The sequence below is a fragment of the Tenacibaculum sp. MAR_2009_124 genome (assembly GCF_900105455.1).
Lineage (GTDB): Bacteria > Bacteroidota > Bacteroidia > Flavobacteriales > Flavobacteriaceae > Polaribacter.
Window position 1 is genome coordinate 466,374 of sequence record NZ_FNSF01000001.1, and the last position, 57,671, is coordinate 524,044.

Annotated in this window: 52 protein-coding genes (1 of these 52 only partly in view); 23 read left to right on the top strand and 29 right to left on the bottom strand. The window is 32.0% G+C overall.

The annotated features are described in order from the left end of the window. Together BLW23_RS01290 and BLW23_RS01295 are read right to left on the bottom strand one after the other, a co-directional pair. On the bottom strand, positions 1–332 hold the beginning of the coding sequence (locus BLW23_RS01290) for an RluA family pseudouridine synthase (RefSeq protein ID WP_093667446.1). Its footprint begins 532 nt before the window's first position; the window shows 332 of its 864 coding nt (coding positions 1–332); it begins with the start codon at positions 330–332; the stop codon falls past the left edge of the window. A 156-nt stretch (positions 333–488) separates the two neighbouring features. After that, positions 489–3,779 (bottom strand): S41 family peptidase, encoded by a 3,291-nt coding sequence (locus tag BLW23_RS01295; protein ID WP_093667447.1) that lies wholly within the window; start codon positions 3,777–3,779, stop codon positions 489–491. A 195-nt stretch (positions 3,780–3,974) separates the two neighbouring features. Here BLW23_RS01295 and BLW23_RS01300 point away from each other — a divergent pair, with 195 nt between their 5' ends. From BLW23_RS01300 to BLW23_RS01310, 3 genes are read left to right on the top strand one after another with little or no spacing between them, the layout of a single operon-like run. Next, on the top strand, positions 3,975–4,505 hold the full coding sequence (locus BLW23_RS01300) for an HD domain-containing protein (protein ID WP_093667448.1): 531 nt from the start codon (positions 3,975–3,977) through the stop codon (positions 4,503–4,505). 4 nt (positions 4,506–4,509) lie between these two features. Continuing rightward, positions 4,510–5,301 (top strand): hypothetical protein, encoded by a 792-nt coding sequence (locus tag BLW23_RS01305; protein ID WP_093667449.1) that lies wholly within the window; start codon positions 4,510–4,512, stop codon positions 5,299–5,301. 12 nt (positions 5,302–5,313) lie between these two features. After that, positions 5,314–5,742 carry a hypothetical protein gene (locus BLW23_RS01310; RefSeq protein WP_093667450.1) on the top strand — a complete coding sequence of 143 codons (429 nt, stop codon included), beginning with the start codon at positions 5,314–5,316 and terminating at the stop codon, positions 5,740–5,742. A 35-nt stretch (positions 5,743–5,777) separates the two neighbouring features. Here BLW23_RS01310 and BLW23_RS01315 read toward each other — a convergent pair whose 3' ends face one another. Genes BLW23_RS01315 through BLW23_RS01325 form a run of 3 tightly spaced genes read right to left on the bottom strand, consistent with a single transcriptional unit; the run spans position 5,778 to position 9,477 of the window. After that, the gene (locus BLW23_RS01315; RefSeq protein WP_093667451.1) at positions 5,778–7,562 is read right to left on the bottom strand and encodes an aminopeptidase P family protein; all 1,785 of its coding nucleotides are present in this window, start codon (positions 7,560–7,562) and stop codon (positions 5,778–5,780) included. 11 nt (positions 7,563–7,573) lie between these two features. Then, entirely contained in the window at positions 7,574–8,488 is a 915-nt protein-coding gene (locus BLW23_RS01320) for a 3-hydroxyacyl-CoA dehydrogenase family protein (protein ID WP_410529744.1), read from the bottom strand. 23 nt (positions 8,489–8,511) lie between these two features. Then, positions 8,512–9,477, bottom strand: a complete 966-nt coding sequence (locus BLW23_RS01325; RefSeq protein ID WP_093667453.1) for a Gfo/Idh/MocA family protein — start codon at positions 9,475–9,477, stop codon at positions 8,512–8,514. Between the two features lie 181 nt (positions 9,478–9,658). Between BLW23_RS01325 and BLW23_RS01330 the strand changes: the two genes are divergently transcribed. The 7 genes from BLW23_RS01330 (at position 9,659) to BLW23_RS01360 (ending at position 17,065) form a co-directional block, all read left to right on the top strand. Continuing rightward, entirely contained in the window at positions 9,659–10,300 is a 642-nt protein-coding gene (locus BLW23_RS01330; RefSeq protein ID WP_093667454.1) for a protein-L-isoaspartate(D-aspartate) O-methyltransferase, read from the top strand. Positions 10,301–10,820: 520 nt separating this feature from the next. Continuing rightward, positions 10,821–11,651, top strand: a complete 831-nt coding sequence (locus BLW23_RS01335; RefSeq protein WP_093667455.1) for a hypothetical protein — start codon at positions 10,821–10,823, stop codon at positions 11,649–11,651. A gap of 291 nt (positions 11,652–11,942) precedes the next feature. Next, a complete protein-coding gene (locus tag BLW23_RS01340) occupies positions 11,943–13,211 on the top strand; it encodes a hypothetical protein (RefSeq protein WP_093667456.1) in 1,269 nt (422 codons plus the stop codon). After that, positions 13,208–14,134 (top strand): glycosyltransferase family 2 protein, encoded by a 927-nt coding sequence (locus tag BLW23_RS01345; RefSeq protein ID WP_093667457.1) that lies wholly within the window; start codon positions 13,208–13,210, stop codon positions 14,132–14,134. The genes BLW23_RS01340 and BLW23_RS01345 overlap by 4 nt, the downstream gene beginning before the upstream one ends. A gap of 1 nt (position 14,135) precedes the next feature. Continuing rightward, positions 14,136–15,311 carry a phenylacetate--CoA ligase family protein gene (locus BLW23_RS01350; protein WP_093667458.1) on the top strand — a complete coding sequence of 392 codons (1,176 nt, stop codon included), beginning with the start codon at positions 14,136–14,138 and terminating at the stop codon, positions 15,309–15,311. 4 nt (positions 15,312–15,315) lie between these two features. Beyond that, positions 15,316–16,059, top strand: a complete 744-nt coding sequence (locus BLW23_RS01355; RefSeq protein ID WP_255362702.1) for a glycosyltransferase family 2 protein — start codon at positions 15,316–15,318, stop codon at positions 16,057–16,059. Between the two features lie 25 nt (positions 16,060–16,084). Next, complete coding sequence (locus BLW23_RS01360; protein WP_093667459.1) at positions 16,085–17,065, top strand: hypothetical protein; 981 nt, start codon at positions 16,085–16,087, stop codon at positions 17,063–17,065. Positions 17,066–17,089: 24 nt separating this feature from the next. Here BLW23_RS01360 and BLW23_RS01365 read toward each other — a convergent pair whose 3' ends face one another. The 10 genes from BLW23_RS01365 to rlmD form a co-directional block, all read right to left on the bottom strand. Beyond that, positions 17,090–17,821 carry a hypothetical protein gene (locus BLW23_RS01365; protein ID WP_093667460.1) on the bottom strand — a complete coding sequence of 244 codons (732 nt, stop codon included), beginning with the start codon at positions 17,819–17,821 and terminating at the stop codon, positions 17,090–17,092. A 75-nt stretch (positions 17,822–17,896) separates the two neighbouring features. Then, complete coding sequence (locus BLW23_RS23105) at positions 17,897–18,052, bottom strand: hypothetical protein (protein ID WP_176829727.1); 156 nt, start codon at positions 18,050–18,052, stop codon at positions 17,897–17,899. 18 nt (positions 18,053–18,070) lie between these two features. Then, positions 18,071–18,931 carry a substrate-binding domain-containing protein gene (locus BLW23_RS01370; RefSeq protein WP_093667461.1) on the bottom strand — a complete coding sequence of 287 codons (861 nt, stop codon included), beginning with the start codon at positions 18,929–18,931 and terminating at the stop codon, positions 18,071–18,073. After that, the gene (locus BLW23_RS01375) at positions 18,932–19,801 is read right to left on the bottom strand and encodes a nucleoside phosphorylase (protein ID WP_093667462.1); all 870 of its coding nucleotides are present in this window, start codon (positions 19,799–19,801) and stop codon (positions 18,932–18,934) included. After that, positions 19,802–20,746 carry a DUF1835 domain-containing protein gene (locus BLW23_RS01380; RefSeq protein ID WP_093667463.1) on the bottom strand — a complete coding sequence of 315 codons (945 nt, stop codon included), beginning with the start codon at positions 20,744–20,746 and terminating at the stop codon, positions 19,802–19,804. 156 nt (positions 20,747–20,902) lie between these two features. Beyond that, positions 20,903–21,226, bottom strand: a complete 324-nt coding sequence (locus BLW23_RS01385) for a translation initiation factor (RefSeq protein ID WP_093667464.1) — start codon at positions 21,224–21,226, stop codon at positions 20,903–20,905. 1 nt (position 21,227) lies between these two features. Beyond that, the gene (locus tag BLW23_RS01390) at positions 21,228–22,175 is read right to left on the bottom strand and encodes an isopenicillin N synthase family dioxygenase (protein WP_093667465.1); all 948 of its coding nucleotides are present in this window, start codon (positions 22,173–22,175) and stop codon (positions 21,228–21,230) included. 61 nt (positions 22,176–22,236) lie between these two features. Next, positions 22,237–22,974, bottom strand: coding sequence for a DUF6048 family protein (locus tag BLW23_RS01395; RefSeq protein ID WP_093667466.1), 738 nt, complete (start codon positions 22,972–22,974; stop codon positions 22,237–22,239). Continuing rightward, on the bottom strand, positions 22,955–23,437 hold the full coding sequence (locus BLW23_RS01400; protein ID WP_093667467.1) for a DUF6452 family protein: 483 nt from the start codon (positions 23,435–23,437) through the stop codon (positions 22,955–22,957). The genes BLW23_RS01395 and BLW23_RS01400 overlap by 20 nt, the downstream gene beginning before the upstream one ends. Positions 23,438–23,512: 75 nt before the next feature. Then, positions 23,513–24,964, bottom strand: a complete 1,452-nt coding sequence (gene rlmD / locus BLW23_RS01405; protein WP_093667468.1) for a 23S rRNA (uracil(1939)-C(5))-methyltransferase RlmD — start codon at positions 24,962–24,964, stop codon at positions 23,513–23,515. Between the two features lie 214 nt (positions 24,965–25,178). On the opposite strand from rlmD, the gene BLW23_RS01410 reads away from it, so the two are divergent. The 3 genes from BLW23_RS01410 to rocD all read left to right on the top strand — a co-directional run bounded on the left by BLW23_RS01410 (position 25,179) and on the right by rocD (position 27,493). Continuing rightward, positions 25,179–25,730 (top strand): RNA polymerase sigma factor, encoded by a 552-nt coding sequence (locus BLW23_RS01410; RefSeq protein ID WP_093667469.1) that lies wholly within the window; start codon positions 25,179–25,181, stop codon positions 25,728–25,730. Then, positions 25,727–26,110 carry a DUF6768 family protein gene (locus BLW23_RS01415; protein ID WP_255362703.1) on the top strand — a complete coding sequence of 128 codons (384 nt, stop codon included), beginning with the start codon at positions 25,727–25,729 and terminating at the stop codon, positions 26,108–26,110. Before BLW23_RS01410 ends, BLW23_RS01415 begins: the two co-directional genes overlap by 4 nt. A 138-nt stretch (positions 26,111–26,248) precedes the next feature. Then, positions 26,249–27,493, top strand: coding sequence for an ornithine--oxo-acid transaminase (rocD, locus tag BLW23_RS01420; protein WP_093667471.1), 1,245 nt, complete (start codon positions 26,249–26,251; stop codon positions 27,491–27,493). Positions 27,494–27,597: 104 nt separating this feature from the next. Here rocD and BLW23_RS01425 read toward each other — a convergent pair whose 3' ends face one another. From BLW23_RS01425 to BLW23_RS01460, 8 genes are all read right to left on the bottom strand, one after another. Continuing rightward, the gene (locus BLW23_RS01425; protein WP_093667472.1) at positions 27,598–28,794 is read right to left on the bottom strand and encodes an IS256 family transposase; all 1,197 of its coding nucleotides are present in this window, start codon (positions 28,792–28,794) and stop codon (positions 27,598–27,600) included. Positions 28,795–28,966: 172 nt separating this feature from the next. Then, a complete protein-coding gene (gene gap / locus BLW23_RS01430; RefSeq protein ID WP_093667473.1) occupies positions 28,967–29,956 on the bottom strand; it encodes a type I glyceraldehyde-3-phosphate dehydrogenase in 990 nt (329 codons plus the stop codon). 211 nt (positions 29,957–30,167) lie between these two features. Then, positions 30,168–30,950, bottom strand: coding sequence for a DUF7151 family protein (locus BLW23_RS01435; protein WP_093667474.1), 783 nt, complete (start codon positions 30,948–30,950; stop codon positions 30,168–30,170). A gap of 12 nt (positions 30,951–30,962) precedes the next feature. Beyond that, positions 30,963–32,564: a hypothetical protein gene (locus BLW23_RS01440; protein ID WP_093667475.1), complete on the bottom strand. Its 1,602-nt coding sequence runs from the start codon at positions 32,562–32,564 to the stop codon at positions 30,963–30,965. Positions 32,565–32,817: 253 nt separating this feature from the next. Next, entirely contained in the window at positions 32,818–35,787 is a 2,970-nt protein-coding gene (locus tag BLW23_RS01445; RefSeq protein WP_093667476.1) for a DEAD/DEAH box helicase, read from the bottom strand. Positions 35,788–35,997: 210 nt separating this feature from the next. After that, entirely contained in the window at positions 35,998–36,330 is a 333-nt protein-coding gene (locus BLW23_RS01450) for a CCC motif membrane protein (protein WP_093667477.1), read from the bottom strand. 19 nt (positions 36,331–36,349) lie between these two features. Beyond that, complete coding sequence (locus BLW23_RS01455; RefSeq protein WP_093667478.1) at positions 36,350–36,640, bottom strand: DUF2752 domain-containing protein; 291 nt, start codon at positions 36,638–36,640, stop codon at positions 36,350–36,352. A gap of 7 nt (positions 36,641–36,647) precedes the next feature. Beyond that, a complete protein-coding gene (locus BLW23_RS01460; protein WP_093667479.1) occupies positions 36,648–36,971 on the bottom strand; it encodes a YbaB/EbfC family nucleoid-associated protein in 324 nt (107 codons plus the stop codon). Positions 36,972–37,110: 139 nt separating this feature from the next. Between BLW23_RS01460 and BLW23_RS01465 the strand changes: the two genes are divergently transcribed. Continuing rightward, on the top strand, positions 37,111–39,207 hold the full coding sequence (locus tag BLW23_RS01465; protein ID WP_093668407.1) for a S9 family peptidase: 2,097 nt from the start codon (positions 37,111–37,113) through the stop codon (positions 39,205–39,207). A gap of 91 nt (positions 39,208–39,298) precedes the next feature. Beyond that, a complete protein-coding gene (locus tag BLW23_RS01470) occupies positions 39,299–40,306 on the top strand; it encodes a PLP-dependent cysteine synthase family protein (protein ID WP_255362704.1) in 1,008 nt (335 codons plus the stop codon). Between the two features lie 63 nt (positions 40,307–40,369). On the opposite strand, the gene BLW23_RS01475 is transcribed toward BLW23_RS01470, so the two are convergent. After that, on the bottom strand, positions 40,370–41,356 hold the full coding sequence (locus BLW23_RS01475; protein ID WP_093667480.1) for a hypothetical protein: 987 nt from the start codon (positions 41,354–41,356) through the stop codon (positions 40,370–40,372). Positions 41,357–41,611: 255 nt separating this feature from the next. Further along, complete coding sequence (gene clpB, locus BLW23_RS01480; protein WP_093668409.1) at positions 41,612–44,212, bottom strand: ATP-dependent chaperone ClpB; 2,601 nt, start codon at positions 44,210–44,212, stop codon at positions 41,612–41,614. Between the two features lie 108 nt (positions 44,213–44,320). Between clpB and ytxJ the strand changes: the two genes are divergently transcribed. The 3 genes from ytxJ to BLW23_RS01495 all read left to right on the top strand — a co-directional run bounded on the left by ytxJ (position 44,321) and on the right by BLW23_RS01495 (position 46,836). Beyond that, complete coding sequence (ytxJ, locus tag BLW23_RS01485) at positions 44,321–44,770, top strand: bacillithiol system redox-active protein YtxJ (RefSeq protein WP_317039298.1); 450 nt, start codon at positions 44,321–44,323, stop codon at positions 44,768–44,770. A 70-nt stretch (positions 44,771–44,840) separates the two neighbouring features. Continuing rightward, the gene (locus tag BLW23_RS01490; protein WP_093667481.1) at positions 44,841–46,397 is read left to right on the top strand and encodes a DEAD/DEAH box helicase; all 1,557 of its coding nucleotides are present in this window, start codon (positions 44,841–44,843) and stop codon (positions 46,395–46,397) included. Positions 46,398–46,569: 172 nt separating this feature from the next. After that, complete coding sequence (locus tag BLW23_RS01495; protein WP_093667482.1) at positions 46,570–46,836, top strand: hypothetical protein; 267 nt, start codon at positions 46,570–46,572, stop codon at positions 46,834–46,836. 101 nt (positions 46,837–46,937) lie between these two features. Here the strand turns inward: BLW23_RS01495 and fahA are convergent, their stop codons facing one another. After that, on the bottom strand, positions 46,938–48,218 hold the full coding sequence (fahA, locus tag BLW23_RS01500) for a fumarylacetoacetase (RefSeq protein ID WP_093667483.1): 1,281 nt from the start codon (positions 48,216–48,218) through the stop codon (positions 46,938–46,940). A gap of 203 nt (positions 48,219–48,421) precedes the next feature. On the opposite strand from fahA, the gene glyA reads away from it, so the two are divergent. After that, entirely contained in the window at positions 48,422–49,696 is a 1,275-nt protein-coding gene (glyA, locus tag BLW23_RS01505) for a serine hydroxymethyltransferase (RefSeq protein WP_093667484.1), read from the top strand. 146 nt (positions 49,697–49,842) lie between these two features. Beyond that, the gene (locus BLW23_RS01510; RefSeq protein WP_143032076.1) at positions 49,843–50,460 is read left to right on the top strand and encodes a hypothetical protein; all 618 of its coding nucleotides are present in this window, start codon (positions 49,843–49,845) and stop codon (positions 50,458–50,460) included. A 46-nt stretch (positions 50,461–50,506) separates the two neighbouring features. Here the strand turns inward: BLW23_RS01510 and BLW23_RS01515 are convergent, their stop codons facing one another. Both BLW23_RS01515 and BLW23_RS01520 read right to left on the bottom strand, forming a co-directional pair. Beyond that, complete coding sequence (locus BLW23_RS01515; protein WP_093667486.1) at positions 50,507–51,874, bottom strand: Kelch repeat-containing protein; 1,368 nt, start codon at positions 51,872–51,874, stop codon at positions 50,507–50,509. 362 nt (positions 51,875–52,236) lie between these two features. Then, a complete protein-coding gene (locus BLW23_RS01520; protein WP_176829728.1) occupies positions 52,237–53,634 on the bottom strand; it encodes an MBL fold metallo-hydrolase in 1,398 nt (465 codons plus the stop codon). A 168-nt stretch (positions 53,635–53,802) separates the two neighbouring features. Between BLW23_RS01520 and BLW23_RS01525 the strand changes: the two genes are divergently transcribed. After that, positions 53,803–54,621 (top strand): LytTR family DNA-binding domain-containing protein, encoded by an 819-nt coding sequence (locus BLW23_RS01525; RefSeq protein WP_093667488.1) that lies wholly within the window; start codon positions 53,803–53,805, stop codon positions 54,619–54,621. A 4-nt stretch (positions 54,622–54,625) separates the two neighbouring features. On the opposite strand, the gene rmuC is transcribed toward BLW23_RS01525, so the two are convergent. Then, positions 54,626–56,002: a DNA recombination protein RmuC gene (rmuC, locus tag BLW23_RS01530; protein WP_093667489.1), complete on the bottom strand. Its 1,377-nt coding sequence runs from the start codon at positions 56,000–56,002 to the stop codon at positions 54,626–54,628. A gap of 104 nt (positions 56,003–56,106) precedes the next feature. Between rmuC and BLW23_RS01535 the strand changes: the two genes are divergently transcribed. Together BLW23_RS01535 and BLW23_RS01540 are read left to right on the top strand one after the other, a co-directional pair. Beyond that, positions 56,107–56,640, top strand: a complete 534-nt coding sequence (locus BLW23_RS01535; RefSeq protein ID WP_093667490.1) for a 1-acyl-sn-glycerol-3-phosphate acyltransferase — start codon at positions 56,107–56,109, stop codon at positions 56,638–56,640. An 11-nt stretch (positions 56,641–56,651) separates the two neighbouring features. After that, complete coding sequence (locus tag BLW23_RS01540) at positions 56,652–57,599, top strand: MBL fold metallo-hydrolase (protein ID WP_093667491.1); 948 nt, start codon at positions 56,652–56,654, stop codon at positions 57,597–57,599. Positions 57,600–57,671: the final 72 nt, after the last annotated feature.

Sequence of the window (57,671 nt, forward strand, 5' to 3'; positions counted from 1 at the left end):
ATCGTAGCAAAAGAGTTTCCGCTAACCAAAACACCTGCTGGTTTGTTTATAATCGCCAAATATTCATCTTCAAAAAGTATTTCTAAGGTAATATTGAATTTCTTTTTTGAGGTGTTAATGGAAGTTTCTATTTCGTAGAGTTCAATTTTCTCATTTCCTTTTATTAACAAGGCAGTGGAAGCTTTTTCTCCATTGACAAAAACCAATCCTTTTTTTATAGCTTTTTTCAAGGCTGATTTCGTAGGAATCGTTTCAAAAATACCAACAGCATATTCCTGAATACGAATAGTAGTATGTTGTTTTTTAGAAATATGTGTCGCTATGAGTTTCAAAAGCTAATTTTTAGTTAGGATAATAAAAAACGGATTGTCAATTCAAAATTAAACAATCCGTTTCTAAATACAATCAATAAAATTATTCTATTGATATCTTTTTATGTCAATCTCTTATAGTTACTCAGAGTGATTTAAACCTACTGAAAGGATTAACTAGTTATCAGTTTTATATCCAGACGGGCGCTTCCATCTTACTGGAGGTGTAGGTTCAGGTTTGTAGTCAAACTCCTTGTATTTTAGAAGTCGCAAAGCTTCATTTACTGCAGCTTCTAATTGAGGATCTTTTCCTTTGTTGACTTCTTTAGGAGATTGAATCACTTCAATATCTGGAGCAACACCTTCACCTTCAACGGCCCAATTTCCATCAACATCAAAGAAACCTCCTCTTGGTGCTACCATTCTACCACCATCAATAAAACGAGGAGTATCCCAAGTACCAACTAATCCTCCCCATGTTCTCGTACCTACTAATGGACCGAGTTTTTTCATTTTAAACATATATGGAAGTAAGTCTCCACCCGAACCGGCTCTTTCATTTATAATCATAACTTTAGGACCCCAAATTCCTGCCATTGGTGTTGTCCAAGGTTTCTTGTTATTTGCTTTACTGTTGAAATAACCAAAAGGCTCTCGAGCCATAATATCAATTATATAATCGGCTGCACTTCCTCCACCATTATTTCTTTCATCGACAACAACTCCTTTTTTATTTTGTTGTGAAAAATAATATCTATTAAAAGAAGTAAATCCACCACCGCCAGTATTTGGTACATATACATAGGCTAACTTTCCATTTGACATTTTGTCGACCTTTCTTCTATTACCTTCAATCCAATCTATTGTTCTTAATCGTCTCTCGTTTGAAACAGGCTTAATTAAAATATCTTTGGCACCTTTTTCACTTGGTTTAGAATTAACTTTGATATAAATCTCTCTATTGGCTGTTTGTTCTAATAATTGATAAGGATTCATATCATCAGTTAAGGAAACTCCGTTAATGGCAATTAAATAATCACCTTTTTTAACATTTGTACCTGGAAGCCCTAAAGGAGCTTTAATAGAAGGATTCCAGCGTTCTCCTTTATAGATTTTTGAAAACTTATAAAAACCATTGTCTTTTTCGAAATCACAACCTAACAACCCTACAGAAACTCTTTTAATATTTGGCGTGTCACCTCCCGATACGTATGAATGACCAATAGCGACTTCTCCGCTCATAATGTCAACCACATAGTTTAAATCTGTTCTATGTCTCACATGATCAATCCAAGGAGAATACCATTTGTAAATATCATCCCATGGAGCACCATGTACATTATCAACATATAAGAAATCTCTCATAAATCGCCATCCTTCTTTGAATATTTGATGTGCTTCGGCTTTTGGATCTACTTTAATTTTAAAGTTAGTTTTTACAGTGCCTTTTCCTGGTTTTATAGGTGACTTACTGCTTGCAATGGCCCAACTTCCTTTTTTATAAAATAAAATTGAGTTTAAGTCCTGAGATATAGATAATGAGCGAATTTCTTTGCCATATACTGTTACTTTTTGCTTGGTAACATCATAGCTATGAACAATTGAAGATCGAGATTCATCGCTAAACTCGGTAATAAAGACTTTGTCTTTTGGCCCTTCTAATAGAGAAGTGTAATTTTTAGAAGCTAACTTTAAAGGAACGACGCGATTTAAGATTCCGTTTTCATCAATAACGACTTTAACCTTTTTAGAGTCTTTATCTTTTTTGGAATCTTTAGCGTCTTTTTTACCTTTTTTCTTCTCTTTTTTGTCTTTCTTGTCCTCCTTTTCTTCTTCTTTTTTTATTTCTTCTTCGTCGGTTTTCGGATGATTAGGAGCTTTGTCCTTTGAGTTTAAAACGATAGCATATAAACTTCTTGTTACCGATGGATCGTAAGAACTCATGTCTAACCAGCCTGAAGTTAACCCATAATTAGTACTCGCTAAAGTGTAGATATATTTTCCTGAAGCATCCCAAACTGGACTGATGGCATCTGCCATTGGATCGGTAAGCTGAATGGTCTTTTTAGAACTAATTTGATAAGCAAAAATTGATTTAAAGTGGTTTTCATTTTGCTTTGCATAAGCAATCCAATCACTATCTGGTGACCATTTTGGATGCATAGTTCTAACTGGATGCGCATAGCTGTCCGTTGCAACGGTTTCAGCTTTCTTTGTTTCAATATTTACAATCCATATATTGAAATGTGTATCCGTAAAAGCTAAATATTTACCATCGGGAGACCAATCAGGTGTAAAATAAAATGTCGGATTAGGTAATGAAATATAAGATACATCATTTCCATTTTGATCGGCTATGGCAATTTGATACTCTCCACTTTTATCAGAAAACCAAGCAAGTTTATCTCCTTTAGGAGACCAAATAGGATCACGATCTGCTACTCCAGGAGTATTTGTAATATTTCTCCACGTTCCATTTTCTTTAGGAGCTGTGAAGATTTCACCTCTATATTCGAAAATAGCGCGTTTTCCTTTCGGAGATATATTAGCATTTCTAAGATTTCTTCCAGAAACATCCATCCATCGTTCTCGTGCATAGTTTAAATCACCTTTTACATTAACCGTTACTTGTTGAGATTTCGTTGTTAAAGGATCAATAAAATGAAGGTAACCTCCTTGTTCATAGATAATTCCTTTTTCGCTTGCATCTAAGCTTTTAACATCGAACTTTTTGTGAAAAGTAATTTGTTTTTCAGTATTTGTTTTGATGTCATACGACCAAATATTACTGGTGTAATCTCTTTCAGAAAGATAGTATAAAATGCCATTACGCCAAACAGGATCTAAATGTCTCTCTTTATCTTTTTGAGGTGTATAGGTTAGCGAGTTGTTTTCTAAATTAAGAATCCAAATTGGGTAGGCCTGACCTCCTCTATAGTTTCTCCATTCAGCATCCCAGCTTGTGAACGGAGTATAAGCTAAGTACTTTCCATTGGATGAAATTTCTCCATATGCGGCTCTTGAATCTTTCATTTTTTGAGGCATATCTCCGCTAACAGAAACAGTGTATAGCTTATTTGTTTGTGTTGGTTTAGATTCTCTTGAAGATCTAAATAATATTTTGTTGTCAGGTGTCCAACCTTGAACAAAGTCGCCACTTGGGTGAAAAGTTAACCTTTTAGGCTCACCTCCATCAGCAGGAATAACAAATACATCAGTATTCCCATCGTATTGAGCGGTAAAGGCAATCATTTTACCATCATTTGAAAAATGAGGATTAGATTCATAACCCGAATCGCTTGTAAGTCTTATGGCATCACCGCCATTTAAAGAAACTTTCCATAAATCGTTTGCATACACAAAAACAATATCTGTTTTTGATATGGTGGGTTGCCTTAATAGTCTTGTACCTTGCGAGAAAGCAAAAGAACTCATAAAAAGACAAGCCATAGCAATAGCTTTTTTCATGTTTAAATTAGTTTATAAGGTATAATAACCAAAGCTAATTAATAAGATTTTAACAGCTAGTGAAAAATATGTTAAAGAAAAATGTAATCAGAAGATTATCTAATTATTATTGAATTCGTTGAGGGGGATAGATTTAAAAAAATAAATTAGAAAAAATTTAAAATATGTAAATTTACCATCTAAATTATAAAGACTATGACACAAGAAATTTATCAAAAAGCTATGAAGTTTGCTGGTGAAAAACATAGCGACCAAAAAGTTCCGGGAAGTGAAGCGAATTATTTATTACATATTTCCAATGTTGCTATGGAAGTGTTAATGGCATATACTCATGAAAAAGTGTTTGATATTGATTTAGCTATTCAATTAGCAATTTTACATGATACGATTGAAGATACTTCAGCAACATTCGAAGAAGTTCAAGAAAGATTCGGAGAAGAAGTTGCTCGAGGTGTATTGGCATTGACAAAAAATAAAGAACTGCCTTCAAAAAAGGAAAGCATGCTCGATAGTCTTGATAGAATTAACAACTTATCGAAAGAAGTAGGGTTGGTAAAACTAGCGGATAGAATTACAAACTTGCAAACCCCTCCAAACTATTGGGATTCTGTAAAGATTAATGGGTATCAAGAAGAGGCAAAGCTTATTGCTGAAAAATTAAAGAACAAGAATGAATATCTTCACAATCGTTTGTTAAAGAAGGTAGAAGAGTATAATAAATTATAGAACTATGAAAAATAAAGAATTATCAAAAAGATTAGCTTTGATCCTTATTTTTTGGGCTAACATTTCGTTTTCTCAATCAAGTAAGTTGAATATTGTATCCGGGAATACCAAGGAAGTAAAATATCTTAAAATGGATGATTTTTACCTTACCCATTATTTGTATATCGATTTGTTTTTAAGAGAAGGGCTTTATTTGGATGCGGATGAAAAAGAGGTTTCGTCAATGTTAAAGTCAATAAAAAAGTATGTCTCAGATAAAACACCAATTGAATTTGAAATAGAAAAGCCATCTAAAAGAAACTATAAGGTTAGGGTAACTACTTTTAAAAAAGATGAAAATACTGAACTATTAATTGCTTTTACGAATTGGAGTGTAAAAAGGAAAGAATTTGAAAAGGATATAAAGATGAAGAATAATTCTTACACTAGATGGTACTTTTTGAATGGTGATAAAATGACATATAGAAAAGATATGTCCCGTGAAAATGATTATTCTACAATGAGTAAAATTGATTTGGCAAATGCCTATTTATTTGATGAATTATCTGATAATGATAGTGAGATTGAAGGAATTCTTCTGAGTGAGCTTAAAAATCAAGAATTGTCTTTAAGAGATAAAATAATGGCGAATCTGATATTACTAAAATATCAAATTTTTAAAAGAGACAATTCGAATGTGTTTAAGCAAGTTGAGTATTTAGAAACTTTATTTGAAGAAATTAAATCTGACATGAGATTAAGAGGACTAAAGGAGGCTTTTAGAGTTACAAAATTTCAGATAGAATTAATGAAATAGAAATTTTATTTCATGGGAAATATCGATAAATCAATCCAAGAGTATTCCAATATAGAGTTACTGGATCGAATTGAAACAACAATATTGAAGTCTTCGAAACGAGAAGCTCGAGAGGAGTTAGGTTCTAGAAATTTAACTGTTGAGGAAAGAAAAGAATTAGAATTTCAATATAATTTATTTCAAAGAAATAGAGAAAAACGAGAAAAAGAACCGCTTACAAAAGAAGAATGGTGGTCATTTTTTATACTTCCTTTTTTTACACCTACTTTTGGTCATCTTGATGAGTTTAGAGATGATGATTTTTCAGTATCTGAATTTGAAAGATATAAGGAGTATGGCTTTGATAAGAAACTCAAACAAGCAAAAGAACTAAGAATACTAGGAGTTTTGTTTTGGGTTCTATTAATTTTTATTACGGTATTAGTGTATAAAATTATATAAAAAAACCTAGCTTTTCAACTAGGTTTTCTTTATTTTTAAATGGCTTTACATTTCTTTTGTAACCATTGTTTTTCATCTTCATTTAACAAAGGAGAGAGTTTGTCAAATACCAACTGATGATAGTTGTTTAACCAGTTTTTTTCCTCCTTACGTAACTCTTCAATATTGATTAATTGTGTATCAATATAGCAAAGCGTTAATGCCTCAAAACCTAAAAATGTTCCGAAATCGGTTGTATGTATCTCTTTCGATAATACAATGTTTTCGGTTCGAATACCAAACTCGTTGGCAACATAACACCCAGGTTCAATGGTAGTCAATTGATTTGGTAAGTGAGGAGTAGTACCACGCTCTGTGGTTGGTCCAGTTGTAAAACCTTGAGCAGGTTCATGAACCATTCCAAAACTACCAATTCCATGTCCTGTACCATGAGGGTAATTCAATCCTTTTTTCCATAAATGAACTCTTGCAAATGCATCAATTTGAGCACCTGTAGTTCCTTCTGGAAATTGTAATTGATCTAATTCAATATATCCTTTTAAAACACCCGTATAAGCTGTTTTTACTTTCTCACTTGGTGTTCCTCCTAACCAAATAGTTCTAGTAACATCCGTAGTTCCATCTTTGTATTGAGCACCACTATCAACTAACAAAATTCCTTCGTTCGAAACTTCAGCAGAGTTTTTTTCAGGAGCGGTATAATGAATGATAGCGCCATTTCCTTTGTACCCTACAATTGCGGGAAAAGATTCACCAGTATAATATTCTTGTTGTTGTCTAAAACTATCGAGTTTTCTCCCTGTTTTATATTCAGAAATTGTTTGATTTTCCAACTCCTTTTCTAACCAAATAAAGAACTTTGTTAACGCAACACCATCTTTAATCATACAGTTTTTAGAACCTGCAATTTCTACTTCATTCTTAACAGCTTTCAGTCTTTTAACCAAAGAATTTTGATAAATAAACTCGCCATTAACCTCTTCAAAACAGGCATAATTTAAACTAGAAGAATCGGTTACAATTCTTTTGCCTGAAGTTGTTTCGGGTAGTGTTGCAGCGATTAAGTCATAATCTTTAATACTAATATTTAGTTTTTCAAAAACGGCAATTGCATTTTCAGAGAAACGATTAGTATTACAAAATAAAAGAGTCTGTTCAGTACCTACAAGAGCATATGCGGTAACTAATGGTGTAAAGTCAACATCTCGAGAGCGAATATTGAACAACCAAGCAATTTCATCTAAAGAAGAGATTAAATAGAAATGGGCTTTCTGCTTTTCAATTTCAGCTTGAATTTTTCCTAGTTTCGATGCAGTAGTTTCTCCTGAAAATTCTAATGGATGAATTTCTACTTCAAAATTTGGTAAACTCGGCCTATCCGTCCAGATTTCTTTAGCAAAATGAAATTCATTCTTTAATTTTATATTTTTTGGAGAAGTAAAGTCGAAGATATAATCAATTTGCGATTTTGAAAATTGTCTATAATCCACTCCAATAGTTGAGCCCTTATCTAAAGAATCGCATAGCCAGGCTACATGCTCTGGAGCATGCGGAATTGATTGTTTGTAAAGGGTAACTTCAGAATCTTTACATTCATCATCAAACTGCAAAAAATAACGAGAATCTGTCCATAATGCAGCTACTTTTTGCGTTACGACTAAAGTTCCTGCGGAGCCAGTAAAGCCTGAAAAATAAGTGCGTAATTTCCAATGATCGGCTACATATTCCGATTGATGTGGATCAGTAGAGGGTATAATAAAGGCATCTAAATCGTTAGATGCCATATAGTTTCTTAGTGCTTGTAGTCTTTTAGCAATCATAAAGTCAATTGTTAAGAAAACATTTTAGCAACTTTCTCTGCTTTTCTGCTTTCGCTGTAGTCATAAAAACCTTCACCAGATTTTATTCCTAACTTTCCAGCGGTTACCATGTTCACTAATAAAGGACATGGAGCGTATTTAGGGTTTTTAAATCCGTCGTACATTACATTTAAGATAGATAAACACACATCTAATCCAATAAAATCAGCCAATTGTAAAGGCCCCATTGGATGTGCCATCCCTAATTTCATTACGGTGTCAATTTCAGCAACACCGGCAACTCCGTTGTACAACGTCTCGATAGATTCGTTGATCATTGGCATTAAAATACGATTAGCCACAAAACCAGGATAGTCATTTACTTCAACAGGTACTTTGTTAATTTTCTTTGTTAAATCAACAATCGTTTTCATTACTTCATCAGTAGTATTATAGCCTCTTATAATTTCTACCAACTTCATAATAGGTACTGGATTCATAAAGTGCATTCCAATTACTTTTTCAGGTCTGCTAGTTGCTGCAGCAATTTGAGTAATAGAAATAGAAGACGTGTTGGTGGCTAAAATGGTATTTTCACCAGAGTGCTCATCAATATCTTTAAATATTTTTAATTTTAAATCTACATTTTCGGTAGCCGCCTCAATAACCAACTCTACATTTTGAACACCATCTTTTAAATCTGTAAAGGTAGTTACGTTGTTTAAGGTATCGTTTTTATCGTTTTCTGTAATTCTTTCTTTGGCAATCATTCTATCCAAATTTTTGGTAATGGTTGCCAAACCTCTATCTAAAGCCGCTTGAGAAATGTCAATTAAATGTACATTGTATCCAAATTGTGCAAAAGTATGAGCAATCCCATTTCCCATGGTTCCTGCTCCAATTACAGCTATGTTTTTCATGTGTTTGTTCGTTTGTTTATATTGAATATTTAGTTTGTCTTTAATTGGTATTAATTGTCAAAACAATCAATTACTTGTTGTGCTACTCTTAAAGCTTCAGCTCCTTGAGTTAAAGAAACAATAGGAGTGGTATCATTCAGAATGGCATCGGCAAAGGATTCCAATTCGTCAAGAATAGCATTGTTTTGAACAATTTTAGGATTGTCAAAGTAAATTTGTTTTTTAATGCCTTCAGCATTTTGCAAAATCATAGCGAACTCTCCAGGCGTTTCAGGAGCGTCTTTCATTTTAACAACTTCTGATTTTTTTTCCAAGAAGTCTACTGAGATATATGCATCTTTTTGAAAGAATCGTGATTTACGCATGTTTTTCATTGAAATTCTACTAGCCGTTAAATTGGCTACACATCCATTTTCAAATTCGATTCTTGCATTAGCAATATCTGGAGTTTCTGAAATTACAGATACACCACTAGCGTTTACTTTTTTTACTTTTGATTTAACGACTGATAGGATAATATCAATATCGTGAATCATTAAATCCAGAACAACAGGAACATCAGTTCCTCTAGGGTTGAATTCAGCCAATCTATGTGTTTCAATAAACATAGGAGTTCCTATCATGTCTTTTACGGCAGTAAACGCTGGATTAAAACGCTCAACATGTCCTACTTGACCACGAATATGATGTTGACTAGCCAATGTTTTAATAGCTTCGGCCTCCTGTAATGTATTGGTTATAGGCTTTTCAATGAAAATGTGTTTCCCTTTTTCTATGGCCTGTTTAGCACATTCAAAATGAGAAAGTGTTGGAGTTACAATATCAACAACATCAACGGAATCAATAAGTTCTTCAACCGAATTGAATAAGGTGTATCCGAATTCTTTTGCAACCTTTTCAGCATTTTCTGTGAAAGGATCATAAAAACCTACTAATTCGTACTTTTCTGATTGTTGTAATAAACGCAGGTGGATTTTTCCTAAATGTCCCGCTCCTAAAACTCCAGCTTTTAACATGTTTATTTTTCGTTTTAATTTTGAAGAAACCTAAATTCTCTTTTTTCAAAGAATTTGAAGTTGAATCCTCGTAATGAAAGTGTTATTATCTAGTTAATGATTTTGTTAAAATCAACGCTAACAAAGATACACTTTTAAACATATTTATTCCTATTTTTGAACCACCGAAATTGACACATTCGTGAGAGACACTACCAAACATCAAGGACTAAGAAATCAATTAGCGGCAACGCTAGAAGCAAAAGGGATATTTGATACTAATGTATTGAATGCTGTTAAAAAAATTCCACGCCATTTATTTATAGATAGCAGTTTTGAAGAGCATGCTTATCAAGATAAGGCGTTTCCTATTGCTGCAGATCAAACCATTTCTCATCCTTATACGGTGGCATTTCAATCGCAAGTGTTAGAAGTGCAGGAAGGTGATAAAGTTTTGGAGATAGGAACAGGATCGGGCTATCAAACGGCCGTTTTGTTAGAATTAAAAGCAGAGGTATACTCTATAGAACGTCAGCATGAATTGTTTAAGAGGACATCTAATTTTTTGCCTAAGTTAGGATATAGACCTAAACGTTTTATTTTCGGAGATGGTTATAAAGGTTTACCAATGCAAGCACCTTTCGATAAAATTATAGTAACGGCTGGGGCTCCTTTTGTGCCTAAAGCTTTACTTGCTCAAATAAAGGTAGGAGGTAGGTTATTGATTCCAGTAGGTGATGGAGAGCAGGTAATGACTTTATTTATTAGAAAATCGCCAAAAGAATTCGAAAAACATGAACTTGGAGATTTTCGATTTGTACCAATGCTAAAGGAGAGGAATTAGAATTCCATATACTACTTAAGTTTTATTTCTCCCATTTAAATAATTTGATTTCTTTTTAACACAATTCATTTACAAGCTAAATTTACTGGGATAAAACGCTCTTTTTTTCCTTTTTTATTTCTTTAATTTTTTTAAGAATGTTTACAATTTGATACTTTGGATGCTTATACCAGTAATCTCAATAGGTAAAAGGTATCACATAATGCTAGTTCGTGAACTCATTTAAACTTTTTCAGTTTAAGTGAAAATTAAAGATTATTAATTCTGTTTTTTCCTTTTTCTGATAAAAGAAGAACTTATGAGTTAGGGCAAATGTTTTTCAGTTACTAATTTTTAAAACTACTTTCAGTTTTGAGAATTGAAGGAGTAAATAATTAACTTTATTCTTTAATCTACCGCTTTCAAGGGCGAATATTGAACTCTCGTGGTCTTTTTTATTATACAAGCTCAAAAAAACGGCAATTTTGATATAGAAATTCGCCTTTAAAAAGAAGCTAATATCGTATAAAAACTATAACTTATGAAGAATTTAATATCGATTATTACTCCAGTAATAGATCAAATGCAAGAGAGTCATTTAAAATCTCAGTTACTACGTTACTTTCCTTTACAGACTAATGAGTTTACAACTATTGAAAATTCATTTAAAAGCTTAACTTCAAAAAAGCAATCTAAAGAAATCTTAAACTTATTTTTCAAGAGTTGGAGTCAAACTAATAACAGTGCTATGACAGTGGCCGGTTTAAGTAATAGAATGACTATGTTAGTTCATAAAAATAAACCCGTTGTTAGTGAGCATGATTTGTTTAAAGCTGTAGCTAGTTTAAATAGAATCGTAGATGAAGACCTTGCTGTTGTTGGTAGAGTTTTACATTCTGAATTGTTCTATACAATGGCTACAAATATAGCGGGCGATGATAGCTGGCTATCAAAGCAATATTTAAGTAAAGAAGCAAAAGCATTTAAAGCTTGGAAAGATAAAAACTCATTAAGAGATAAGGATATTATGATTGGTTTGTTAACTACACTTGTGCATGAAATTTATACACATGGTGAAGTGGAGTATATTATTCCGAAATTTAATACTTGGTTAGAAGCAGAAGGAACCTATACTGATGATGAAATTGCTACTTCACTAGCTTGGATTCAAGTACATTGTGGGGCTACGGAGAAAGATCATTTCTTCCATGCTGTAGATGCAGTGAATTCTTATGCAAAAGCTCAAAATATAGATGTTACTACTTACAATATAGAAGAGATAATTACAACGTATTTACAATTGAAGTCTGAAGTGATGGGAGTTTTGGATATTCAAATAGCGAAAGCTGATGAGTTAGCTTTTCAAGCATAATTTGACTTTTTAGGGTAACTGACATTTTTTTAGAAATTTGAAAACGGGTCAAAAATAATACTGATGAGTGTTGTTATAAATTGACAACGAGAAATGAAGGAATCTCTCGGTTGAAAATTGAATTACTTAGCACTGTTACTTGAGAATGATAGTGTGTCATTTATAGTTACCGTAATAAGGTTCGTATTTAGAGCTAAGCGCTTGTAATACATTAAGAACTCATTATTGCTATATAAAAATGGCTTGAACTGACATATAAAACACCTACCTAAAACATTATTAATAATTTCAATGGAAAGAATCAAAAATCAAACGAGCATTATAAAAAGTTATACTTTATCTAAGAACAGGATAGATTATGAGGATTTAATGCCGCAATTAGAGGGATACTTCGGAGAGGTTCCGCTCGGAGGGAAAGATACTTTTATAAATATACCTATGGTTGTTGCTCCTTTTCAAATCGAAAATCTTGATAGATTAAGTCAGTTGTTAAATGAAGCTATTCAAAAAATAGTAAGTAACTATTTTAATGATGTCAGAATTCGGAATATTTACCAATTAGATAAAGGGCTAGAGAGTATTCTGAAGCAGGCTGAGTCGGTTCCTTACAAAGTAGGGATGTATCGTCCTGATTTCATTTTTGATAAGAATGGACAGCCAAAAATTTGCGAAATAGGATGTAGGTATCCTATTAATGGATGGATGCTTAGTTATTATACACGCTTAATTTTTGACAAACTTTCTACTGAAAACAATATGAAATGGATAGATGTATATGAAAGTAATCAATTTTTAACAACGATATCAAAAGATTTCAATGTTAAAAAAACAGTGTATTATGTTCATGATTTGGAAGGAGGTACTGAGGCGTATCAGTTTTTTAATGAACTGGCTAATATAGGTTTTACAGTTAAAGATATTTCACCAAAAGAATTAACATTAAAGAATGGTAAACTTTCGGTAAATGATCAAATTGCTGACCAGTTCATTGTTGAAATGGATAGAGAAGAGCTCAAGCAAATTAACCCCAAAATTCGTCAAGCACTTATCGAGTCCGAAAAATGTTTGAATGATTTCAGAACACTAATTCTCGTTCATGATAAACGTGTATTATCGGTTTTGTTTGATGATGAGATAATGGGTGATTATTTAGAAACCGAAGATTATAATTTTTTAAAACGTTTTTTAATTCCATCGTACATTTTAGATTCAGAAGAAAAGAGAAATAAATTCATCCATTTAAATAAAAACTGTTTGCTTAAAAAGAATAGTGGAGGAAGAGGAATTGGTATTTACGTGAAAAATGAATGTTCCTCAGAAACTTGGGAGAAAGTAATTTTAAATCAATGGAAGGAATATATGCTTCAAGAATATGTTGATCAGAAAGTGTTTAATATAGAGCGTGAAGGAGAAACCAAAAATGTAAATATGGTAGGAATGCTTTTATGTTATGATAACAAATCTTACGGGCCTGGAATTTTTAGAGCTTCCTCAAAAAGTATAATCAATGTTCATAGCGGAGGGTATATTTTACCAACAGTAATCTCGAAAGAATCATGAATATCTCGATAGTACTTCCTTTGTATAATAAAGCTCCGTTTGTTAAAGAAACATTACAGTCAGTCTTTGATCAAACTAAATTACCTTTTGAGCTTGTTATTGTTGATGATAAAAGTACGGATGGAAGTTTGCAAATAGCAAGAGATTTTCTTTACAGTAATAATACATTCACAAGGAATGTAAGAGTTGAAATTGTTGAGTTAGAAGAAAATGGAGGTGTTAGTGTGGCTAGAAATGTTGGTTTTGAGAAAACTACAGGAGATACTGTTGTTTTTTTAGATGGAGATGATTTGTATGCTAATGACCTATTAGAAGTATCAAATGACTTAATGATAAATTATAGTATGGACTTCTTGATCATAGGAATTCATTTATTTCCAAGTAATACTTTTCTACCAGATTTGGGAAAACTGAATCAAAAGCTAATACCAATTTTTGATGATGTTTACAGAATTGAAGAACCTTTAAAAGCAGTGAGCTCCATGCATTTCTATATGGGGTTGGGAAGCAATGTAATTGCGAAACGAAAATGGATGGAATCGATTCAGTTTTACGAAAAAAGGAATTTTTATGAGGGTATTGATTACTGGTATAAAGTATTAAAAAGGGTATTACGTAAAAGGGATAATAGCATTGGTCTTTTAATGGGAAATAGGATTAAAGTAAGGGAAGTAGCAGGAAGTGCTTCTCGTAAAAAATTCGGTGCTTGGTATGAAATTGCCGAAGCGCCATTATTAAATTCTTGCAAAGGAAGTGAAAATAGATATGATAAATTGATGATGGGGGTAGTAGGAAAACGTTGGTTACGCTACAGTATTAAAAACTTAAAAACGGTAAAACAGAAAATCATTTTCATTTATAAATACAAACACCTTTTCAAAAACCAGTTGTATTATTTTTTTCTCAGAACCATGAACAGATAGAATGATAAATCAAAAATTACGCAATCATTTTTCAATAGTAAAAAAATCTTCACTTTTTAAGAGTTATTATGAAGGTGTTGATGCTGATACTATTCCTGGTCCTATTGAAAAACACGTATTAAGAGATATTTTAGAAACTCGTTTTCAAATTGAAAACGAAAGGGAAGGGGTTTATTTAGTTCGTTCTGGAGGATCAACTGATAAGCCTTTGATTTTTCCCGTTGATATTAAAGAAAACTTATATCAGCGTGAGTTACTAGCGAAGGAGCTCGTTGAATTTGGTGTGTTTTCATCTAAAACCATTGCCTTAAATTTATTTAGCTATACAAGCATGTATAGATCAGCGGCTATTTTAGATGATATTTTAGAAAGATGCAATGCTACTACCATTGCGTGCGGTGCAAAAACACCTTTTGAATACATGTTTTCTTTGGCTTCAAAATTCAAAGCAAATATCGTTATAGGTACTCCGTCAGTATTAACGCTTTTTGCACAATATGTTATAGATAATAAGCTAACGTTAAAGATTGATAACTTACTTTTTGCTGGAGAATATTTATTGAAATCTCAGGCTGAAATCATTAAAAAAGCTTTTAATACGATCCACATGTACTCCTTATATGGTTCCGCTGAAACAGGAATTTGGGGGTGGTCGTTATATTCTGAAAACTCAACTTCTTTTGAGGTGCTTGATGATGTTATCATCGAAATTGAAAACCCTGACGAAGAAGGTAATGGAATGATTGTAGTTACAAATCTATTGCGTAAAAGATTCCCTGTTTTTAGATATTATGTAGGTGATATTGGACATCTTGATTATAAGGATGGTAGACAAATTCTTACCTTAAAATCTAGAGAATCAAAATCTTTTTCTATTGAAGCAACTTCTTATTTCTTGGATGATTTTGATATGCTTTTAACAATTGTCGATAGATTTCAAATTCAACTTTCTTTGGATGTTAATTTAAAAACAGAATTAAAGTTTTTAATCATCAAACCAACGCTTAATAAGCAAGAAAAAGAAGGAATAGCAAATAAAGTTGAGGAAAGACTTAAAGGGATTTTAGATATGAATCCTGATTATTTCACCTTGAAAATAAACTTGGTTTCTCAAACAGATTTATATAGCAAACCAACAACATCAAAAACACCAATAATTATTGATTTCAGAAACTAATACTATGAAACATACTATAAACATTGAATTGTATGTGCTTTGTTTTAACGAACAAAAAATGATTAGACATACTCTGAATTATTATTCGAAATTCTGTAGTAAAATTGTCATTATTGATAATCAAAGCACTGATGATTCGATTGAATTAGCGAGTAAGTATGAGCATGTAGAATTTAGATACTTGGATTCGGATAATGAGTTTGTTGAAGATAAACTCAGAGAAACTCGAAATAATTGCTGGAAAGGGAGTGTTGCCGATTATGTGATAGTATGTGATATGGACGAGTTTTTGTATGATGAAAACTTAATGGAAAAATTAACACTAGCCAAACAGAGAAATATTGTAATGCCAATGATTGTGGGGTATAATATGATCAATGATAATTTTCCTTTAGATTATGATTCGTTAATTACTACTCAAATTAAGTTTGGTAAAAGGTCAAATTGGTTTGATAAGAATATCATTTTTGATCCTAAAAAAGTGAAGGAAATCAATTTTAGTCCAGGTTCGCATCAATGCTACCCTGTTTTTTATGAAAACACTATAACTGATGAATTACTTGAGTTAAAATTGTTGCATTATAAATATTTAGGAAGAGAGTATCTTTATAAAAAACACAAAGATTACGTAAACAGAATGAGCGCTATAAGTAAAGAAAAAAAACACGGCTATGAATATTTAGATGGAGAAAAACATATTGATAATGTATTCGATTCTTCAAACTATATCACTAAAATAATAAACTAAAATTTCCGAACTCAATTATAAAACTATGGATTTTACAATAGAATTTACCTCAGGAGGTAACCATGGGCATCAATTAAAAGATGCTTTAGGTGGATTGACCATTGGTAAATTATTTAATTTAAATTATGTACATACACCTTATAGTTATCTAGATTACTTTGGTCTTGGATACCAATGCATAGTAGTAACTAAAGAAGAACGTCTATTAAGGTATAATGCTATTATTCGAGTTGAAGGCCCGCTTTGGTGTGGAATTGATGAATATGACGAATTGTTAGAGTATTTCGAAAAAGCACTACCTCCAAGAAATGAAAATACGTTGGTGGTTTTCGAAAACGCCTTGAGAATTCATCCTTTTCAAACGATTCCTTGGTTTTTAAATAATAATACTGAACGTAATATTTTTGCTGAAATTCAGAAAGAAACTTCACAAAAGTTTAATGATTTGCATGATTTGAAAATTTCCAACCTTAAGTCTTCAGTTCAAGTTGTCATGCATATTAATAGGGGGAACGATTATGATAAAGAGAAATATCCAAGTCATTTTTCTACACCCTTTGCGGTTAGATACATGTTTGATATGGATTATTATGAAAACACCTTAATTCATATTGAAAAAGCATATGGAATAGGGAATGTGAAGGTTGTAATTTATACAGAAGAAGCAAACTCCGAGGCGATAGTAGAACGATTTTCTAAGAGGCCAAATACAGAGGTTAAAATAGGCTCCAACAGAGAAGAGAAAAACTACGATCAAATTCATGGAATTTTTAGAGCTTTTGTAGAAGCAGATATTTTAGTGTGCTCTAATAGTAGCTTCTCCGTGATGTGTGCGTATTTCCGAAAGGGAAGAAAAACTATTTATCATCCTCATTTACAATTGCGTTATTTACCTGAGCCCAACTATATAAAAACAGATGATGCTGGAGCTATTGATGTAGAAGTTTTAAAGCAAGAAATTACGAAGGATATTTATAATTTATCAGCTTTTGAGGTTGCTGAATAGCTTTTTTAATTGGAGAAAGGATAATTAAAATTCTCGAAAATCTTCATGTATTTTCTTCTCGTGTATTGTTAGGTTTTCAATTATGTCTAAATAAGAGATTCGTATCGAATTTGATTTTACATAAAAAAGTTCTTTGTGATCAAAACTGAATAAAGGGATATATAGCGATACTTCTGTTGAATCAGTTGTGATTAAATCATTTCTTTTAAAATTTCTGAATTTTTGTTTCCTATCAATTAATAATAAAGGTTTATTATAAATTAGATCTTTGACAGTATCATAACTTGAATTATATTGATGAACATTACTCCAGTAAATTGAATTTACGAACTCTTTATATGATTTTCTTATTTGAAAGGATTCGAAAGGATTGATAGAAAATACTCCAGCTCCAGTTCCACAATCGAGACCATATTCATGTTTATTTTTATAATAGGGAAACGATACTTTATTTCTCAGATGTAAAAAGAATATAGAATCATTAACGGGAAATAATTTTTTATATCTATAAGTCCAAACTAAATAAGGTTTTAAACTTCTATTTTTAAAATTTATGAGAAAGGAGTTGTCTTGCTTTTCAATTGATAGAGAACAATTCTTGTTTTTAATTTCTTTTCCAGTTTCTATGTTTTTATCACTAAGTAAGTATAAGATATCCGGTGTAAAATAACCTCTGAATATATATAAATCAGTTAAATAAAAGGTTAAGACTACCAATAGACTTGTAATCACAATTTTTTTTAATGTCTTTTTCATAGCGTGAATATAGGACTAAAAGCAAAAAAAATCCGCCTTAAAAGCGGATTTATTGAATTTGAATAAAGAAATCAACTATTCGGCAGTTGCATCAGCAACTAACACTTCTTGTTGATGAGAGTTTTGTTTAGTTTGCTTAGTTTCAGCTAAACCACAAGGGCTTGTACTTCCGCAAGAAGAAAAACCTAATAAACTAACTATACAAATTGCAATAAATACTACTTTTTTCATTTTTAATATTTTAAGGACTCAAATATACATATTTCTGATCAATTTACCAGAATCTTCCGACTTTTCAATAACGTTGAAAGATATCATTTTATTTTGTATCTCCGTAATTAATTCTTCAGAAATTGGTAAGCCATCGTTCCATTCAGTGATTGATAACCAGTTTCTTATGTCTTCTAATTGCTGCTCATACCTAATTGATAGTGTCTCATCGATTCTTTCTGTCTCTTTAAAGTCTTTGGTACAATCATTAATAATACCCAATACTTTTTTAACTTCATCGAAGTTATTTTCTAAAACTTCATCTCTTACGGCTACAACAAAACATGGCCAAGGAGTAGGACAGTCACCTAATCTTCGAAAAGTTCCATTATCAACTAATGGTTTTGTGGTGAAATGCTCCCACATAAAGTAATCCGCATCACCATTAGTCAACGAATCTATACCTCCTTGAAGGTTTCCAACTACCTTAAATTTTAATTTTTTAATATCCCAGCCATTATTGTGGGCATTTACGATCGCCATTAAATGTGAACCAGAGCCATATCTGCTAATGGCCACGGTAGCATTTTCTAAATCATTAATATCTTGGAAATTGGATTTTGCACCTACATGGATTCCCCAAATTAGTGGCGTTTTTACAAAAGTCTGAGTTATTTTCGAAGGATTCCCTTCAATAATATCTTTAATAATTCCTTCAGTAAGAACAATGGCAATGTCAATTTCACCTGATCTTAAGGCTTTACACATGGCTCCAGTACCTCCAGGGAAATCTTGCCAGCGTAAATTAATATTGTTTTTTGTGTATTCTTTATTCTTTAAAGTGATGTACCAAGGATAATTAAAATGTTCTGGTACGCCACCAACTTTTAAGTTTAGCATTTATTCAACTAATTTGTTTAACGTGTAGATAATTAAATTTTCTACTGTTTTCTTAGGGGTTTTACTAAAAGTTCCATTAGCTCTATTGGCAATAATAGCATTCATTGAAGCAGCATTATGACCAAGTAATTTCGATAATCCATAAATGGCAGAAGTCTCCATTTCTAGATTAGTGATTTTATGTTCTTTAAATTTGAAACTATCAATTTTTTTGTTTAATTCGGCATCCTGTAATGGGAGTCTTAAAACTCTTCCTTGAGGTCCGTAAAAACCTCCAGCAGTTGCAGTGATTCCTAAATATACTTTATTCGAAAGAAGTCTTTTTTCGAGTAATGAACTATTCTTTATTACCAACGGAGTAGCTTTTTTTGAACTCCAACCTGTATGATTTATAAATTCTTGTTCGATATCAGGATGACTAATAGCATCTACTTGATACGAATGTAGCATTCCATTTAAGTCTAAAGCATGAGAACTTAATAAAAAACTGTCGACAGGAATATTTGGTTGAAGAGAACCAGATGTACCGATTCGAACAATATTCAAGGCAGTATGATTTTCTTTTATTTGGCGTGTTTCTAAATTAATATTAACCAATGCGTCGAGTTCATTTAACACAATGTCAATATTATCGGGACCTATCCCCGTAGATATGACCGAAAGTCTTTTTCCTTTGTAAGTTCCTGTAGTAGTTTTAAATTCTCGTTTCTGAGTACTGAATTCAATATGATCGAAATGGTTTGTTATTTTATCAACTCTATACTGATCACCTACAAAAATAATATCTGTAGCAATATGCTCAGGTCTTAAATTTAAGTGATAAATACTTCCGTCTGAATTTAAAATGAGCTCAGAATGTTGTATAGTCATTTACGATGTTATTTTAAGCAGCTTATCCGTATCGTTTACGTATAAATAACTGTATTTTTTAGAACCGCCAAGATACGAAAAATCTGAACGTATTTGACCATAGAAATTAAGTTGGTTGTCCAACACTTTTTTACCCTTTCTATTAAGCTTAACAGGACTAAATGATGAAAACAGTTTTTTCATGGTTTGCAACTTGTTAGCGTATTGCAAGTCACCAAAACCATAAAACCCTTGGTTTTTTAAAATTTCACCAATTAGCTGATTTTGATTTTCTAATTGTTGCTTATTGGCAATATCTAAAATTTGGTTTTCCAGCTTATTTAAACCATTTTTAATAGAAGGGAATCTTTGCAGATGTGCTTTAATCGCTTCTTCTAAATAAACAAAAGGTGACATTGGGCTAAAATTATGAACTGTTTCCAGTCTTAAAGGACTATCAGAGCAATATAGTTGCCAAATATAATCAGCGTATTCAATATCATCTAGGGTAAGTTCAACTCTGTTTTTGTAGTGATTCAATAACTCTACTTGCGTTAAATGCCCGAGGGCATGTAACCCTGTTTTATTTTTGAGAGTTCCACTGCAAACAAGGGAAATTTTCCTTCCTTTTCTATACCTCTTTAGCCAGCTAATAACTGCGACCATGTTTATTTGACAAAAAAGATCGTATTCAAACCAGAGTACAATTTCATTTTGTTGTTTTTGATTACAGAGGTTTCTGTATTCTTTTAAAGTATAATCAATAAAAGTTTTTTTGGTAGTTTTATAAGAAGACTTGAAAAAATCAAATCTTGTTTTCCAAAAATTTTCACTTCCTACATCAATAGTGGTTTTACCTTCACATAGCATTTCACGCCATGTGATGATTTCTCCATCAAAGTTTAAATTACTTAAAATTTGTGTAGTACTGTCTCCGTTTGTTATGTGTAATATTGAAGATGCCATATTTTTGGGGATAATTGGTGATTTCTTAATGTAATGATTAAAACGCTACTTTATTGTTAGTATTGTCTGTTTTCAATTGTAAATACTTTGTAATATTAAAACAAAATTTATAAAAACAAAAATGCTAGGAACAATTTCCTAGCATTTTTAACTTTTTTAGCCTCCAACTCTTTTTACATTAAATCCTTTTTCTTTAAGAATTTCCATGATTTTATCTCTATAATCTCCTTGAATAATGATGGTGTCATTTTTAAAACTACCTCCAACACTTAATTTGGTTTTTATTTCTTTCGCTAGTTTTTTAAAGTCGCTTGTAGCTCCGTTATAACCATCAATTATTGTAATAGGTTTCCCTTTACGCTTTTCATATTTACAGAGAATAGGATCATCCTGTAGCCATATTTCAGGCTTTTCTTCTTTTTGTTTTTCCTCAAACTGATGATCTGGAAAAAGGTTTTTAAGTTGATCTTGTATGTCCATTTTATTTAATAAGGCCTAATTCTTTTAGACGTTCGTTTAAAAATTCTCCAGCGGTTGTATCTTCAAATTTCTTTGGATTGTTTTCATTGATACAGTTTTCCAATACATCTAATTTCATTTCTGATATCGGATGCATAAAAAATGGAATTGAATATCTTGAAGTACCCCAAAGTTCTTTTGGAGGATTTACAACACGATGAATAGTAGATTTTAATTTGTTGTTACTATGACGAGATAACATATCACCAACGTTAATCATAAGTTCATCGGGTTGGGCAATGGCATCAATCCACGTTCCTTCATGGTTTTGAACTTGAAGTCCTTTACCATGGGCTCCCATTAATAAAGTAATCAAATTAATATCTCCATGAGCTGCTGCTCTTACTGCTCCTTTAGGTTCTTTTTCAATAGGAGGGTAGTGTATAGGACGTAGAATACTATTTCCATTTTTAATGTATTGGTCAAAGTAAGTTTCATCTAAATTTAAATGTAAAGCCAACGCTCTTAGCACAAACTTTGCCGTTTTTTCAAGCATTTTATACGTTTGCTTTCCTACCTCATTAAATTTTACTAATTCTTCTACAAGTACATTTTTCGGATATATTGCGTCAAGTTCAGCGTTGTCTTCAACATACTGACCAAAATGCCAAAACTCCTTTAAATCGCCTTCTTTTTTTCCTTTTGCAGATTCTTTTCCAAAAGAAACATAACCTCTTTGTCCTCCAATACCAGGGATTTCATACTTCTGCTTTACATCAACAGGTAATTCAAAAAACTTTTTAATCTCGTCATATAAGTCATCTACTAATTGTTCCCCTAAAAAATGACCCTTTAAGGCTACAAAACCTATATTTTCATAGGCATTTCCAATTTCATTAATGAACTTTTGTTTGCGTTCTTCATCTTCTGATAGAAAGTCCTCTAAATTTACACTTGGAATTTTATTCATTGTTAATAAGTTTTTACGTAATACTTGGTAAATGTAGTTAAATCAAGTGTATGTAGGAAAATTACTTATTAACAAATGGTATAAGGTATGATATTGTATAAAAAAAGCCAAAACCAGTATTACTTTCGAAAATTCTATTGAAACCAGGGCTATATAGACTTTTAAATCCTGTCTGATCGTCAATACTTATGAGTATCTTATAAGAGAAACCAGCTCCAATAAACAGATTTTTCATTGTTTCAACTTTCATTCCTATCTGGATTTCAGCCCAGTGTGCCATTAGCCCAGTTTCCTTTTGCGGAGTAGTAATGGTATTTGATGGGAAGTATGCTGTTGTATTATCGCTTCCTGGTAAAGAAGAAGTTCCAAGGGTTGTATTTGGAGTGTAGCTGTCTAAGGAATGGTCAAATAAGGCAAAACCATAACGACCACCGATGAATATTTCATTATTCATGTCTAGCCAATTTTTATAGGCATTGTAGTTTGCTCCAATTCGAATAAAACTTCCCTGAGAAGTTGATGTGGTAAAATCTTCAAAAGTAGTTTCTTTTTCATATCCTAACTCAGTGGCTAGGTACCAGTTTTTGGTAATTCTATAATCTCCAACAAGTTCTAATCCACTATAACTTTTATCGAATAAAGACAAAACGGGTCTACTAATGTCGGCTCCAATTCTTAAACCATATCCAGTTTTGTACGTAATACTATCTTTTACTGATTCTTGGGTTGTCTTTTTTTGACTATAGGAATTGAATGATATAACCAAAACAATAATAGAACTAATGAAAAATTTGCACATGAGATTGAATTTGGTGGTTAATTTCTGTAATGGTATTGCTTGATAAGCTATCGATCCATGATTGAGAAACTGTTAATGTAACATCTTCATAAACATATCTAAAACCACATGATCGTGAAATATAATCTTCTTTTGGAGTATAGGTTATTGTTAGCGTATCCACTTTATTATCGGCCAGATTTCCAGTTGCGTCATTCATCTTTAAAAGATATACCGTTTCGGAAGCTAGTCCATTTAAAGGTATAGCAATAGAGTCAAGTGTTGCATTAGTAATAAGACTATCGGTTTTACTTTGGGCGATTATCGATAAGCGAGACACACTTTTTACTGCAGTAATATCATTTTTATCATAAAAACGAATTACTAAATTAGGTGTTACTGGATTTGTTGTACAAAAATCGTCTTTTTCACAAGCGTTAAAAGCAAACAAACAAAGTAACAAAATGCCAAAACATTTTTTCATTTATCCAAAATTTTGCGTCGCATTAAAATTGCTTAATGCTATTATTTACTTCCCAAGCAAAGGGAATTGATTAATTTATTTTTCAAATAGCACCACAGTTTCAATATGAGATGTATGCGGAAACTGATCTACCAAACTTATCTTTTTTATTTGATATCCAGCATTAACTAACTCTTCAGTATCTCGAGCCTGAGTCGCTGGATTACAAGATACATAAACCATTCTATCTGCTCTTAAATTTATGATTTTTTTAAGTGTTTTTGGTGCTATTCCTGCTCTCGCGGGATCTAAAATAATGGTTCTAATCTTGTTTTTATATTGAGGGTGCTCTAATAAAAATTTGCCCACGTCTGCAGCATAAAACTCAACTCCTTCAATATTATTGCGTTTGGCATTTTTTCTAGCATCTTTAATTGCCGAATGCACTATGTCTACCCCTATAATTTTGGTGTTTTCAGATTTATCAGCAATAATTTGACCAATGGTACCAGTACCGCAAAATAAATCCATTACTACCGTATTGTCAATAGCGCTTTTATTCTCTAGTGCATAATCAACAACTTTCGCATATAATTTTTCAGCAGATTTGGGGTTCGTTTGAAAAAAGCTTTTCATGCTTATTTCAAAATTTAGTTGAAGTAATTGCTCAACAATTTTTTCATTACCATAAACAAGATTGATACTTCCCGATGTAGCAATGGTTCTATCACCAGTTTCGTCATTGATAGTATGTAAAAGACCAGCAACTCTTTCTCCGAATAACTCTACTAAAAATTGAGCAAATTTATTTAAGTCGAATTTTGGTAAGTCACCAGATGTCGTCACCAAATTAAAAAGTAATTGATTGGTTTTGTACGATTTTCTTACTACGAAATAACGAAAAAAACCTTTTTTCCCAGGAGCATGCCAAGGTGCTAAGTTTGTGTCTTTACAATACTCTTTTATCTTGTGCAGGTTGTTTTCAAAATCAGCATCAAACAAGCCACTATCTTTATTTAGATTTTCGCCCATCCACCAAGTTCCTCTTCTTTTAAACCCTAAAGTGAACTCATCGACGTCTGTTTTGTTTTTAGAATCATATCCAATAGCTGAAAAGCTATACTCCATTTTATTTCTGTAATGAAATGAATTAGGAGAAGAAACAAACTCATCAAATAAGTCTTCAATATGATCAACTTTACCAATTTTTTTAAACAGGCTCATGGTACTGTTGTATTTGTACTCATGCTGTTTTTCAATAGGAAGATTTATGTAAGGCGCTCCAGGAATTTCTTGATATGGAGAAGTAATTTCATTTTCAGAGCGTTTAAGAACCTCTATAAGTTTACATTCAGCATATTGTTTTTTAGATTTATCTACTCTAGCTTTTACAAGTTGACCAGGAAGTGTATTTGGTACAAAAACCACGAACTCTCCTAATTCAGATCTAATTCTTCCGATACCTTTTCCTCCAAAGGCGTAATCTTCAATTAAGATTTCTATAATCTCACCTCTTTTTACAAACTTATTGCGTTCTCTTCTTGGCATAATCTTCAGCGTATGTTTTTTGTTATGAAAATATTTCCTCTAATGAATCTTAGATTTATAGTTACCTTTCCTATTGTTAATTTTATAAAAGAATTAACGGATTGCAAAATTAGGAAAAGATATGGTTAGTAGAACTATAGAAAAGCGCAATAAATTTATTTGCAGAATAAATGAACCTTTTACAAAATATTCCGTCTACTAAGTGTAGGAAATTATGAAGAAAAGAAATAAAAAAGAAGATTCATATTTAGTTAAAGCATGTCTTTTAGGAGATGAAAAAGCAACGGTTAAACTTGTTAAAAAATGGCATTTAGTATTTTGTAAAGTAGCTTATACCTATACAAAAGATAGAGATGTAGCAAAAGATATAGCTCAAGAAAGTTGGAGTAAAATTTTAACGAAATTAGACAGTATAAAAGATTCTGAAAAATTTGAGAGTTGGGCATTATCTATTGTGAAGAGCAAAACTATTGATTATTTGCGGTCCGATAAGCGTAAAAAAGAACTGCTTACTAAGTATTATATTGAAAATAGTAATATTAAAAGGGAAACAGAAAATGTCGGAGAAAACTATAGACAGATTTTAAAAAAGGAAATAGAAAGTTTAAGTGAAGGACAAAAAGCAGTAATTAAGTTGTATTATATTCAAGAGTATTCTTTAAAAGAAATTAGTGCCATATTAAAAATATCAGTTGGAACCGCGAAGTCAAGAATGTTTCACGCTAGAGAACGATTAAAAAAAATAATTTTAAACAGTAAATTATGAAAGATATAGAGGAAATAGATAAGCTTATAAAAGAAACTCTTTCGGAGGAGGAAGCTAAGTTTTATGAAGAACTAGATGAACAAAATGTTTTTCAAATGATTCAAGGTTTATTTAAAGGTAAAAATAAATGGATTATGGTATTAATGAATATAATGACCGTGGTGTTTTTCGTTTTTTTTATGTATTGTTTGATTCAGTTTTTTCAGGCAGAAGAAATTAAAGAGTTGATAAAATGGGCTGGAGGTTCTATTATATTTTTGCTCGGTGTTAGCATGTTGAAGATTTTTGCATGGCTCCAGATGGATAAAAATGCGGTTTTACGTGAAATAAAGCGTTTGGAGATTCAAATTTCATCGATATCTTCTAAAATCTCCAGTTAAGATTTTAATGAGCAAGTAATATTTAGTAATTTGCGCTCCTCTAGGGATGATTTCTCTCCCACGCTGCTTTTTCGAGCCTTCGGAAAAATAAAGGTACAGTAGGAATCGTTATTTTATCAATTTTTAAAAATTACGAAAATGGCTGTTTTAGAACATTTAACTTCACAGCAAGCAATTGATTTAGAAAACAAGTACGGAGCACATAATTATCACCCATTACCAGTGGTATTGAGTAAGGGCGAAGGTGTGTATGTATGGGATGTAGAAGGGAAGAAGTATTATGATTTTCTTTCGGCATATTCTGCTGTTAATCAAGGGCATTGTCATCCTAAAATTGTGGATGCTATGGTGAATCAAGCGAAGACTTTAACTTTAACATCACGTGCTTTTTATAATGACATGTTGGGTCGTTATGAAAAGTTTGCTACTGAATACTTTGGTTTTGATAAACTGTTACCTATGAATACTGGTGCAGAGGCTGTTGAAACGGCATTGAAAATCTGTAGAAAATGGGCTTATGAAGTAAAAGGTATTGCGGAAAATGAAGCGGAGATTATTGTTTGTGAAAACAATTTTCATGGTAGAACAACTACCATTATTTCCTTTTCGAATGATCCAGTTGCTCGTGAAAACTTTGGTCCGTTTACAAATGGGTTTATTAAAGTGGAATACGATAACTTAAAGGCGTTAGAAGTAGCTTTAGAGAATAATAAGAATGTTGCAGGGTTTATGGCTGAACCTATTCAAGGTGAAGCTGGAGTATATGTTCCTTCAGAGGGGTATTTAGCTGCTGCAAAAGCATTATGTGAAAAGTATAATGTGTTGTTTATTGCTGATGAAGTGCAAACGGGAATTGCTCGTACTGGTAAATTACTAGCTGTACAACATGAAAACGTTCAACCAGATGTTTTAATTTTAGGTAAAGCATTAAGTGGAGGAGCTTATCCTGTTTCTGCAGTATTAGCGAACGATAACATTATGAATGTTATCAAACCAGGAAATCATGGTTCTACTTTTGGAGGTAATCCAGTAGCAGCGGCTGTTGCTATTGCTGCTCTTGAGGTAGTAAAAGAAGAAAAATTAGACGAGAATGCTGAGCGTTTAGGAAAGATATTCAGAGAGGAATTAACGAAGTTTTCTGAAGAAAACGAATTGGTTACTTTAGTTCGTGGTAAAGGATTATTAAATGCTGTTGTTATTAACGACACAGAAGATAGTGATACTGCTTGGAATATCTGTATGAAATTACGCGATAATGGTTTATTGGCAAAACCTACACATGGTAATATTATCCGTTTTGCGCCGCCTTTAGTAATGAATGAAGAGCAATTAAGAGATTGTATTGATATTATTAAAAAGACTATTACTGAGTTTACGAAATAGTTTTAAAATATATAAATTAAACAGGGCATTGATTTTCATCAATGCCCTGTTTTTAGACACTATCCTAAAAAGTGTGTAAGTTCAAAATATCAGGGTTAGGTTATTTATAGCCTAATCCTTTTTTCAAATATAGCTAAAAATTGATTTAGAATTATGCCCCAATTTCTAATGGGCATTGTCCACTTTTTAGTACTTTCTCTTAAAGCTAAATATACCGATTTGATAACAGCGTCATCTGTCGGGAAAGAGAGTTTGTTTTTAGTGTATTTGCGTATTTTCCCATTAAGATTTTCAATAAGATTAGTGGTGTAAATAATAGTTCTTATTTCAATTGGAAAATCGAAGAAAACAGTGAGTTCATCCCAGTTGTTTTCCCAACTTTTAATAGCATACGAATATTTAGCTTCCCATTTATTTTTAAAATCTTTTAAAGCAGCCTTTGCGGCTTCTTTAGTTGGAGCTGTATAGATTTGCTTCATATCTTTAGTAAACTCTTTTTTATCTTTCCAAACCACGTATCTACAAGAGTTTCTAATCTGATGTACTACACATATTTGTGTGGTAGAATTAGGAAACACTGTCTTTATAGTATCTGTAAATCCGTTTAAATTATCGGTTGCAGTAATCAGTATATCTTGCGTTCCTCTGGCCTTAATATCAGTCAAAACACTCATCCAAAAAGCAGCTGATTCATTTTTACCTAACCACAAACCTAGTACTTCCTTTTTACCGTCGGATCTAAGGCCTACAGCTATGTATATAGTTTTGTTAATAACCTTAGAGTTCTCTCTAACCTTGAAAACAATTCCATCCATCCAAACGATTAAATAAGTAGCTTCTAAAGGTCTATTTTTCCATGCTACAATGTCATTAGTAATGCTATCTGTGATTCTTGAAATCGTTGAAGTAGAGATGTTAAAGTCATATAGCTCTCGGATTTGCTCCTCTATATCAGAAGCACTCATTCCCTTAGCATACAAAGAGATGATAAGATTTTCAACACCATCTGTAGTACTTTCTCTTTTCTTTACCAACATAGGATTAAAAGATCCTTCACGGTCTCTTGGGACTTCTATTTCTGTTTCTCCTAAAGTTGTTTTTAACTTCTTCTTTGAATAGCCATTTCGAGAATTAGAGTTAGTGCTCTTTTGATGTTTCTCGTAATCTAAATGAGCTGATAACTCTCCTTCTAAAATCTTTTCAACTCCTCGTTTGTGAAGTTGTTCTATAAAGCTAGTTAACTCTGAGCCATCTTTAAATTGTTTTAGAAATTCGCCGTTCAATAAATCTTCTGGTTTCATAAATGTGTAAAAATTAAAGTTAATGAATAAAAAAATCTCGGGGTTGAATTCAACCCCGAGATTTTAAAACTTACACAGTTTATGAAATACTGCCTGTTTTTATTTACTAATTTTTAAGGATCAATTTCTTTGAAATAAGTTCAAGGTTTTAACCTTAACTTTCGAATTACAATTATATTTCCAAAATTTGACGTATCATTTGATTAGTGAATCCCCATTCATTGTCGTACCAAGTCATTACTTTTAATAAATCGCCATCGACAACTCTTGTCATACTTAAATCAACAGTTGAGGCATAAGGACTCTGAACAATATCGGAAGAAACAATAGGTTCATAGGTGGTTGCTAAAACTTTTTTATAACGATCAGACGTAGCTTCCTCTTCAAGTATAGCATTTACTTCTTCGACAGTAACTCGTTTTTCAGTAACAAATGTCATATCAGAAATAGACCCAACAGGAATTGGAACACGTAAGGCAACACCATCAAATTTACCAGCATACTCTGGAAGTGCTTTAGTCGTTGCAATAGCTGCTCCTGTAGATGTAGGAACAATATTCTCTGCACCCGCTCTCCCCATTCTGAAGTTTTTATTCGAAACAGAATCTACCATGTTTTGAGAAGCGGTATAGGCATGAACCGTTGTCATAATTGCTTTTTTAATCCCTATTCTTCTGCCTAAAACCTCTACAACAGGGCTTATATTATTGGTAGTACAACTAGCACAAGAAAAAACACTGGTTCCTTGCTCGGCAGAGTTTACACCATGCACTATAGTAGGTGTATCTGCGCTTTTAGTAGGAGCTGAGATCGCAACTGTTTTCGCTCCAGCGTTAATATGTTTTTCGGCATCTTCTTGTTTGGTAAAGAAGCCTGTGCTCTCAATAACAATATCAATTTCATTTTCTTTCCAAGGAAGTTCCTCTGGATTTCTATTGGAGAAGTATTGAATTTTTTTTCCGTCTACAATTAAATGATTGTCGTCATGGGTGACTTTCTTATTGTATATACCGTAAACAGTATCGTATTTTAATAAATATGCTATGTTTTCAATTCCTACGAGGTCGTTTACAGCTACCAATTCTAACCCAGGTGTTTCGAGAATTACTTTTAATGCTGCTCTTCCAATGCGTCCCATTCCGTTAATGGCTAATCTTTTCATCTTTTTTGATTTGTTAATTGTTTGATGTTTAGTCGTAAAAAGGACTCATAAATTAATAAGAATATTTTAGAAACCTCTAATTAATTAGACTAAATACTTTAAGTTTAGTGTAACGCTATTTTAGGACGGGACAGGGGTATGAAAAAAAGAACCTATCTCAATATTGAAATAGGTTCTTTTTTATTTACATAAAGTTGAAACGTTCTTGACTTTATTGTTCAATGATTAACTCACTTTTTCCGTGAAAATAAACGGAAGAGCCATTGTTTTCGGATTTAATATAAAGCCCAACTGTAATTTCTTTGTTAGGAAAATTGTTTATTAAATTTGATGACTCTAAAATCTCAAATTCGGTATTTTCGGCAGTTATAGTGCTTTGAGCAATTAACACATTATCTGTGTCATTGTAGAGTTCTAATATAGCTCTATTATTAGCGTCAGTTTTCACGATTGAATTATAAATTATAGAAGTTGCTTCTACCCAATCTTTTTTATCAAAACGTGTCAACTCTCCTAATTTAAATCTTGTATTACTCGAAATACCAGAGTAATTTCCACCTGAAGCACCTCCATGATAAATTAAGAGCCTTGTTTGCTTATAACCTAATCCATTTGCACCGTTGCAAATATATTCTGTCTTAGTTATTTCTGATTCATCAAGTTCATTATTTCGGTTTAGATCGGTACCAGTTTCTAACTTAATACCACCATTTTCACATAAATCATTCGAAGGAATAATAGTTGTTTTAATTAGGCTATTTAGACCTATGCTATTACAAATGAAATCGATCTTATCGACCTCTTCATTTTCGAGTATATTATTTCCATTTTTATCTAATCCACTTTCAATTTTAATACCTCCATCTGGGCAATTTATAGATTTAGGTTCAATACTAGTTTTTACTAAACTATTGGAGCCATTTATACCATTTTTTCCATCTTCACAGCTTATAAAGAAGAATACCAATGAGATTAATATTAATACTTTTTTCATATTTAGGTTTGCTTATTTTTTCAATAATTTGTTTACTAAAGCTTTTAATTTCTCTATTTCTTTAGTTTGATTTTCTAAGGTTTTAATCTTCTTTTCTTGCGTTTTTAATTGCTTTTCTTGTGCAATCGTATATAGTGTTAATTCTTCAATTTTTTGTAAAAGTTTTGCATCCATTGACCCTAAAAAGAAACCTTCTTTGCTTACCTCTTTGGCACTAGGAATATTTTTTAAATGCCCATTTTTTTGAATATGATTTTCTACTTCATCCAAAGTAGGAAGGTTGTAATTGTTTTCGAATACATAATCAGGCCAGTTGCCATATGTAGCTACTTTTACTTCTTCAGCAGCGATTCTTCCATGCACCCCAAGTTTGAATCCTTGAGTGTTTTTTGTTCCAATACCTACTGTACCTTTATCTGATAAAGTCATAACATCAATATAGTTATGTGTTATGTTTAAGGATGGGTCGGGTGTTACTCTAAAAAATAAACCTCCTCCATAATGTTTATTAGTACTGTTATCTGCTAAAATTCTATCATTTATGTCATGACCAATTTGAAGATTAGTGTGTCCACTTGAAAGGTTGTCAAATTTAACGGAACCATTTACTTCTAATTTAGCATTAGGGCTCTTTGTTCCAATGCCGACATTACCATGCTGTAATAAAGTTAATATGTCTTTATCTACCGAGTTCCAGAAAGTTAGTGAACTATTTGTGTCCTCTCTTCCTATTATTCGCCATTGTTCAACGGAGTTGGTTTTAAACGATTGCCATGTGTAGCCCCAACCTGGTTGTGCTCCGGTGAAATCTAATGAAATTGTTCTGTTTTTGGAAGATTTAATATCTAATGGACTTGAAGGGTTTACTATACCAATCCCTACATTTCCACTATCATGAAAGTTAATATTGTCTTTCCATGAACCTGTCAAGTCATTTTGAATAACAAGAGAGTTCCCATAACGGGCAATTCTGTTATTTGCTTTAGACGCGGGATTAGTGTCATAAATACCTAAAGTGACCCCAGATTTAGATAGTGTAAGTGTTTCTTTTGGATCTGTTGCTCCAATACCAATATTACCATTTGCCGCAATTCTCATTCTCTCTGCTCCGTAAGTTGAAAATTTTAAAGCAGTATTTTCCCTGTTTAAAAAGTGAACCTCGCTATCACTTTCATTGATTAAGACGAAACCGTCCGAGGCATTTTTCCCAGAATGATTATTGGTTAAAGCAATTCTGGCATCTACATTGTTACTGTGGATTTGTAAATTAGTGAAAGGAGAGAAAGTACCAAAACCAATATTTCCATTTGTTTTAACATATAGACCTAAACCAGAATTCCATGGGCTGGTTCCATGAGCTAAATAGTAATGAACAGCGTTATTTTTAGAACCATATAACCCAATACCTCCAAATCGGGTTGATTTGTCAGGGGCTACACTGAATATACCACGCGCCCAACCACCGCTGGTAACTGGTGTATTAAAGTTAATACTGTTGCCGTCCATTGTTAAAATACCAGTGGTTGTATTACTTCCATTATTATTCCATTGTGCTTTAGTGTGCAGACTAAAACCTATCATAGCGATGATAGCAATTTTGAATTTTGTTTTCATAAGTTTATTTTTAATCTATTATATAAGCTTTATAAAATAATTACTCCGGTTTTAGGAGTAACTATCTCGAAAAGGTTTGTTCTGTATGTTGTTTGAAATCTCTTTAGCATTAGAGATAAGTTGTATTTTTTCTTTATCAATTAATTAAGGGACAAAGCTAATGATTTTTTCGAAAATGGAAAAATATGCCAGGTTAAGCGCAGTCGAAATTCAATCATCAAATCATCCAATTAATATATTGTAAGACTTCTTATTAAGTCAATTCTTGAATGTTTAAATGTTTCTTCAATAAGCCAGAAGGCGTTTTATTGGCTTCATTTAAAATCCGTGTATCACCAAATAAAATGAAACTGTCCTTGGCTCTTGATACGGCAACGTTTAGCATGTTTGGTTTATTATCTCTATCGAAAAACATGGTGCCTTCGTCTTCATTGCTGTAGACAGAACTAAATAAAATAATACTTCTCTCAGCACCTTGAAGTGCATGCACCGTTCCTAGTTTAATATCATTTATCTTATATCCAGCATCCGTTAATGCTTTTGATAATTCAGTTTTTTGACTAGCAAAAGGTGTAATGATGCCTAAAACACTTTCTATAGACTCAACATTATATGCTTTTTGAATGGCATCTTTGTTCTGTTGTAACCATAAAACAATAGCCTTTACTTCTTTGGTGTTACAACGACTGTTATATTTTCTCTCACTAATTCCTTCTACATGGTAAGCCAGCATTGAAGGGAAAATTTGATCGTCTTTCGCTTTTCCTTTCATTGGTTTTAAAATACCGCCATAAGCTAATTCGTTGCAGAAATCAATAATTTCATCATTGCAACGTCTGTGTTCAAGAAGAATTAATCCGTTTTCTTGTTTGTTGCCAATAGTCGTTTCATATTCGCAGGCATTTTGAGCCATTTTCATAATGCTTCCACTTGAAGCTAAAAAACCTAAACTATCAAGAAGTTCGTTTTCTTGTGGGGTTTCAATAATGTGTAAAGAAGTTAAGTTTCCTGTGTCAATTTTTGGAGGAATAGACCATATGGGTTCAATTTGTTTTAGATCACCAACAACAAAAGCCTTTTTGGCTAAGGCAAAAAGAGGAATACTAACTTCTGGTGTAACTTGACCAGCTTCATCAATAATGAGTAAATCGACAAAATTGGTAAGAGGGAAATATTCAAATATAGGTTTTCCTTCTTCACTTTGCCCTTGAAATTGACTTCGAATAAAATGGGAAGGCCCCATATAAAATGTTGCAACAAAACAAGGGGTTAGCATGGCACGTCGTTTCCATTGTGCTTTTACTGTGTTTTCACCTGTGCCTTTTTCGGTATTATTTTCTACAACATCAATAGTTTCAAGAATCCAACGAGCTTCCCAGTAATGGGTAGCTAGTAAAAAAGCTCTGTGGCGAAGTGTGGTATCAATTTCATTGTAGAAATAACCTTTGGATTTATCTAGTTTTGGGTTTTTCTGCAGATCCAATTCCCACATTTTTGCTTCTGAAACAAATGGTTGTCCCTGAATATTATTTTCTTTTTTCCAATCACTTAGCTTTAGGTTAGCCTGAAGCAAGAGATTTACGTTTGCAAATAATTGTTTTATATAGGAGAATGCCTTGTCTTGATCGGTAAATTTGTCTTCGGTAATTTTAAATTGATGTTTTGCTTCCTCAGAGGTATCATTTGAAGTAAAATAAACCTTAATGTCACTAATAAAACTTTCTTTCTTATAGGCTTTTTTTAGTTCAGCTAATAATGATCGCCATTGATGAATTTTTGTGATTATGAAATTATCACTTGAGATATGATCTTCTTCTCTAAGTAGGATTTTATTAATGTATTCTATGGCTGTAATATAATCATTAGAAAAACGAACTCCATCAATTAGTTTATCTTCAATATCAACCAATTCTTGTTGAAGTTGATAACAAGCTTCTTCCAAAGAAGATTCTTGATAGCCAAAGTAATTACTGTATTTTTCAAGAAAATAATACTCAGCATCATATAAGTATTGTTCGTTTTCTAAATCGCAAAGGGTTCCTTCATATCCGAAAAGATTTCCCTTTAAAAAGTTAATACCTTTTAACGCTTTGTCTGCTTTGGAGTTTGAAGGAAGGTAGGTAGCATAACCTTGAAAATTAGGAATCCATCGTTCTGCCAAGTTTTTTAAAGTACTTGCTGAATTGATAAAACTATCAATAATATTGGTTACCGCTTGGTTGTTATTCGAACAAGCTAAAATCAAAGGAGCTTCTTCTCCTATAATTGCCGATTTAACAAATTCCGTAGCTACTAAACTTTGAAGTAATGTTGTCTTTCCTGTGCCAGGAGGTCCGTTTACCGCCATTACTGGATTATCTTCTGCTACCAAGTAGGAGAGTAGTGTTTTTCGTTGACTTATAGAAAGTGGAAACTCATTAGACATTTGCCCAAGATGTAAATGATTGTAATGTAAATATCCTTCGTCTGTAACAGGTGGTTTTCTATAACGATCAACAGGGGTTACAATTTTCGCTAAAAGAGGTAACTCATCGAGGTTGTCTAATAGATTTTCATAAAGAAATAAAATACTTTTAGCTGTTGATATTTTTGAACTTACCGCAAAATAGGTAAGACTATGTTGCGTTGTGTATTTTTGTACCTTATAGTTTGAAATATTACTGAAGGTAATTTCATTAAATACTTCATTAATATAATCCCAGTAAACATCCCAACCTATTTTTTCATCTTCATCGTAGGCTTCAGGTTGTTCAATATCACGAGCATTAGTAACATTTTCAATAGAAGAAAAAATGAAATCATTTTTTACATCGGCTATCGGAGTAAGGTAGTTTCTAACAATTAAAGGAAATAAATCTCTTGGAGCGGATAACTTTCCCGATCTGTCTAACGTTGCAGTCACCCAAAATGGATGTATAACTTGTTGTTTAAATTTTGAATTATCTGTTTGATATTTTAAATGGAAAGGAGAGATTAAAATTTGAGTTTCGTTAATTTCTTGCCATCTTGAACTATCTTTTTTTGATATACCTTTAAGCCTGTTAATTCTTCTTTCTTCTAAATCGAGAATTTCAGTTGCATTTTTAGCACTTATTAATGCGTTAGTTAAATCAGAAGAGTTTTGATGATATAAGTGCTTTATTCTTGAAATATCGATAGCCAAATTCTCACTATCGAATAAGCTATTTTTATAATAAAGTAACCAATTTCTTTCGTCGTCCATGAAAAATAAAATCTACAATTAAAAGGTGCTTTTAGGGGGAGAATGGGCGCGAAAATAATAGAATTTATTATTTTTTTTAAATGAAAAAGAACTTTCTTATCATAAAAGAATTAACAATTTTATGAGTATTTAAAAATCAATAAATTGAATAAAAAAAATCCTGAAGGAGATCTTCAGGATTTTTAAAACGTTTATTTTAAAATATGGTTATTACCAACCATTCATTCTTTCTTGTAAAAGTTCAGGGTCTCGTAAAGCATCCCAACCAACAGTTGCGAATATACCGATGACAAAAAATAGGTATAAGGCGCTTAAAACAATTCCAATGATAGCCAGAATTCTTCCTGTATTAAGATTAGAGTAATTAGAGTATAAACTAGGGTTTAAGTCGTATTTTGCCTTGTCTTGCTTAAATAAAACAAGAGCGATGATTCCTAGTATAATTCCAGGTATTCCATAGCAACAACAACTTAAAATTGAAATAATACCCAAGACTAAAACGGCCGTTGCATTGGGAAGTTGTCTTTGTTCAAATTCGTTCATAAATATATGTATGATTTAGTTAACTGAATAATTTGTTCATTTTTATGATATAAGCCAAAATAATAATAACAACATTACTTATAGCCAATATCACTAAAATTTTTAAGGTTATTTTTTTCTTTAAAAAGAAATGAAATATAGCAATAACAACTAAAAGTATTGTAGTATATATTGCAGGAAACATGGTAAAAGCATCGTAAAACTTTCCTTCTGAAAGAAGAGCAGCAGATCTTTGAAGTCCACAACCAGGGCAATCTATTCCAAAGATTTCCTTATTCATACAAGGCAGCATGTAGTCCTCTAGTTTCATTTCGATCTTATTTAAACATATCCATTCCAGGAATGTTAGGCATACCACTTTTAGCGGCTATAGCCAATTCTTGTTCATTAATTTCACCAGCTCTTTTTAATGCTTTATTTAAGGTTAAGATCAAGTAATCTTCTAGTTCTTCTTTATCCTGAAGTAACGATTTATCAACTGAAATAGCTTTTATTTCTCTGTTAGCAGTTACAGTAATTTTTAAATTACCACTTGCCGCTGATTCATCGATTAAAACGGTATCTAATCTTTTTTTTGTTTCCTCAACCTTACCTTGGGCTTCTTTCAATTTGCCCATCATATTAGAGATATCTCCAAACATTACTTAATTGTTTTAAAAATCTATATTCAGCAAAAGTAGTATTTTCACTTGAAAATTAAATAACCAAATTAAAATGAGAGAAATAATTATTACGGTAATAACTTTAAACCTTATTTTTGTTTCCTGCAAAAAAGAAAGAATGAACACAGATATACAAGTACCTGTTGCTGAAAAACAGATGACTAAGTTAGAGAAACACGGAGATGTAAGAATAGATGATTATTTTTGGATGCGTTTATCCGATGAGCAAAAAAATGCCGAAGTTAAGGACGAGCAAACCCAGAAGGTATATGATTACTTGAACACCGAAAATGAGTTTTATGAGCAAGAAACTGCCAATACGAAGAATTTTCAGGAGAGGTTGTTCGAGGAAATGAAGGGGAGAATTAAAGAAGATGACGAATCGGTTCCTTACAAAGAGAATGGTTATTATTATATAACGAGATATGAAATTGGAGGCCAGTATCCAATTTACAGTAGAAAGAAGGAAACATTAGAAGCCGAAGAAGAAATTATTTTTAATGTAAATAATGAGGCAGAAGGACACGATTATTATCAGCTTGGAGGTTTAAGTATAAGTCCAGATAATAAGTTAGCCGCTTTTGCTGTTGATACCGTAAGTAGACGACAATATACAATACAAATAAAAAATCTTATCGACGGAAAAATATCAGTTGATAAGATAGAGAATACGACTGGAGGAGCGGTATGGACAAATGATAATAAAACTATTTATTATACAAAGAAAGATCCAGTTACTTTGAGAAGTTCTCAAATTTATAGACATACTTTAGGAACAGATTCGTCAAAGGATATTTTAGTTTTTGAGGAAGAAGATGAAACATTTGGAGTTTTTGTAACCAAGTCAAAATCTAAGAAATATATTGTTATTGGTTCTTATAACACAGTTTCTAATGAATACAGGGTTTTGGAGGCGAACAATCCAGAAGGTGAGTTTAGAATTATTCAGCCTCGTGAAAGAGATTTAGAGTATGATGTAGCGCATTATGAAGATGCATTTTATATCAGAACAAATAAGGACGGTGCTACGAATTTTAAATTAATGAAAACGCCTGAAAATAAAACTACTAAAGAAAATTGGGTAGATGTAATTCCTCATAGAGAAGATGTTTTATTTGAAGATTTCTCAATTTTTAAAGATTACTTAGTTCTCGAAGAAAGAAGCGAAGGGTTGAGTAAAATTAGGATTAAGCGCTGGGATGGTAAAGAAGATTATTATTTACCGTTTAATGAGGAAACTTACTCAGCAGGTGTCTATTCTAACCCTGAATTTGATACTAATGTAATTAGATATTCTTATAATTCAATGACTACCCCAAGCTCTGTGATTGATTTTAATATGAATGACAGAACTAAAGATGTTAAAAAAGAACAAGAAGTTTTAGGAGGGAAGTTTGACAAAGCAAACTATGTAAGTAAGCGCATTTGGGTTCCTGCTCGTGATGGCAAGAAAGTGGCATTATCTATTGTTTATCGTAAGGATACCAAAATAAATGAAAACACACCGGTATTACAATATGCCTATGGTTCTTATGGGTATACTATTTCGGATGGTTTTTCTTCTACTCGATTAAGTTTGTTGGATAGAGGTTTTATTTTTGCATTGGCTCATATTAGAGGGAGTCAATATTTAGGAAGAGATTGGTATGAGGATGGAAAAATGTTGCAAAAGAAAAATACATTTAACGATTTTGTAGATTGTTCAAAGTATTTAATTGACAACGGATATACATCTGCAAAGCATTTATATGCAATGGGAGGATCCGCTGGAGGTTTATTAATGGGAGCGATAATTAATATGAACCCAGAGCTTTATAACGGTATAATTGCGGCTGTTCCATTTGTGGATGTAATTTCAACGATGTTGGATGATAGTATTCCTTTAACAACAGGGGAGTATGACGAATGGGGGAATCCGAATGATAAAGAATATTATGATTATATTAAATCGTATTCGCCATATGATCAAGTTGAAGCAAAAGCGTATCCAAATATGTTGGTAACTACTGGTTTACATGATAGTCAAGTACAGTACTGGGAACCAGCTAAATGGGTGGCTAAGTTAAGAGAGTTGAAAACAGATAATAACTTATTATTCTTACATACAAATATGGAAGCAGGACATGGAGGTGCTTCAGGAAGGTTTAATTCTTTAAAGGAAACGGCAGAAGAATATACGTTCTTTTTAATGTTAGAGGGTAAGTTAGAAAAATAATTATATTTTTGCCCACGGAAAGAGCAGGGTGTTATTATGAAAAAATAGAAGAAACTTTATTTCACCCTAGTTTTTTTTAATGACGCCTTTTATGATTTTAGAAAGAATGAGACATACTGGTATAACCAATTCAGTTTTAGATCTAGTAGGAGAGACCCCTTTAGTAAAAATAAATAATATTACCCAAAATATTCCAGGAAAATGCTATGCGAAGTTAGAAGCATTTAACCCAGGACATTCAGCAAAAGATAGAATAGCACTTCATATTATTGAAACGGCTGAAAAGAAAGGAATTGTTAAAAGAGGTGATATAATAGTTGAAACTACGTCAGGAAATACGGGATTTTCTCTCGCTATGATAAGTATTGTTAAAGGGTATAGATGCATATTAGCGGTTAGCGATAAATCATCTCAAGATAAAATTGATATGCTTAAAGCAATGGGGGCAGAGGTGCATATTTGTCCGGCCAACGTTGCAGCAGATGATCCTCGATCTTATTATGAGGTGGCAAAGAGATTGCATAAGGAAAATCCAGGTTCTATATATATTAATCAGTATTTTAATGAATTAAATATAGAAGCCCATTATGTGAGCACTGGACCTGAAATATGGAGACAAACAGAAGGAAGAGTTACCCATATTGTTGTTGCTAGTGGAACCGGAGGTACAATTTCTGGAACTGGACGGTTTTTAAAGGAACAAAATCCTAATGTTAAAGTTTTAGGTATTGATGCTATTGGTTCTGTAATAAAAAAGTTTCATGAATCGGGTGAGTTTGATGTGAAAGAGATTAGTCCTTATAAAATAGAAGGTTTGGGGAAGAACCTAATCCCAACATCTACTGATTTTGATGTAGTAGACATTTACGAAAAGGTTTCAGATAAAGATTCGGCATTAAAAGCAAGAGAATTAGTGAAAACCGAGGGCATTTTTGCAGGTTATACTTCTGGAGCTGTTTTACAAGGATTGCAACAATATGCTGATCAAGGGTATTTCGATGAAAACAGTGTTATTGTAGTGATTTTACCTGATCATGGATCAAGATATATGAATAAGATTTATTCTGATGAATGGATGAAAAATCAAGGTTTTTTATAAAGATTTAAAAAGTCGAAAATAAATAAAAAGGGTGTTATTGATAAAAATGACACCCTTTTCTTTTTATAGTTGTATGTTGAGTTGTTGTAATCGAGACCTTAGGTTGTTTATATAGGCATCATCTTTTATATCAAACTTAAAAAATGTAAACCTTTGTCCATTGTAATAATCTTCTTTTAATCCTTTGAATTCAATATATTGCTTCGGTAAAAAGTCGTAAGAAATGTTTAGGTTGAAGTTTTGTTTAATACTAACAAACTTTTTCACAATAACGTTAATTAAAAGATTCTGAACGAAAAACAGATTGAATCCAGAGCTTATATCAATTTTATTGATTTTTGCAGTACCAGTTTGAATGCTATTCGTAACGGTATTAAAAATTAAAGGTAACTCTATTTCAGCCGTTCCTCGTCTGTCTAATAATCTTCTGTATTTTTTGAATATTTTTCTGTAATATCTATACCTGAAATTACCTTTTATTTTTATTTTAACTGTATTTTGCCCCACGATTTCCATTTTTAATAATGAGAAATTGTTTAAATCAATCAAGTGTTTGTTTTTGTCTTTTTTACCAGTACGTTTATCGATTCGTACACTAGGGAACTTTTGAACAGCACTTCTGATAAGGTTGTTGTTCAATCCAAGATTAAAATATGAACCGTATGTACTATTAAAGCCTATTTCGCCTTTAAAATAGTTGCCAGGATTATCTTTAATTTCATAGATAAGGGAAGCTAATGCTCCAGCTAAATCCGACTTATCAATAATTACGTTTTTATTCTGTGAGTAATCATTTTGCTTTTCTTCCAATGAATTAGAAAGAATGGCTCCTTCTTCATTTAATTGTGTGTAAAAATCTTCTTCAGAAAGGCTGCTTTCTTCTAAATAAGTTCGGTTTAATCCGTTTTTGTCAAAAACATCATTTTTAAAACTTGGATCATCTTGTTGATCCAGTGATTCGACTTCTGGAGGGGCGGTCATATCTTCGTTAGAACACCCAAGATTAAACAAAATTAACGCAGTAAATGCGTAGTAAGCTAATTTTTTCATGTTAATATATGTTTGGTTATGGGGTGCGAATTTATGTTAATTTTGTAATTTTTATTGAAGTTTAAGGTTAAAAAAAAGTGTTTTATTTATGGTTTGCTTTGTTTTATTGAGTTTTGGTGTTTTTTTTGTATAAATAGTTTTTATTTGAAGAGAGATGTTAAGCTCAAATCAATTAAAAAATCTCAGACATAACTGGGAAGTTGTATCTGAGACTTAAGTTTGCCGAAACAATAATTTATGCAAATGTTTTTTTGTCTATTGCACTAATTCCGATTGATTTCTAAATACTAACTGATCATCAAATGCATCCAGTAAAATAATACTATCCGTAGTTACTTTTCCTGAAAGTATGTCTTTAGACAATGCATTTAGAACTTCTTTTTGAATAACTCTTTTCACAGGACGAGCGCCAAATTCGGGTTGATATCCTTTTTTGGACAAGTATAAAATAGCTTCATTAGTAGCGTCAATAGTTATATTTTGCTTAGCTACCATTTTTTTAACGCTATGCAATTGTAACTCAACAATGTTCTTGATATTGCTTTCGGATAATGGTGTAAACATTACAATATCATCAATTCTGTTTAAAAACTCAGGACGAACACTTTGTTTTAATAAGCCTAAAACTTCAGTTTTTGCTAATTCCATTGCAGTATGAATATCCTGTTTCATGTTTTCCAATTTCTCCTGAATTATATGACTCCCTATATTTGATGTCATAATAATAATAGTGTTTTTAAAATCGGCTATTCTACCTTTGTTGTCTGTAAGTCTTCCTTCATCTAATACTTGTAGTAAAATATTGAAGGTGTCAGGATGTGCTTTTTCTATTTCATCTAACAAAACAACTGAATAAGGTTTTCTTCTAACGGCTTCAGTCAATTGACCACCTTCATCATATCCGACATATCCAGGAGGTGCACCTACTAATCTGCTTACAGAGTGACGTTCTTGATACTCACTCATATCAATACGTGTCATGGCATTTTCATCATCAAAAAGATAATCAGCTAAAGTTTTTGCGAGCTCGGTTTTACCAACACCAGTTGTTCCTAAAAACAGAAATGAACCAATAGGTTTGTTTGGGTTTTGTAAGCCAGCTCTTGATCGACGTACTGCATCGGAAACAGCTTCAATGGCTTCCTCTTGACCAACTACACGTTTGTGTAATTCAGCTTCCAGATTCAATAGTTTTTCACGTTCCGATTGAAGCATTTTGGTAACAGGAATTCCTGTCCATTTTGCTACAACTTCAGCAATATCATCATAGGTTACTTCTTCCTTTATTAAAGAATCTTCTTTTTGATTAGCTAACACTATTTGTTGTTCATCAAGTTGTTCTTGAGCTTCTTTAATTTTACCATATCTCAATTCAGCGACTTTACCGTAATCACCATTTCTTTCTGCTTTATCGGCTTCAAGTTTATATTCTTCAATGGACGATTTTAAATGTTGAATGCTATCAACAACACTCTTTTCAGATTGCCATTTGGCATTAATTTCATTGCGCTCTTCTTTCAAGTTTGCAATATCGGCATTTAGAGATTTTAACTTTATATCGTCATTTTCGCGTTTAATAGCTTCGATCTCAATTTCTAATTGCATAATCTTTCGATCTAATACATCAAGCTCTTCTGGTTTAGAATTGATTTCCATTCGTAATTTAGAGGCGGCCTCATCCATCAAATCAATGGCTTTGTCTGGTAAAAAACGATTTGTAATGTATCGTTGAGAAAGTTCAACAGCGCCTATAATGGCTTCGTCTTTAATTCTAACTTTATGATGAGTTTCATATTTGTCTTTGATACCTCTAAGAATGGATATTGCACTTTCGGTGTCTGGTTCATCTACAATCACCTTTTGAAATCGTCTTTCAAGGGCTTTGTCTTTTTCAAAATATTTTTGATATTCATCAAGTGTGGTGGCTCCAATAGCTCTCAATTCTCCTCGGGCTAAGGCAGGCTTTAGAATGTTTGCTGCATCCATAGCTCCTTGACCACCACCAGCTCCAACTAAAGTGTGTATTTCGTCGATAAAGAGAACAATATCTCCTTCTGACGTGGTAACTTCTTTCACCACGCTTTTTAATCTCTCTTCGAATTCCCCTTTATATTTAGCACCTGCTATTAAGGCTCCCATGTCTAGAGAATATATTTGTTTGTCTTTTAGGTTTTCAGGAACATCACCACGAATAATTCTATGAGCCAAGCCTTCTGCAATGGCTGTTTTACCTGTACCGGGTTCACCAACTAAAATAGGGTTGTTTTTAGTTCTTCTTGATAAGATTTGAAGCAAACGTCTTATTTCCTCATCTCTACCAATAACAGGGTCTAATTTTCCGTCTTGGGCTAGCTGATTTAAATTTTTAGCGTATTTATTTAAAGAGTTGTAGGTTTCTTCTGCACTTTGAGAAGTAACTCGGTCTCCTTTTCTTAGTTCATTTATAGCCGCTGTTAAGTTCTTTTCAGTAATTCCTTGATCTTTTAAAACCTGAGTTATTTGACTTTTAGATTTAAAAATAGAAAATATTAAATGTTCGATTGAAACGTATTCATCGTTCATTTTTTTTGCAATTACGGAAGCCTCGGTAAGTGTTTTACCAGCTTCTCTAGATAAAACTAGTTCGGTACCTGAAACTTTACTAAAGCTTTCAAGTTGTTTGTCTAGTATTTGTTGAACTACCTGAATGTTAACATTGAGTTTTTTTAAGATAAAAGGCAGTACATTTTCATCAACATTGAATAGTGCTTTAAATATATGTTCGTTTTCGATTTGGTTATGTGAATAACCTTGCGCAAGTTGTTGCGCTTGTTGTATCGTTTCTTGAGATTTTATTGTATAATTGTTGAAATTCATAATCATTTTATTTTTACGGATTACAGGTCAAAATCAATACCAAGATGATATCTCTAAGAACTCGCGTCAAAATGTCTTTAAATAACTAATTACAAGTGACTTTTTGTCGTGTTGAAAGGTTTTGAAGAATTAACGACAGATATAAAAACAAGTATACGTATAACTATGGGAATTATTAATACACTTTTTGGAAGTTCAGATAAAAATAGTAAAAAGAAAGAATCGTTTGTTAACTGGATTCCGCTTACTAGTGTTGAGCAGTTAAATGAAATAGAAAAATTATCAGAGAAAGAACCCATCGCAATATTTAAACACTCGACGAGATGTGGAATAAGTAGCATGGTAATAAAGCGTTTTGAAAATAGCTTTGATGAATCTTTAAAAAACTTAAAAGTATACTATTTAGATTTGTTGAACTATCGCGATATTTCTAACGAAGTTGGCTATAAGTTTCAAGTTCATCATCAATCACCACAGTTATTAATAATCAAAAATAAGGAAGCTGTGGCTCATGCTTCTCATTATGAAATTGCGCGAATTGATTTAAAAAGTTTTTAAATTTTACATCGATTTTTTCGCGATTTCCTCAAATTCATCGTATTTTTGCTTTCTTCAAAATAAGATAAAATTGAGTAAAGAAACAACGACGACCAAGAAAATTGTAGGTAAGGACTTATACGATTATCAAAAGGAATCGATACACAAAATTTTTAAGAGTTTTGAAAATGCCCCCGAAAATTATCATCTTCTTTTCCAATTACCAACAGGAGGTGGGAAAACGGTTATTTTCTCAGAAATAACTAGGCAATATTTAAAGCATTATAAAAAGAAAGTGTTGATTATGACACACCGAATTGAGCTTTGCAAACAAACTGCAAGAATGCTCCACGAATTTGGTGTTGACAACAAGATTATCGATAGTAAGGCCAGTTTAGATGATCAAGACAATTTCGATTGTTTTGTAGCGATGGTTGAAACGCTAAACAACCGTTTGAATGATGATATGCTTGATATATCAGATGTAGGGTTGGTTATTATTGATGAGGCTCACTATAACTCTTTTACAAAGCTTTTCAAGTTTTTTGATAAGTCGTTTATATTAGGAGTAACGGCAACGCCGCTGAGTTCTAATATAAAGTTACCAATGAAGAATAATTATGACGAGTTGATCGTTGGAGAAAGTATTGGGACATTAATATCAAAGGAATATTTAGCAAAGGCTAGTGTGTATTCATATAACGTTGGATTAACGTCTTTAGAAGTTGGTGCCAATGGAGATTATACAGTAAAATCTTCAGAAGATTTATATACAAATACAGATATGCTTTCTAAGTTATTGCAGGCATATGAAGAAAGAGCGAAAGGATCGAAAACCTTAATATTTAATAATGGTATTAATACATCTTTGCATGTATTCGATACTTTTAAAAGGGCTGGTTATCCTATTGCGCATTTGGATAACACGAATACTAAAAAGGAACGTGATTTTATCCTGAAGTGGTTTAATAAAACGCCTAATGCTATTATTACTTCAGTGAGTATCTTAACAACTGGTTTTGATGAGCCTTCGGTTAGTTCAATTATATTAAACAGAGCAACGAAGTCGCTTACATTGTATTACCAAATGATTGGTAGAGGATCTCGTATATTCCCAGGTAAATCAGGGTTTAATGTGATAGATTTAGGTAACAACTTTCATAGATTTGGTCCTTGGGGAGCTGATTTGGATTGGCAGAAAATGTTTAGAGCGCCTAATTTTTATTTAGATAACTTATTGTCTGATGAGGATATAGAGAATGATTTTAGGTATGAGTTACCAGAGGATGTTAAAAAAGAATTTGCTAATTCTAAAGATTTATACTTTGATGTAAAAAAGGTATATATAAATGTCATTCAATCAGGGCAGTCGTCTAAAAAAGTTTTGGAGAAATCTATAGAACATCATGCTAAATTATGTGTTGAGAACAGTGAAGATGTTTTTGATGCGTTAATACTTGCAAAAAAACTGGGTGGTGATATAGATGATAGAATCTTTAGATATTCAAAATGTATCTGTAAAAGTACTCATAATTTTATTGATTGGTTACAAGACGATTATAGAAAAAAGTTAAGTACTTATTTAAGAAATAATTTCGATGAGGTTTATGAACAAATTCATGGTCATCCTCCTCCAGAAGAAGAATAAGAAAAGTGGTTTTTATCACTTTTTTTTTGCTCTTAATCCAAAAATATCTTAAGATAATTAATATGTGGAGGACACTTATTTGAATTGTTTTAAAGATTAATTAAAGATTAGTTAATGTTTAATTAATAGTTGGGAAGTTACATTTGAGTGAAAGGAAACATTAGATAATCAAATGAAAAAAGTAATTGTGGATTACACCAAACTAACTACTAATATTTTGAATTTGTTGGTAAAAAAGTATCCAGATGGATACGATTATGATGATATTATAACATTTCAGAATGTTGAGGGCTTAACAATTAATGCCATAGAAGTGAGTACAGAAGATACTGCTTACTTCGTGAAAATTAATACTAAATTGGAAAGAACTATGGCGAACTATGTAAAGGGTGAAGGAACTTTTAATTCAAAAGAAATTGGTCTTGCTTCTGAGTATTGAAACAAAATTAAAAATCCATTTCAATTTGAAATGGATTTTTAGTTAGACAAACGCGCTTAAAGTTTATTATTTAAGCGAGTTTTATATATTGTAATACTTTTTTATTCTACCGCAGGTAATACCTTACCGGTACATTCTCCAAAACCTATACGAACTTCATTATTTTTCGCATAACCTCTTAAAATAACAGTATCGTTGTCATTGATGAACTTACGTTCAGAACCATCGTTTAATTTCAATGGGTTTTGCCCTTTCCAGCTTAACTCTAACATTGAACCATAGCTGTCTTTTGTAGGTCCAGAAATGGTTCCGCTTCCCATCATGTCACCAGCATTTACTGGACAACCATTTACCGTATGGTGCGCTAACTGCTGAACCATTGTCCAATACATATACTTAAAGTTGGAATTACAAACGACCGTTTCTTTAGATTCTTCTGGTTTAATAGCTACTTGTAAGTTAATATCGTAACTATCTTTTCCTTCTTTCTTTAAATAAGGCAAAGGTTCGTGAACTTGCTTTGGGTTGTCTACTCTAAACGGTTCTAAAGCATCTAAAGTAACAATCCAAGGTGAAATTGTTGAAGCAAAGTTTTTACCTAAGAAAGGCCCTAGAGGAACATATTCCCAACCTTGAATATCACGAGCCGACCAATCGTTAAATAATACCAAACCAAAAATATAGTCTTCCGCTTCCTCAATTGGAATTCGATCTCCTAAATCATTAGCAACCGTTGTAATGAATGCCATTTCTAGTTCAAAATCTAATAATTTTGAAGGTCCAAACCCTGGTTTATTAGTTCCTTCCGCAGGTCTTGACTGACCAATCGGACGACGAACTGGAGTACCAGAAGGAATGATTGAAGAACTTCTTCCATGGTAACCAATAGGAATATGTAACCAGTTTGGTAATAAGGCATTTTCAGGATCTCTAAATAAGCTCCCTACATTGGTAGCGTGTTCTTTACTGGCATAAAAATCAGTGTAATCTCCAACATTTACAGGTAATTGCATTTCAATTTCTGTCATTGTGAATATTACCTTGTCTTTATGTGCACTATTATCACGTAACTTATGATTTTCAGCATCAAAGATATCGGCAATTCTGTTTCGAACTAAACGCCAAGTCTTTCTACCATCAGCAATAAAATCATTTAAAGTATCTTGTAAAAATATATCGTCTGTTAAAGGAATTCCTTCAAAGTAGCCTAATTGATGTAATGCTCCTAAATCGATAGCATAATCACCAATTCTCGTTCCAATCGTAATGATATCGTCTTTTGTTAAGAAAACACCAAAAGGTATATTTTGAATAGGGAAATCAGAGTCTACATCAACCGTTAACCACGATTTTCTATTCGGATTATTTGCAGTTATTTCCATTGAATTGTTATGTTTTATTTCTCTTCAAACCTACATATTTTTTTTGAATTTACCCTAGCGATATTTTGTAAAATGTCTAAAAATAGAATCCATATTAAGGCATATTTAATGAATCGATTGAAATGTGCGAAAATACTTATAATCGGTATCATTTTACTTTTAAATTGATTACATTTGGCATCGAAATTTAACAACACAAAATAATGCAAAGAGATCATCAAATTTTTGACCTTATAATTGAAGAAAATAAACGTCAGTTACATGGTTTAGAGCTAATTGCTTCTGAAAACTTTGTAAGTGAACAAGTAATGGAAGCACAGGGATCAGTTTTAACAAATAAGTACGCTGAAGGATATCCAGGTAAACGTTACTATGGAGGATGTGAAGTCGTTGATGTTGTTGAGCAGATTGCAATCGACAGGGCTAAAGAATTATTTGGTGCTGAGTATGTAAATGTTCAGCCTCACTCTGGTAGCCAGGCAAATACAGCGGTTTTTGCTACTTGTTTAAAACCCGGAGATACAATTTTAGGTTTTGATTTATCTCATGGAGGTCATTTAACACATGGATCTCCTGTTAATTTTTCAGGGAAATTATACAACCCTGTATTTTACGGTGTTTCTAAGGAAACAGGATTAATTGATTATGATCATCTAGAAAGACAAGCAAATGAGCACAAGCCTAAATTAATTATAGCTGGTGCTTCGGCTTATTCAAGAGATATAGATTTTAAACGTTTTAGAGATATAGCAGATGCTGTTGGAGCTATTTTAATGGCAGATATTTCTCACCCAGCTGGGTTAATCGCTAAAGGAATTTTATCGGATCCATTACCACATTGTCATATTGTAACAACAACAACACATAAAACGTTACGAGGACCACGTGGAGGAATGATAATGATGGGGAAAGATTTTGAAAACCCGTTTGGATTAACATTAAAAAGCGGAAAACCTAAGAAAATGTCAACCTTGTTAAATGGTTCTGTTTTTCCTGGGAATCAAGGAGGGCCATTAGAGCATGTTATTGCAGCAAAAGCAGTTGCTTTTGGAGAAGCCTTAACAGATGGTTTCTTAGAGTATCAGATTCAGGTAAGAGAAAATGCTAGAGCAATGGCAGCGGCATTTGTATCTAAGGGGTATGACCTTATTTCTGGAGGAACTGATAATCATATGATGTTAATTGATTTAAGGAACAAAGGGATAACAGGTAAAGATGCTGAGATCGCGTTAGGAAAGGCAGAAATTACGGTAAATAAAAATATGGTTCCTTTTGATACTGAATCTCCATTTGTTACTTCTGGTATCCGTGTAGGAACTTCGGCTGTAACCACACGCGGACTGGTTGAAGAAGATATGAATATAGTTGTTGATTTAATTGATGAAGCAATTATAAATGCAGGAAACGACGAAGCTTTAGAGGCTATATCGGAAAAAGTGTATGATTTAATGCATAACCGAAGATTGTTTGTAATGTAACAAACTTTCTTTTTATAATATATGAACCGAGGATTTTATAAATCTTCGGTTTTTTTATTTTTGTTGTGAAAAAGATGCTAGAAAAAGATAGAGAGATGTTTCTCTTTTTTAAAATTAGCACTTTAAATTTAATTAAAAATGTAATTATGAGAAAAAGAATTTATCTAAACTTCACTTTGCTACTATTGGTTTTCAGTTTCGCTTGTTGTTCTTCGGAGAATGAATCAGATAATTGTATGAGCATCGCATCGGAAACGGCAACTGCAGCAGAAAATTATCGAAATGACCAAAACGAAGAAACATGTAATGCTTATAAAGAATTACTTAATCAACAAATTTCTTCATGTGGTGATGAGTCAGGATCGCTTAAGTCATTGTTAGATGAGCTTGGAGATTGTTCTGGGGCTATTGATGAAGGAATTCTTAGTGTTAGGGTAGGAACGCTAATTAAAACGTTTGAAACAAATATCTCAGTACAAGTGGATGGATCAAATCTGCTTGTTAAAGCTGAAGATGATTTAACCGATGATTGGGTTTCTTTTGAGTTAGAGTTAGGGGCAACGGGAGAAAATAAATTACAAAACTTTAGAATTTACCTTATCTCTCGAGAGTATTATCCAGACTCGAATGTGACTGGAACCTTTACTTCTTCAATTTCTATTAATAATAACGATATAATAGAAGGTTCTTTCAATGGCCCAGTAAAAGCAAATAATGGTGCAATTGTATCTTTGACAATTGGAAGAATAGAAATAAAAAGATAAAAATGGAACACATCACTCTGTGTAGAAGCGCAGAGTGGTTTGTTGTTTAAATTATTTTCTTTGAACGATATGTCGCTGTATTATCAAAATCAGATATATTTACCTTATAAATTTCTGATGAAGGTTCTTTAGAATATTTTTTATTTCTATATCCACCTAAGATGTATAAAGCATTATTATAATAATGAATTCGAGCACTTTTTAAAGATAGGTTTATAGCATATTCTTTCAGTATTTTTTCTTTTATATTGTATCGTATAATTTTTCTATTATCAAATATATAAATACTTTCATCGTCATAAGTTAATGCAGGTTTTTCAATATCTGAAAACAATTTCCCTTCAATTTTCCATTTATTATTGGTTAAGTTCCAAGATTCAATCAGGTTACTAGGATTATTATGAAAACCTCCTATTAAGTAAACTGTATCGTTTATTAATACAGCCGAAGTTTCTCTAGGATTAGGCATCGTACCGATTTCGTGCCAGATACCTGTGCTGAAATTTAACAAGTGTATTTTATCTTCAAATATTTTTTTACCGCTTTTTTTTACCTTTTTAGAGCCTCCAATTACAATTAAATGATCTTTGTAAACAAAGGAACTGAAGTTTACAGCTTTATGAGGATTTACTTGGTCTATTATCGCTTTTTGCGTTTTTATATCGAGAACTTCTATTGTGTTTAATAAATATTCTTTTCCGTTGAAGTTTGAGACTTTTTTTCCTCCAAAAATATAAAGAAAATCATTATGAAAATTCATTTCATGATAAGCTCTTTTTTCAAGTTTAATAGCGAATTTTTTTAAAGTTTTATTATCAATAGTATAAACGTATAAATTATCGTTATAACTTTTGTAGTTCAAACTAGGTTCTTGGTATCTTGAGATTGATTTAGGGGAGATCGAAAAATTACCCGACATACTTGCTCTATCAACAGCTTTACTATAATTATCTTCTCGCAGAGTTTCATCTCCACCCGCTATAAATATCTTGTTATCTAAAATTTTAGAAGCAAACGAAAAAATACCAGAATTCAAATTACCAATTTCTTCAAATTTTAGTCTATCTCGCTTTTTCTTCGTATTTATGGAAACTTCCTCTAATTGATCAATTTGTTTAACTAGGAAAATGGGTTTCGAATTGTTTTTTAAAATGGATATTGGTAAGGTGTATTTTTTGTAACCAACTAAGGAAATACTGATACTGTCAGTTTTTGTAAATGTATGTTTTAGTGTGAATTTTCCGTTTTTATTAGTTGCTACTCCTATGGTTTCATTGGTTGTTGAATAGATATTTACTTTTTCCAAAGGCATTTTCGTTTCTATGTCTAAGACTCGACCAGAAATTTTTTGCCCATAACAATTTACGGCAGTTATAATTAACAAGACCAGTAAAAACTTAATTTTTCTTAGCATAGAATATTTTTTAGAGTAATTTTAAAAAAGGAAAATTACCGTATTGAAAATAAATACTTATCACATATATATAATTAAGGGGTATGTTTTCATTTTAATTTTTTAGCAAGGTATTATCCAGAATAAAATTAAGGATTTCTTAATAAAAACCATTTTTTTTATTGTTAATATTATCTTAACTTACTAGAAGTGTTATGTTTTAAGATGTTTGTTTTTAAGGAGTTGCTTAAGTTATGTTATTGTTGATATAAGTATAGAAAAAGCGACCGAAGAGGGCAGTAAAATCTAGAATAAACTACAATTATGACTAAAGAAAACGATCGCTTTTTTATTACAAATTTATCTATACCTCGTTTAAATGTTTAATTGGCGTTCGCATTATAATAGTTATTCATAACATCCGCAGTAACATTTGAGTTCCTGTGATGTTGAACGATTCTTTTTACATTCAATTTTTCTGAACGAACAAACTCGATAAATTGTTTTTCTACATTCGATATATGTGTAGGAATGGTATTATCCGCAGGAACTTCTAAAAAATCACCTTCATAAATTATTTGTTCATGCTCTAAATAAGCAAAACTTTGTTTTAAACTGTGCTCATTTTTTAATACATAAAAACGAACTCCATTGATACGTTCTTTGTTTGAGATTGTTTTGAATTTGAAGGATTTAATTGTTTCCTTAAACTTTGGGTAATTTTTAATAGCTTCAATGGTATAATCATCAGCAATTACAGCGACTCCCTTTTTTGCATAAGGAACTAAACCAGCAATATGATCATTATGCGGATGAGAGACAAAGACATATTTTATGGTTTTCATAGGGAATTTTTTTTCAATTGAATCAATAATTTTTTCACTAACATTCTCAGATAAAGGAGCTCCAAATACCATTATTTGATTATCAATGATTTTAAGAAGAATAAACCTGCTGTTATTGTTAGTGTTAATGAGGTAAATATTATCGGCTATTTTATTAACTTCACTTGAGATTGATTGATTGCTTTGAGGTAATGCGTATCCATAAGGAATCGCAAATTTTGAAGGAGAAATACCCATTGTTTTTTTGAAGTTCTCCACAGAAACCTTGGCATACTCAAATCCATTTTTAACTATATAGTTTTTGTAGTCTACAATGGAATTATCTTCAGTACTTTTCAAAGTCACTAATTTTAGCGTTTCTATATCAAAAGTATAAGTGTTTATAACATTATCATTGGTAGTATGAGTTATAGTCGCTAGAGCATTGTTTTTATCGAACTTAATTTTTAAATCATCTCCTTTTTTGTGACCATTCAATAAATCGGCTATCTTTTCAAAACTCAATACTTCACCGGCTCTTTTGTTCTGCCGTTCAAAAGCATCTTTTTTCAGTTGCTTTAATCTTTTTCCCCTAATAACACCGTTTACATCATAAGAAACCGCATTTTTATTATTTTTAAAATGTTTGAATTCAAAAACAAAATTACCTGGAAACTGGCTTCTATCATGGGTGAAATATTCTTTTTCATCTCTATCGATTTCAATAGTATAAATACCATAACCATTAATTTTATCTTCGGGGTGTTTATAGTTATGACTCTGATATGGGTTTATAGCGGTAAATTTATAAGTAACCATGTATTTTTTGATGTCATTAGTAAACTTATATTTTTCGTTTAGCTTGTCAATTATATTAACTTTTGTGATTTTTTGAGCATACGATGAACAGTGTATTATGCTCATCATTATTAGAATATTTATACGCGTTAGTTTCATTGTTTTCATTTTTTATGTTGGGTTTTACTTTTACTATTTAAAATTCTATCTTTTAGGAATACGTTAACTATTCGGGCAAATATAGAATCGGGAAGTTTATTTATTTTCGCTAAAGACGGTCCAAAACATGAAATACGGACTTATTGTAGTCAAATACGTGTTAAAAAAATGCAAAAGAAAATTCAGTATCATTTTTTAAGAAGTCCTTTTTATGTTTTAAGTAGTTATTTTGTTTTATTACTCCCTGAGTTTATTAATTCGTGTAATCATAAAACGGTAATTTCTTCATTTTGGAATGTAATACCGTTATGTAGTAAAGAGTTTGTTTTTACCAGGTTTTTAGGAAATTCGATAAAATCTATTCTTTTACTTATTATCTGTTTTGAAGTCTTTAGAATACTTGGGAAGTATTTTAATTTGAAAAGTTTACCTACCGGTTTAGGGCAATGGTTGCAATTTGAAAGTAAGCTTTTAATAGTTACTTTACTGTCGTTTTTGGGCTATATGCTAATAGCGTATTTTTTCGCATGGGGTTCGGATACAATGAATGATTTAAGTATTGTTTCAGTTTTATATAGGATAATTATTGTTACTTATTTAGGAATTCATGGGGTATTGCTTTTAAGTTATTTAGTTTATAAAAAAAATCCATTAAATCAGAAGATAGAGGTTAAGAGTTCAATTGGAGAAAAGTCATTTTCGGTGAATGAAATGATTTGGTTTGAGAAGAAAGGAAGAAATTATTTTGCGAACTCTAAAGATGCTGCAATTCAAGTTGAATTTAATTTGTCGGAACTAGAAGAAATGCTGAGTAAAAAGCATTTTTTTAGAATTAATCGTGCAGTAATAATAAATATTACAGAAGTGGAAGAAATTACCCGTTGGGAAAATGAAAAATATATTGTTAAGCTCGCGAATAATCAAAAATTTGTGGGAACGAGAAAGCGTATTGTTGAATTGAAAAAATTAATTACTGAATTGAATTAATTTTTTAATCCTCTTCTTGTGCACGTTCTATAATTTTTTCAGGCAAAGCTTTTTTTGCTTTTGCACCCATCTTTTTCAGTTTTTCAACACTAGTAATTAAGTTACCTCTACCTTCAAACAGTTTGTTCATGGCCGAGCTATAATCTGCTTTTGTCGCATCAATTTTTTTGCCAATATTGATTAAATCTTTTAAAAGACCATCGAATTTATCGTACAATGCACCAGCTTGACGAGCTATTTCAATAGCATTTCGTTGTTGCTTTTCATTATTCCACATAGTATCGATCGTGCGAAGTGTAGCTAATAAAGTAGTTGGTGTAACAATAACAATGTTCTTTTCAAAAGCTTTATTGTATAATGTATTGTCTTCATTAAGAGCAACAGCAAAAGCGGGTTCAATAGGCACAAATAGTAATACAAAATCAGGAGATTCTATTCTGTAAATATCTTCGTATTTTTTTTCTGAAAGTTGTTCTACGTGTCTTTTTAATGAGTTTACATGTTCCTTAACAAAACGTATTCTTTCTTCGTCATCTTCGGTATTAATAAACTGCTCATAAGCTGTTAATGAAACTTTAGAATCAACAATCATTTTTTTGTTGTCAGGTAAATGAATCACAACATCAGGTAAAATACGTTTACCTTCTTCATTGGTAAAAGACTGTTGAACGAAGTATTCTCTATCTTTTTCTAATCCAGATTTTTCAAGAACTCTCTCCAGAACTAATTCTCCCCAATTTCCTTGAGTTTTACTATCACCTTTTAAAGCTTTGGTTAAGTTTATGGTTTCCTTGCTCATTTGAGCATTTAATTCTTTTAGTCCTGATAATTGTTCCTTTAAAGCAGAGTGCATAGAAATACTTTCTTTCTGCGTGTCTTCTACTTTCTTTTCAAAAGTTTTAATTTTTTCTTGAAGCGGATTTAAGATAGTCTGCAGGTTTTCTTTGTTTTGCTCTGTGAACTTATTCGATTTTTCGTCGAGTATTTTATTCGCTAAATTTTCAAATTCTTTCGTGAATTTTTCCTGTAAATTTTTTATTTCCTCTTTGTTTTCATGAAGTTTAACTTGTAAGTTTTTAAGTTCCTCATTCTTTCGAGCCAATTCTATTGAAGAGAATTCTTTTTCTCTTCTAAGTTCACTAATCTCTTTGTTTTTATCATTCAATCTTGTAGAAAAATCTTCCTTTTGTTGGTTAAAAGATTCTTCTTTTTCTTTTTTCTGAATTTCAAGACTCTCTAATTTACTCTGAAGAATATTATTTTCCTTTTCGAGTTCGCTAGTAGCTTTCTTTAGAGTTAATTTTCCTAACAAATTCCCAATAATAACCCCCAAAGCAAGGCTAATTAAAGTAACAATTATAACAAGTACAGTAGTGTTCATGTAAATGAAAAGATTAAATGTAGAAGCAAATATAGGGTAAGTTAGGCTAAAAATATTTGTTCTTACTGTTGAAAACCGTATCATTGGAGCTTATTTTCTAACAAATGATATCTAAATTTATATATACTAAAGTTTTAGGATGGAAGCTTACAGGGAATTTTCCTGCCGAATTAAAAAAGTATGTGGTTATTGGAGCTCCTCATACAAGTTGGAAAGATTTTCCGATAGCAATTTTAGCTAGAAATTCATGGGGTGTAAAAATTAACTTCATAGCTAAAAAGTCGTTGTTTGATCCTCCGTTTGGTTTTATCTTTCGTTGGTTAGGAGGGGCACCAGTAGATAGGTCCAAAAGTAATAATAGAGTGGATGCTATTGTTGATGTTTTTAATAACAAGGAAGAATTTCGATTGGCACTCTCTCCTGAAGGAACAAGAAAAAAAGTAGATAAGTGGAAAACTGGATTTTATTATATCGCGAAAGGGGCTAATGTGCCAATAGTGATGTTTGCTTTCGATTTTGAGAACAAACAAATTGTATTGTCAGAACCTTATTATACAACTAATGACCAGGAAGGAGACTTCAAAGTATTTTATGAGTTTTATAAAGATGTAAAGGGAGCAAATCCTGATCAATTTTAAATTTGTTTCTTATGAAGGTGAGATATTTTATTTCATTATTAAGTTTCGTATTATTAGCTAACTGTCAGCAAAAAAAAATTAAAAAAATAGCCAAAATTCCAAAAGAACCTTTCTTTGTTGTTCTAGGAGTAGCTCAAGATGCGGGGTATCCACAAATTGCTTGTTTAAAAACTTGTTGTGAGAAAACTAGAGTAAATCCGCAATCAGAGAGGATGGTGAGCTGTATTGGATTGGTTGATCCAACGTCAAATCAAAGTTGGATTTTCGACGCGACACCTGATTTTACTCAGCAAACAGAATTACTTTCATCATATACTCCTAATAAAACCTTACCAGATGGTGTTTTCTTATCCCATGGTCATATTGGTCATTATACGGGGGTTATGTATTTGGGAAGAGAGGCAATGAGTGCAAATAGAACTCCTGTATATACAATGCCAAGAATGTTGAATTACCTTAGCAATAACGGGCCTTGGAGTCAATTGGTTACAAATAAAAACATCCAACTAAAGCCATTAGTTAAAGACTCTCTTCAAGTTTTAAATGAGAGAATATCGGTTGTTCCTTTAGAAGTACCTCATAGAGATGAGTACACGGAAACTGTTGGTTTTGAAATTCATTATAAGGAAAAGAAAGCTCTGTTTATTCCTGATATTGACAAATGGGAGAAATGGGACAGGAGTATACTTGATTATATTAAAAAAGTTGATATCGCATTTCTAGATGCTACCTTTTTTAAAAACGGAGAAATTAATAGAGATATGTCTGAGGTTCCTCATCCATTTGTCGAAGAGAGTATGAAGTTATTTTCTCAATTAAGTAAGAAGGATAAAAATAAGGTACATTTCATACATTTTAATCATACAAACCCTTTATTAGATGAATCTAGTGAAGCTTTTAAAAGTGTTTTAGAAAATAATTTTAAGGTTGCAGTAGAGAAATCAATTGTTACCTTTTAAAAAAAAAGAATCCCAAGACTAAAGGGGAAGATAGTCTTGAGATTCAAACGTATAATTACTATATAATGAAAA

What these genes read in the sequence shown, in the direction of transcription:
- BLW23_RS01310 (WP_093667450.1), top strand. Translation starts at nt 5,314, where the DNA reads ATGGGAAATATCGATAAATCAATCCAAGAGTATTCCAATATAGAGTTA.
- BLW23_RS23105 (WP_176829727.1), bottom strand. Translation starts at nt 18,052, where the DNA reads ATGAAAAAAGTAGTATTTATTGCAATTTGTATAGTTAGTTTATTAGGT.
- BLW23_RS01510 (WP_143032076.1), top strand. Translation starts at nt 49,843, where the DNA reads ATGAGAAAAAGAATTTATCTAAACTTCACTTTGCTACTATTGGTTTTC.
- BLW23_RS01535 (WP_093667490.1), top strand. Translation starts at nt 56,107, where the DNA reads ATGATATCTAAATTTATATATACTAAAGTTTTAGGATGGAAGCTTACA.
- BLW23_RS01460 (WP_093667479.1), bottom strand. Translation starts at nt 36,971, where the DNA reads ATGTTTGGAGATATCTCTAATATGATGGGCAAATTGAAAGAAGCCCAA.
- BLW23_RS01520 (WP_176829728.1), bottom strand. Translation starts at nt 53,634, where the DNA reads ATGAAACTAACGCGTATAAATATTCTAATAATGATGAGCATAATACAC.
- BLW23_RS01350 (WP_093667458.1), top strand. Translation starts at nt 14,136, where the DNA reads ATGATAAATCAAAAATTACGCAATCATTTTTCAATAGTAAAAAAATCT.
- BLW23_RS01540 (WP_093667491.1), top strand. Translation starts at nt 56,652, where the DNA reads ATGAAGGTGAGATATTTTATTTCATTATTAAGTTTCGTATTATTAGCT.
- BLW23_RS01385 (WP_093667464.1), bottom strand. Translation starts at nt 21,226, where the DNA reads ATGGACATACAAGATCAACTTAAAAACCTTTTTCCAGATCATCAGTTT.
- BLW23_RS01300 (WP_093667448.1), top strand. Translation starts at nt 3,975, where the DNA reads ATGACACAAGAAATTTATCAAAAAGCTATGAAGTTTGCTGGTGAAAAA.
- BLW23_RS01415 (WP_255362703.1), top strand. Translation starts at nt 25,727, where the DNA reads ATGAAAGATATAGAGGAAATAGATAAGCTTATAAAAGAAACTCTTTCG.
- BLW23_RS01395 (WP_093667466.1), bottom strand. Translation starts at nt 22,974, where the DNA reads ATGTGCAAATTTTTCATTAGTTCTATTATTGTTTTGGTTATATCATTC.
- gap (WP_093667473.1), bottom strand. Translation starts at nt 29,956, where the DNA reads ATGAAAAGATTAGCCATTAACGGAATGGGACGCATTGGAAGAGCAGCA.
- BLW23_RS01375 (WP_093667462.1), bottom strand. Translation starts at nt 19,801, where the DNA reads ATGACTATACAACATTCTGAGCTCATTTTAAATTCAGACGGAAGTATT.
- BLW23_RS01475 (WP_093667480.1), bottom strand. Translation starts at nt 41,356, where the DNA reads ATGAAAAAATTAGCTTACTACGCATTTACTGCGTTAATTTTGTTTAAT.
- BLW23_RS01345 (WP_093667457.1), top strand. Translation starts at nt 13,208, where the DNA reads ATGAATATCTCGATAGTACTTCCTTTGTATAATAAAGCTCCGTTTGTT.
- glyA (WP_093667484.1), top strand. Translation starts at nt 48,422, where the DNA reads ATGCAAAGAGATCATCAAATTTTTGACCTTATAATTGAAGAAAATAAA.
- BLW23_RS01335 (WP_093667455.1), top strand. Translation starts at nt 10,821, where the DNA reads ATGAAGAATTTAATATCGATTATTACTCCAGTAATAGATCAAATGCAA.
- fahA (WP_093667483.1), bottom strand. Translation starts at nt 48,218, where the DNA reads ATGGAAATAACTGCAAATAATCCGAATAGAAAATCGTGGTTAACGGTT.
- BLW23_RS01450 (WP_093667477.1), bottom strand. Translation starts at nt 36,330, where the DNA reads ATGAACGAATTTGAACAAAGACAACTTCCCAATGCAACGGCCGTTTTA.
- BLW23_RS01470 (WP_255362704.1), top strand. Translation starts at nt 39,299, where the DNA reads ATGATTTTAGAAAGAATGAGACATACTGGTATAACCAATTCAGTTTTA.
- BLW23_RS01370 (WP_093667461.1), bottom strand. Translation starts at nt 18,931, where the DNA reads ATGCTAAACTTAAAAGTTGGTGGCGTACCAGAACATTTTAATTATCCT.
- rocD (WP_093667471.1), top strand. Translation starts at nt 26,249, where the DNA reads ATGGCTGTTTTAGAACATTTAACTTCACAGCAAGCAATTGATTTAGAA.
- BLW23_RS01355 (WP_255362702.1), top strand. Translation starts at nt 15,316, where the DNA reads ATGAAACATACTATAAACATTGAATTGTATGTGCTTTGTTTTAACGAA.
- BLW23_RS01525 (WP_093667488.1), top strand. Translation starts at nt 53,803, where the DNA reads ATGCAAAAGAAAATTCAGTATCATTTTTTAAGAAGTCCTTTTTATGTT.
- BLW23_RS01360 (WP_093667459.1), top strand. Translation starts at nt 16,085, where the DNA reads ATGGATTTTACAATAGAATTTACCTCAGGAGGTAACCATGGGCATCAA.
- BLW23_RS01315 (WP_093667451.1), bottom strand. Translation starts at nt 7,562, where the DNA reads ATGATTGCTAAAAGACTACAAGCACTAAGAAACTATATGGCATCTAAC.
- BLW23_RS01400 (WP_093667467.1), bottom strand. Translation starts at nt 23,437, where the DNA reads ATGAAAAAATGTTTTGGCATTTTGTTACTTTGTTTGTTTGCTTTTAAC.
- BLW23_RS01390 (WP_093667465.1), bottom strand. Translation starts at nt 22,175, where the DNA reads ATGAATAAAATTCCAAGTGTAAATTTAGAGGACTTTCTATCAGAAGAT.
- BLW23_RS01325 (WP_093667453.1), bottom strand. Translation starts at nt 9,477, where the DNA reads ATGTTAAAAGCTGGAGTTTTAGGAGCGGGACATTTAGGAAAAATCCAC.
- BLW23_RS01340 (WP_093667456.1), top strand. Translation starts at nt 11,943, where the DNA reads ATGGAAAGAATCAAAAATCAAACGAGCATTATAAAAAGTTATACTTTA.
- BLW23_RS01465 (WP_093668407.1), top strand. Translation starts at nt 37,111, where the DNA reads ATGAACACAGATATACAAGTACCTGTTGCTGAAAAACAGATGACTAAG.
- BLW23_RS01455 (WP_093667478.1), bottom strand. Translation starts at nt 36,640, where the DNA reads ATGAAACTAGAGGACTACATGCTGCCTTGTATGAATAAGGAAATCTTT.
- BLW23_RS01440 (WP_093667475.1), bottom strand. Translation starts at nt 32,564, where the DNA reads ATGAAAACAAAATTCAAAATTGCTATCATCGCTATGATAGGTTTTAGT.
- BLW23_RS01495 (WP_093667482.1), top strand. Translation starts at nt 46,570, where the DNA reads ATGAAAAAAGTAATTGTGGATTACACCAAACTAACTACTAATATTTTG.
- BLW23_RS01410 (WP_093667469.1), top strand. Translation starts at nt 25,179, where the DNA reads ATGAAGAAAAGAAATAAAAAAGAAGATTCATATTTAGTTAAAGCATGT.
- BLW23_RS01380 (WP_093667463.1), bottom strand. Translation starts at nt 20,746, where the DNA reads ATGGCATCTTCAATATTACACATAACAAACGGAGACAGTACTACACAA.
- BLW23_RS01365 (WP_093667460.1), bottom strand. Translation starts at nt 17,821, where the DNA reads ATGAAAAAGACATTAAAAAAAATTGTGATTACAAGTCTATTGGTAGTC.
- rlmD (WP_093667468.1), bottom strand. Translation starts at nt 24,964, where the DNA reads ATGCCAAGAAGAGAACGCAATAAGTTTGTAAAAAGAGGTGAGATTATA.
- BLW23_RS01425 (WP_093667472.1), bottom strand. Translation starts at nt 28,794, where the DNA reads ATGAAACCAGAAGATTTATTGAACGGCGAATTTCTAAAACAATTTAAA.
- BLW23_RS01445 (WP_093667476.1), bottom strand. Translation starts at nt 35,787, where the DNA reads ATGGACGACGAAAGAAATTGGTTACTTTATTATAAAAATAGCTTATTC.
- clpB (WP_093668409.1), bottom strand. Translation starts at nt 44,212, where the DNA reads ATGAATTTCAACAATTATACAATAAAATCTCAAGAAACGATACAACAA.
- rmuC (WP_093667489.1), bottom strand. Translation starts at nt 56,002, where the DNA reads ATGAACACTACTGTACTTGTTATAATTGTTACTTTAATTAGCCTTGCT.
- BLW23_RS01295 (WP_093667447.1), bottom strand. Translation starts at nt 3,779, where the DNA reads ATGAAAAAAGCTATTGCTATGGCTTGTCTTTTTATGAGTTCTTTTGCT.
- BLW23_RS01515 (WP_093667486.1), bottom strand. Translation starts at nt 51,874, where the DNA reads ATGCTAAGAAAAATTAAGTTTTTACTGGTCTTGTTAATTATAACTGCC.
- BLW23_RS01435 (WP_093667474.1), bottom strand. Translation starts at nt 30,950, where the DNA reads ATGAAAAAAGTATTAATATTAATCTCATTGGTATTCTTCTTTATAAGC.
- BLW23_RS01305 (WP_093667449.1), top strand. Translation starts at nt 4,510, where the DNA reads ATGAAAAATAAAGAATTATCAAAAAGATTAGCTTTGATCCTTATTTTT.